This is a genomic window from Streptomyces sp. Act143 (genome assembly GCF_003143935.1).
Lineage (GTDB): Bacteria > Actinomycetota > Actinomycetes > Streptomycetales > Streptomycetaceae > Streptomyces.
The window spans coordinates 3302308-3359978 of the sequence record NZ_QFRX01000001.1; the positions used below are offsets into that span (position 1 = coordinate 3302308).

46 protein-coding genes and 1 pseudogene (2 of these 47 only partly in view) are annotated in these 57671 nt (G+C 70.0%); 25 read left to right on the top strand and 22 right to left on the bottom strand.

The genetic code is table 11. The features are described 5' to 3' along the window. Positions 1-280, bottom strand: partial view of a thioesterase family protein gene (locus tag DI272_RS14675; protein ID WP_109495802.1) — the 5' portion only. 170 nt of this gene lie to the left of the window's left edge; only the first 280 of its 450 coding nucleotides appear in the window; it begins with the start codon at positions 278-280; its stop codon lies beyond the left edge, outside the window. A 250-nt stretch (positions 281-530) separates the two neighbouring features. Here DI272_RS14675 and DI272_RS14680 point away from each other — a divergent pair, with 250 nt between their 5' ends. The 3 genes from DI272_RS14680 to DI272_RS14690 all read left to right on the top strand — a co-directional run bounded on the left by DI272_RS14680 (position 531) and on the right by DI272_RS14690 (position 3260). Beyond that, the gene (locus tag DI272_RS14680; protein WP_181387185.1) at positions 531-1214 is read left to right on the top strand and encodes a lytic transglycosylase domain-containing protein; all 684 of its coding nucleotides are present in this window, start codon (positions 531-533) and stop codon (positions 1212-1214) included. A gap of 60 nt (positions 1215-1274) precedes the next feature. Continuing rightward, positions 1275-2246 carry an RNA polymerase sigma factor gene (locus tag DI272_RS14685; protein WP_109495803.1) on the top strand — a complete coding sequence of 324 codons (972 nt, stop codon included), beginning with the start codon at positions 1275-1277 and terminating at the stop codon, positions 2244-2246. A gap of 111 nt (positions 2247-2357) precedes the next feature. Continuing rightward, on the top strand, positions 2358-3260 hold the full coding sequence (locus DI272_RS14690) for an alpha/beta fold hydrolase (RefSeq protein ID WP_109495804.1): 903 nt from the start codon (positions 2358-2360) through the stop codon (positions 3258-3260). 159 nt (positions 3261-3419) lie between these two features. On the opposite strand, the gene DI272_RS14695 is transcribed toward DI272_RS14690, so the two are convergent. From DI272_RS14695 to DI272_RS14705, 3 genes are all read right to left on the bottom strand, one after another. Then, on the bottom strand, positions 3420-3800 hold the full coding sequence (locus tag DI272_RS14695) for a DUF6009 family protein (protein ID WP_097275318.1): 381 nt from the start codon (positions 3798-3800) through the stop codon (positions 3420-3422). 202 nt (positions 3801-4002) lie between these two features. Continuing rightward, entirely contained in the window at positions 4003-5589 is a 1587-nt protein-coding gene (locus tag DI272_RS14700; protein ID WP_109495805.1) for a phage/plasmid primase, P4 family, read from the bottom strand. Next, positions 5586-6773 (bottom strand): bifunctional DNA primase/polymerase, encoded by a 1188-nt coding sequence (locus DI272_RS14705; RefSeq protein ID WP_309221658.1) that lies wholly within the window; start codon positions 6771-6773, stop codon positions 5586-5588. Before DI272_RS14705 ends, DI272_RS14700 begins: the two co-directional genes overlap by 4 nt. An 876-nt stretch (positions 6774-7649) precedes the next feature. On the opposite strand from DI272_RS14705, the gene DI272_RS45285 reads away from it, so the two are divergent. The 6 genes from DI272_RS45285 (at position 7650) to DI272_RS14735 (ending at position 13647) form a co-directional block, all read left to right on the top strand. Further along, positions 7650-8459 carry a hypothetical protein gene (locus tag DI272_RS45285; RefSeq protein WP_258314559.1) on the top strand — a complete coding sequence of 270 codons (810 nt, stop codon included), beginning with the start codon at positions 7650-7652 and terminating at the stop codon, positions 8457-8459. A gap of 268 nt (positions 8460-8727) precedes the next feature. Beyond that, positions 8728-9987: a ParA family protein gene (locus DI272_RS14715; RefSeq protein ID WP_109495807.1), complete on the top strand. Its 1260-nt coding sequence runs from the start codon at positions 8728-8730 to the stop codon at positions 9985-9987. Continuing rightward, positions 9984-11174, top strand: coding sequence for a ParB/RepB/Spo0J family partition protein (locus DI272_RS14720; protein WP_109495808.1), 1191 nt, complete (start codon positions 9984-9986; stop codon positions 11172-11174). Before DI272_RS14715 ends, DI272_RS14720 begins: the two co-directional genes overlap by 4 nt. 734 nt (positions 11175-11908) lie before the next feature. Beyond that, entirely contained in the window at positions 11909-12361 is a 453-nt protein-coding gene (locus tag DI272_RS14725; RefSeq protein ID WP_109500839.1) for a MarR family transcriptional regulator, read from the top strand. Continuing rightward, a complete protein-coding gene (locus DI272_RS14730; RefSeq protein ID WP_109495809.1) occupies positions 12358-12669 on the top strand; it encodes a replication initiation protein, RepL2 in 312 nt (103 codons plus the stop codon). The genes DI272_RS14725 and DI272_RS14730 overlap by 4 nt, the downstream gene beginning before the upstream one ends. 345 nt (positions 12670-13014) lie before the next feature. Further along, positions 13015-13647, top strand: coding sequence for a peptide deformylase (locus DI272_RS14735; protein WP_109495810.1), 633 nt, complete (start codon positions 13015-13017; stop codon positions 13645-13647). 32 nt (positions 13648-13679) lie between these two features. Here the strand turns inward: DI272_RS14735 and DI272_RS14740 are convergent, their stop codons facing one another. Continuing rightward, positions 13680-14684, bottom strand: coding sequence for a LuxR family transcriptional regulator (locus DI272_RS14740; protein WP_109495811.1), 1005 nt, complete (start codon positions 14682-14684; stop codon positions 13680-13682). 65 nt (positions 14685-14749) lie between these two features. After that, positions 14750-18511: a S8 family serine peptidase gene (locus DI272_RS14745; protein WP_109495812.1), complete on the bottom strand. Its 3762-nt coding sequence runs from the start codon at positions 18509-18511 to the stop codon at positions 14750-14752. A 284-nt stretch (positions 18512-18795) separates the two neighbouring features. On the opposite strand from DI272_RS14745, the gene DI272_RS14750 reads away from it, so the two are divergent. Continuing rightward, a complete protein-coding gene (locus DI272_RS14750; protein ID WP_109495813.1) occupies positions 18796-19224 on the top strand; it encodes an organic hydroperoxide resistance protein in 429 nt (142 codons plus the stop codon). Positions 19225-19526: 302 nt separating this feature from the next. Here the strand turns inward: DI272_RS14750 and DI272_RS14760 are convergent, their stop codons facing one another. After that, on the bottom strand, positions 19527-20429 hold the full coding sequence (locus tag DI272_RS14760; protein WP_258314560.1) for an SGNH/GDSL hydrolase family protein: 903 nt from the start codon (positions 20427-20429) through the stop codon (positions 19527-19529). A 252-nt stretch (positions 20430-20681) separates the two neighbouring features. On the opposite strand from DI272_RS14760, the gene DI272_RS14765 reads away from it, so the two are divergent. Genes DI272_RS14765 through DI272_RS14775 form a run of 3 tightly spaced genes read left to right on the top strand, consistent with a single transcriptional unit; the run spans position 20682 to position 23355 of the window. Further along, positions 20682-21128, top strand: a complete 447-nt coding sequence (locus tag DI272_RS14765) for a VOC family protein (RefSeq protein ID WP_109495815.1) — start codon at positions 20682-20684, stop codon at positions 21126-21128. Between the two features lie 50 nt (positions 21129-21178). Then, on the top strand, positions 21179-22636 hold the full coding sequence (locus DI272_RS14770) for an NAD(P)/FAD-dependent oxidoreductase (RefSeq protein ID WP_109495816.1): 1458 nt from the start codon (positions 21179-21181) through the stop codon (positions 22634-22636). After that, positions 22633-23355, top strand: a complete 723-nt coding sequence (locus tag DI272_RS14775; protein ID WP_109495817.1) for a GPP34 family phosphoprotein — start codon at positions 22633-22635, stop codon at positions 23353-23355. Before DI272_RS14770 ends, DI272_RS14775 begins: the two co-directional genes overlap by 4 nt. Before the next feature lie 29 nt (positions 23356-23384). Here the strand turns inward: DI272_RS14775 and DI272_RS14780 are convergent, their stop codons facing one another. The 4 genes from DI272_RS14780 to DI272_RS14795 all read right to left on the bottom strand — a co-directional run bounded on the left by DI272_RS14780 (position 23385) and on the right by DI272_RS14795 (position 26811). Continuing rightward, the gene (locus DI272_RS14780) at positions 23385-24419 is read right to left on the bottom strand and encodes a class I SAM-dependent methyltransferase (RefSeq protein WP_258314562.1); all 1035 of its coding nucleotides are present in this window, start codon (positions 24417-24419) and stop codon (positions 23385-23387) included. A 219-nt stretch (positions 24420-24638) separates the two neighbouring features. Further along, entirely contained in the window at positions 24639-25208 is a 570-nt protein-coding gene (locus tag DI272_RS14785; RefSeq protein ID WP_109495819.1) for a hypothetical protein, read from the bottom strand. A gap of 276 nt (positions 25209-25484) precedes the next feature. Beyond that, positions 25485-26249 (bottom strand): MBL fold metallo-hydrolase, encoded by a 765-nt coding sequence (locus tag DI272_RS14790; protein WP_109495820.1) that lies wholly within the window; start codon positions 26247-26249, stop codon positions 25485-25487. A gap of 121 nt (positions 26250-26370) precedes the next feature. Next, positions 26371-26811 (bottom strand): YbaB/EbfC family nucleoid-associated protein, encoded by a 441-nt coding sequence (locus tag DI272_RS14795; RefSeq protein ID WP_181387186.1) that lies wholly within the window; start codon positions 26809-26811, stop codon positions 26371-26373. Between the two features lie 147 nt (positions 26812-26958). Between DI272_RS14795 and DI272_RS14800 the strand changes: the two genes are divergently transcribed. Further along, a complete protein-coding gene (locus tag DI272_RS14800) occupies positions 26959-27357 on the top strand; it encodes a 6-carboxytetrahydropterin synthase (protein ID WP_109495822.1) in 399 nt (132 codons plus the stop codon). A 27-nt stretch (positions 27358-27384) separates the two neighbouring features. Here DI272_RS14800 and DI272_RS14805 read toward each other — a convergent pair whose 3' ends face one another. Beyond that, positions 27385-31467 carry a discoidin domain-containing protein gene (locus DI272_RS14805; protein WP_109495823.1) on the bottom strand — a complete coding sequence of 1361 codons (4083 nt, stop codon included), beginning with the start codon at positions 31465-31467 and terminating at the stop codon, positions 27385-27387. A 194-nt stretch (positions 31468-31661) separates the two neighbouring features. Here DI272_RS14805 and DI272_RS14810 point away from each other — a divergent pair, with 194 nt between their 5' ends. Beyond that, positions 31662-32123, top strand: a complete 462-nt coding sequence (locus DI272_RS14810) for an MEKHLA domain-containing protein (RefSeq protein WP_109495824.1) — start codon at positions 31662-31664, stop codon at positions 32121-32123. A 78-nt stretch (positions 32124-32201) separates the two neighbouring features. On the opposite strand, the gene DI272_RS14815 is transcribed toward DI272_RS14810, so the two are convergent. Beyond that, entirely contained in the window at positions 32202-32627 is a 426-nt protein-coding gene (locus DI272_RS14815; protein WP_181387531.1) for a cupin domain-containing protein, read from the bottom strand. Between the two features lie 399 nt (positions 32628-33026). Between DI272_RS14815 and DI272_RS14820 the strand changes: the two genes are divergently transcribed. Further along, the gene (locus DI272_RS14820) at positions 33027-33524 is read left to right on the top strand and encodes a sigma-70 family RNA polymerase sigma factor (protein WP_109495826.1); all 498 of its coding nucleotides are present in this window, start codon (positions 33027-33029) and stop codon (positions 33522-33524) included. 463 nt (positions 33525-33987) lie between these two features. Here DI272_RS14820 and DI272_RS14825 read toward each other — a convergent pair whose 3' ends face one another. Next, positions 33988-34746, bottom strand: coding sequence for an SDR family NAD(P)-dependent oxidoreductase (locus tag DI272_RS14825; RefSeq protein ID WP_258314563.1), 759 nt, complete (start codon positions 34744-34746; stop codon positions 33988-33990). 131 nt (positions 34747-34877) lie between these two features. On the opposite strand from DI272_RS14825, the pseudogene DI272_RS14830 reads away from it, so the two are divergent. Next, positions 34878-35540 (top strand): annotated as a pseudogene (locus DI272_RS14830) (TetR family transcriptional regulator); the annotation flags it as partial. Between the two features lie 174 nt (positions 35541-35714). On the opposite strand, the gene DI272_RS14835 reads toward DI272_RS14830, so the two are convergent. Further along, entirely contained in the window at positions 35715-37886 is a 2172-nt protein-coding gene (locus DI272_RS14835) for a BTAD domain-containing putative transcriptional regulator (RefSeq protein WP_258314564.1), read from the bottom strand. Between the two features lie 390 nt (positions 37887-38276). Between DI272_RS14835 and DI272_RS14840 the strand changes: the two genes are divergently transcribed. Both DI272_RS14840 and DI272_RS14845 read left to right on the top strand, forming a co-directional pair. Further along, the gene (locus DI272_RS14840; protein WP_109495828.1) at positions 38277-38897 is read left to right on the top strand and encodes a hypothetical protein; all 621 of its coding nucleotides are present in this window, start codon (positions 38277-38279) and stop codon (positions 38895-38897) included. Positions 38898-39153: 256 nt separating this feature from the next. Then, positions 39154-39840 (top strand): hemerythrin domain-containing protein, encoded by a 687-nt coding sequence (locus tag DI272_RS14845; protein ID WP_109495829.1) that lies wholly within the window; start codon positions 39154-39156, stop codon positions 39838-39840. 37 nt (positions 39841-39877) lie between these two features. On the opposite strand, the gene DI272_RS14850 is transcribed toward DI272_RS14845, so the two are convergent. The 3 genes from DI272_RS14850 to abc-f all read right to left on the bottom strand — a co-directional run bounded on the left by DI272_RS14850 (position 39878) and on the right by abc-f (position 43801). Continuing rightward, the gene (locus DI272_RS14850) at positions 39878-40441 is read right to left on the bottom strand and encodes an ABATE domain-containing protein (protein ID WP_109495830.1); all 564 of its coding nucleotides are present in this window, start codon (positions 40439-40441) and stop codon (positions 39878-39880) included. A 42-nt stretch (positions 40442-40483) separates the two neighbouring features. Then, complete coding sequence (locus tag DI272_RS14855; RefSeq protein WP_109495831.1) at positions 40484-42085, bottom strand: ABC-F family ATP-binding cassette domain-containing protein; 1602 nt, start codon at positions 42083-42085, stop codon at positions 40484-40486. Positions 42086-42166: 81 nt separating this feature from the next. Beyond that, positions 42167-43801 carry a ribosomal protection-like ABC-F family protein gene (gene abc-f / locus DI272_RS14860; RefSeq protein ID WP_109495832.1) on the bottom strand — a complete coding sequence of 545 codons (1635 nt, stop codon included), beginning with the start codon at positions 43799-43801 and terminating at the stop codon, positions 42167-42169. A 359-nt stretch (positions 43802-44160) separates the two neighbouring features. On the opposite strand from abc-f, the gene DI272_RS14865 reads away from it, so the two are divergent. The 4 genes from DI272_RS14865 (at position 44161) to DI272_RS14880 (ending at position 47944) form a co-directional block, all read left to right on the top strand. Next, on the top strand, positions 44161-44877 hold the full coding sequence (locus tag DI272_RS14865) for a molybdopterin-dependent oxidoreductase (RefSeq protein ID WP_181387187.1): 717 nt from the start codon (positions 44161-44163) through the stop codon (positions 44875-44877). Beyond that, the gene (locus DI272_RS14870) at positions 44831-45511 is read left to right on the top strand and encodes a cytochrome b/b6 domain-containing protein (protein WP_181387188.1); all 681 of its coding nucleotides are present in this window, start codon (positions 44831-44833) and stop codon (positions 45509-45511) included. The genes DI272_RS14865 and DI272_RS14870 overlap by 47 nt, the downstream gene beginning before the upstream one ends. 193 nt (positions 45512-45704) lie before the next feature. Beyond that, positions 45705-47294, top strand: coding sequence for a DUF6351 family protein (locus DI272_RS14875; protein ID WP_109495834.1), 1590 nt, complete (start codon positions 45705-45707; stop codon positions 47292-47294). Positions 47295-47338: 44 nt separating this feature from the next. Continuing rightward, positions 47339-47944 (top strand): DUF308 domain-containing protein, encoded by a 606-nt coding sequence (locus tag DI272_RS14880; RefSeq protein ID WP_109495835.1) that lies wholly within the window; start codon positions 47339-47341, stop codon positions 47942-47944. Positions 47945-48017: 73 nt separating this feature from the next. Here the strand turns inward: DI272_RS14880 and DI272_RS14885 are convergent, their stop codons facing one another. The 4 genes from DI272_RS14885 to DI272_RS14900 all read right to left on the bottom strand — a co-directional run bounded on the left by DI272_RS14885 (position 48018) and on the right by DI272_RS14900 (position 52759). Further along, positions 48018-49250: a cytochrome P450 gene (locus DI272_RS14885; protein WP_109495836.1), complete on the bottom strand. Its 1233-nt coding sequence runs from the start codon at positions 49248-49250 to the stop codon at positions 48018-48020. A gap of 139 nt (positions 49251-49389) precedes the next feature. Further along, positions 49390-50241 carry a Bax inhibitor-1/YccA family protein gene (locus tag DI272_RS14890; protein ID WP_109495837.1) on the bottom strand — a complete coding sequence of 284 codons (852 nt, stop codon included), beginning with the start codon at positions 50239-50241 and terminating at the stop codon, positions 49390-49392. A 133-nt stretch (positions 50242-50374) separates the two neighbouring features. Then, on the bottom strand, positions 50375-50842 hold the full coding sequence (locus DI272_RS14895) for an SsgA family sporulation/cell division regulator (protein ID WP_109495838.1): 468 nt from the start codon (positions 50840-50842) through the stop codon (positions 50375-50377). A gap of 219 nt (positions 50843-51061) precedes the next feature. Next, positions 51062-52759, bottom strand: coding sequence for an amidohydrolase (locus DI272_RS14900; protein ID WP_109495839.1), 1698 nt, complete (start codon positions 52757-52759; stop codon positions 51062-51064). Between the two features lie 409 nt (positions 52760-53168). Here DI272_RS14900 and DI272_RS14905 point away from each other — a divergent pair, with 409 nt between their 5' ends. Then, complete coding sequence (locus DI272_RS14905) at positions 53169-54641, top strand: hypothetical protein (protein WP_146238330.1); 1473 nt, start codon at positions 53169-53171, stop codon at positions 54639-54641. Continuing rightward, positions 54638-57671: the 5' portion of an FtsK/SpoIIIE domain-containing protein gene (locus DI272_RS14910; RefSeq protein ID WP_109495841.1), read on the top strand. The gene runs 1577 nt beyond the window's last position; 3034 of the gene's 4611 nt are visible here — the first part of the coding sequence; it begins with the start codon at positions 54638-54640; its stop codon lies off the right edge, out of view. Before DI272_RS14905 ends, DI272_RS14910 begins: the two co-directional genes overlap by 4 nt.

Sequence of the window (57671 nt, forward strand, 5' to 3'; positions counted from 1 at the left end):
CGAACCGCCAGCGTGACACGTCCTGGCTCAGCCCGATGACACGGGTGTCCACCGTGACCGCTTCGGCCGGGAACACCTCGCGCAGATAGCGGACCTCGTCGCTGAGCGTCACAGGGGCAACACCCGCCTGGTGTATGGCCCGTGGGGTCCAGCCCGCCTCCATCAGGAAGCCGAGCCTGGCCGTGGCGGCGTACTCCAGGTATCGCGTGTTGCGCAGATGGCCGTTGGCGTCCACATCGTCCCAGCGGACCTCGAAGGATTTCGTGAATGCCTTGGACATGTCCGATGACCAGCCTTTCCGCGTCAAGCCACCTGTCCTGGTAGGGGGCTTCTTGGTACACGTGTCGAACCCTGCGGAAAGTTCAGTCGTCGCAGCCGCGCGAGCGACAACAGGTGTGAGTATTCACACCTGCTCCAACATTTGCGCTATCTGTCGACGAACGGCAGAGTTTTCCAACTACCAGGGCCGTCAGACGAGTTGCCCGCCACGGTCCCGGCACTCCCCCGCGGACGCACCGGAAGGAAATCGCGTGAGCCCCATCTCGGTCCGGGGATTCGCAGTGGCCTCTGCCACCGCGGTCACCGCTGTCGGAAGCGTCGTAGGCGTTGCCTCGGGCAGCACCGCACAGACGAACGACGCCGAGGCGACAGCAGCCGAGACGACGCTCCTCGCGGGCATACCCGCAGGCCAGCAGGCCCAGGTGCAGACCGCGTCGCTGACGCAGCAGGCCAACGTCCAGGCCATCCAGGCGGACGCGAGCGCCAAGAAGGACGCCGAGGAATCGGCCCGCAAGGCTGCTGCCAAGTCGGCGATCGAGAAGAAGGAAGCCGCCGAGAAAGCGGCGAAGGAAGCCAAGGAACGCGCCGAGGCCAAGACGGCGGCCTCCCGGTCCGCGTCCAGCTTCCCCGTGCAGAGCTCCTACACGGTCGCGCAGATCCAGGCGATGGCGGCCCAGATGGTGCCGAGCGGCCAGTTCCAGTGCTTCAGCAACATCGTGGACCACGAGTCCAGCTGGAACTACCGCGCCGTGAACGCCTCCTCCGGCGCCTACGGCCTCTTCCAGGCGCTGCCGGGCTCCAAGATGTCCTCGGTCGGCGCCGACTGGCAGACCAACCCGGCCACCCAGATCAAGTGGGGCCTCAACTACATGAACGGCGTGTACGGCAGCCCCTGCGCGGCATGGACGTTCTGGCAGGCCAACCACTGGTACTGAGCCCCGACCCCGCGCCACGAGTTAAGGTCGAAGACACGTGTCGTGGCCGGGAGGACAGGTATGAACGCGATACCGGGAGACGCCGGCCCGCCGCAGGACGCGGCTCTGACCCTTGCGGCGCAGTCGGGCGACGTGTCCGCGCTGGCTCTCCTGCTGGAGCGGCACCGGCCCGGCATGCGGGCGGTGGCGCTCAGTCTGCTGGGGCCGGGCCCGGACGTGGACGACGTCATGCAGGAGGCGGCGCTGGTGGCGCTGCGCCGGATCGTGGACGTGCGTGACCCGGAGGCTGTGGGGCCCTGGCTGCGCATGGTCGTACGCAACTGCTGCCGCACGCTGCTGCGGGACGCTCGGCGGGTCGAGCCCATGGAGACGCTCCCCCTGCCCTCTTCCGGCGCCACGCCCGAACAGGTCCTGCAGAGCCATGCGCTGCGGGACTGGGTCTGGGAAGCGGTGGAGGCGTTGTCGCCGACCCTGCGGCTGCCGCTCATCCTGCGGTACTTCTCCACCGGAGTCACCTCCTACCAGCAGATCGCCGAGGCCTGCGCCGTTCCGGTGAGCACGGTGCGCAGCCGACTGAACCAGGCACGCACCGCCCTGGCCCAGGCCCTCACCGCCACCGCCGCCTCGGCTCACGACGACGCCTCACGTCGTACCGAAGCCAGCTGGCAGGAGGCACGCGAGACACTGGCGGCCGCCGAGCGCGGCGACTTCGACAAGGTGGTCAAGGACCGCTACTCCCCCGAGGTCGCACTGCTGGCCGGCGGGCAACGGCTCGGCGGCGCCGACCTGCTGCTGGCGGGCATGGACGGGGATCTCTCGGCGGGGGTGCGCCAGCGCCCGCTGCACGTGGTGGCCGGACGGTCGCTGGTCGTGTGGGAGATGGAGCTGGTCAGCCCGCCCGACGACCCTGAGCACTGCCCGCCCGGTGTCGCCTGGATCATGTCGCTCGACGGCGGCCGCTTCGACCGGGTCTCCCTGTACCACGCGGCACGCCCACAGCCGACGCCTGTGCAGGCGCCTACAGCGGCCTGATGACCGGCCCCCATCGAGCGTGATCCAGATCACACCATGGCGGTAAAACTTCTCCGGTTCCGGGGCGTCTTGTCGGTGTCACTGACCCTCGCGGACCTGACGGAGATCTTTATGACCACGCCCCCCACCCACACCGACCCCCTCTCCCCCGGTGTTCACTCCTATCAGACAGGCGGAATCACCCAGCGCTATCACGTGCACGGCCGCGGGCCGGTGTGCGTGGCGCATCCCGGTGGCCCCGGCATCTTCTGGGAGTACCTGCGCATGCCGGCCCTCGAAGAGCACCTGACGATGGTCTACGTCGAACCCGTGGGCACGTCCGAGGACAGCCGGCTGCCCTCGCACCCCCACGGCTACACCCGCGAGCGCTACAGCCGCTTCCTCCAGGTGCTGATCAACCGGCTGGGCGTGCGCAAGGTGCACCTGCTGGGGCACTCGCACGGCGCCTTCGTCGCCGCTTACCACGCCCTGCACCACCCCGAGCAGGTGGCGGGCGTCGTGCTGTACGAGGGGGCCCCCGTCACCGGACCCGAACACGGCGCCGAGGCGAACCGCATGGTGGAGGCGTTCATCGCCAAGCACGCGGGCCATCCCGGCCTCCCCGATGTCCTGGCCGCGTTCGGTGCCATGGGCAGCATCTCCAGCGATGAGCAGACCCTGGCGGTCGCACGGGGTGTACTGCCTTCGTACTTCGCCGACTACTGGGGCAACGAAGAACAGTTGGCCCCGTTCCGGGACGCGGTCCGGGCCACCTACATCTCAGGCCTGGACGAGCACCTCGCCCCCGACGTCATCGACGACCGCGCCGCGCTCAAGGAGCTGGAACCGCCCGCGCTCGTGATCGTGGGCCGTCACGATGTGATCTGCGGGCCGCGCTGGGGCTATGAACTGGACGAGCTGATCCCCGACTCACAACTGCTGGTGTTGGAGAACAGCGGACACATGGGGCACGTCGAGGAGCCCGAGACGTTCGCGGCGGCTGTCCGGGACTTCGTCCTGCGGGACACGGCGTAGGCAGCGCCAGGTTCACGTGCGTCGGCTGTGTCAGGGTCGACGCACGTGAACCCGGTACGGGCGGCGGTGCGTCGTAGTAGAGGGGACTTGTCTGCACGCTCCGGATGCCACCGCCTGTGAGCCTGTGCGTGCTTGCTCCGGAAGTCGACGGTGAAGCAGTCAGGGCGCCGACGCCACGGCGACCGAGCCGGACTGCGAGCGGGGAGTCTTGGCGCCCGGCTTCTTCGGCTCGATGGTGCGCGGGTCGACGGCCTCGCCCGGCGCACCCTCGCGGTAGAGACCGTCGGGCAGGCTGTCACGGTCGTGGGGCAGCAGGAAGAAGACCCGCCGCTTGTACAGGCCACTGTCGGGGTCCGGGGAGGCATCCTCGTCCAGCAGCGCGTAACCCACCATCCTGCCGTCGCGCGCGTACGGCGGCTTGGTGTTGCGCCTCCTGGTCTTGTCCAGCGCCTGACGGACGTAGTCGAGCCGTTCGAGGTTCTCCAGCCACACCACCTCGGCCTCGTGGATGAGGTCGCTCTCGGTCAACAGCGAACTCATGGCTGCAGCCCCTCCTTCGTCGGCATGCTCCCCCGCCATGGAGGCATGTCCGGGCATCGATCCGTCCCGCTCCGGCCCGCTCGCCGCAAAGTGACGGGCCGCTCTGTGAGGACCACCGCGTGCGGGGCCGGGCCACCATCGTAGAGCGCACCGGGACACCGGTGTAGGGCACGTCGGGTGGACGGCTGCCCGACGCCAGCCTTCATGCCTGCTCCAGCAGGCCGATACCGGGGTAATACTTACGGCCGTTCGACTTGATCATGTCGTTCGGTGAGGCCACTCCCACTTCCTGACGGACGCGGTTCGCGAACGCCCTCGGAGTCGCCGGCCGGATGCCCTCGCCTGCGTTGCACCACGAGCTGTACTCCGCGTAGAGCAGCCCCTGTTCGACCCGCAGGTCCTTGCCGGGATCGCAGTCCCGGGTGCAGCACTCGGCGAGGAAGCGGCCGATGTGATCCTCGGTGGTGGCGTAGGCCGTGGTGGCGATACGGACCCGGTCGGGGCCCTCCAGCGGGTCTCTGGTGCGCAGATACCGTTGCGCGCCCTGGATCAGCCAGTGCAGGATCCCTGGGCCCTCGTCCCGTACGAGTTCGAAGGCGAGGTTGTCGATCCTGCGGTGCGCCGGAACTGTGCGCGTGAAGGGCAGCAGGCGGATGCGGCGCCAGAACGCGAAGCCGCCGGTGGAGACCTCCGGGCGGTGGTTGCCCAGCAGCCACAGGTGATGCGTGGGGGTGAACGAGAAGTAGTCCTGCCGCATGCGGCGGGCCTTGATCTTGTCGCCACCCGTCAGCAGCCGGACCCGGGCCTCGTCGAATTTATCGTTGGGCTTCAGCTCGCTGCACACCACCAGGCGGCGCCCGTGCAGTTCGGTCAGCTCGGTGGAGTGCTCCGAGAAAGCACCGCGGTCCATCAAGAAGCCCGGCGGGGCCGCGTCAGCGTAGTCGCCGAGGATCTGGATCATGATGTCGAGCAGCACGGACTTGCCGTTCTTGCCCTCACCATGGAGAAAGGGCAGCACCTGGGCGCCCACGTCGCCCGTGATCGAGTACCCGAGCAGCAGGTGCAGGAAGTCGATCATCTCCTGGCCCTCGTCGTCGTCCCCGAAGGTGTCGGCGAGGAAGCGGTGCCAGCGAGGGGTGTCCATGTCCTGCGGGGCGACGCTGGTGGCACGGGAGTGGAAGTCGCGAGTGGGATCGGCCTTGCGCAGTTGTCCGTTGTTCAGGTCCACCACGCCCTCAGGCGTGCACAGGGCATAAGGGTCGCCGTCGAGCCGGTCAGGGTCGACGGAGATGTCCGGGGACGCCTTCGCCTGCGTCAGAAGGGCTTTGAGGCCGGTGGTCGACAGGGTGCGCCGCTTGTGCTGGGCGAGTTCGCGGTCGCTGAAGACACCGCGCGGATCGTTGAGCGGCATGTCCTCAGCCATCTCCCCCGCGGCCCACAGTGCGGCCTTCTCCCCTCCCCCGCGCTTCCACCGGTAGCCGTCCCAGGAGAACCAGCCCAGACCCTCGACGTGGCGGAACTGGTCACGGTGCAGCTGGACGAAGAGCCGTGCGTTACCCCGGTCGGAGAGCGAGGGAGGCAGCACGGTGGGAACGCTGAGGCCGGCGCCGGGAGCGACGACTTGGGGCACCGGAGCCGCCTGCGGGACCGTGGCGACCGAGGAACCGGTGAAGCCCTGCGCCGGGAGCCGGGCAGCGCCGGGAGCCATGTCCGCCGACTGAAGGTCGAGCATCTGCTGAGCGGCAGCCTGCGGATCAAAACGCGGGGAGCCTTCGGCACTGCTGCTCATGGACGTCCTTTGAGGTGAAGAGGGCGGACGGACCCTACGGCAAGGGCGTCGTCAACGATCTTTTCATTCCTGGACTGCTGCCAAGGGCGGGCATAGTGAGCGACACGGACAAGTCGGTCGCGAATGGCGGCGTGCTCCAGATGGCCCGCACCGACCAGCCCACCGGCTGTGTAAGCGGCCCTGTTGAGCTTTTCGGAGAAGCCCGTGCCCTCCGCAGCGGCAGCACACTCCGCGACCTGAGCGATCAGGGGGTCGATGACCTGATGAGCGGACCCTGTTCGCTTCGGGCCGTTCCTGACCGGGGGTGCTGCCGCGGGAGACAGGGCAGGTGCCGAGTGCTCGAAGCCTGCGGGCTTTGCAGCCCTAGGCTCGATGACATGTCCTGTGCGGCGCAGCTCGCTCTGTAGCCACCGCGGTATTACGGCCGGATACCGGGCGGCCCCTTCGGCACGGTAGACACCCTGGGGCGTACGGGTGCCCGGGGCCACGATGTAGCCCCCCTCGGCACGGACATCGACCTGCCAGGCGAGCGCCGTGTTGCGTCCGGAACCGGTCGAACAGCGGTAGCGGGTAGCGGCGTCGGGAGTTCGGTACCAGACATGCAGGCCGCCGGACGGGGTGCGGACCCTCAGCGTGTCCTCGTCCTGGGCAGGATTCTTCTCCCCGCGATAGGCCGCCAGAAGTGCCAACGTGTCGAAGCCCGAGGCGAGTCCTGTGAGCTCGACCTGCTCAGGAATCGAGATACCCGGCAACAGGTGCGCCCGGTCCACGACAGACACCTGGTGGGCATCGATGTCAATCACGAGAAGACCTGCCGGGCCACAGGCGACACCCACTCCTGCGGACGGCGCGTCGCCCCACCACCGGTCGATGAGTTCAGGATCGGTCGTTGCCGCATGAAAGCCATGGCAAGGGCGACCGGCGGGGAGACAAGGGCAGGTCGTCGGCTCATGTCGCTGCCCCGAGCAGGAAGCACAGTTGCCGACAGGGGTCTTGCGACCCGGGGAGAGGGGATGCACCGGCCAGCCCTGCGCCGCACACCATCGGGCGACGGCCTGCGGGGGCGCAGGGGACGCGGGCGCGACTCTGGCGGCACTGTCTCGGTCCTCACCTTCGCGCGGCACAGGAATCGTCCTTGTCACTTCTGTCTGCCCGATCACTTCACACACCTGACGCGCTGCCACCCCGTCAGGGACCGAAGGGACTCTGATGCGAAAAGAGTGTAAGGCCCACCTGCGCAAAAGGAAGGTTGTCCAATCGGCGTGCCGTTTCTATCAGGTTCCTCAGTCCCTTGGGTCCCTTCGGTCCCCGCGTCGGGGTCCCACCCTAGGGGCGGCAGGGACCGAAGACTCGGAGACCCGTTGGCAGCCTCTGGGAGGGGCTCAGAGGGACCAAAGGGTCCAGGGACCGAAGAGGCAGGGGCTGTACTTCATGGGGTCCCCCTTCGGTCCCTGGGTATCGCCGCAGGTCAGAGAGGTACAGCCTAGCGGAACAGGGACTGTAGGGACTGAACTCCGCCATTATGAGCTGTACTAGATATGTGGTTCGTATACGCCCGCGCGTACGAATACATGTCTTGTCTACGTCATAATGGCGACGTTCAGTCCCTTCAGTCCCTATCCTGACCGGCAAAAGCCCTCTGACCTGCGAAAACACCAGGGACCGAGACGCAGGGACCGAAACTCCCCCGGTCCCTCTCAGTCCCCGCCTTCAGACCCTGGTCCCTGAGGCCTGCTGCTTCCAGGTCCGAAATGGCGTGAACCTCTTCGGTCCCTGCACTCGTTGCTCTGATGTGGGGAGTGGAGGAGCAGGGACCAGAAACTCGCGAAGCCACTCCCCCGTCGTGGGTGGGGCGGATGACGTTTCAGTCCCTGAGACGGCCGTGCCTGCTCCAGGCAGCTGGACCGGAGGGGACTCCTCCGCTCCCCCGCGGGCTATTACGCCGTAATAGCCCCGCCAGGGGAGGCTGCCCACCCAGTAGCGCCCCTGTCAGGAAGACTGTCCTGGGCCGGTGGCGTTTCACAGAATGTGAAACAGGCTCTGTGGGACAGGATGTTGGCATGAAGAAGCGCGCCCGGAGTGCGGCCCGGCCGACGAATCCCCTGGTCAGGGCACCTATGCGAATTGGGACCCTGGATGCTGCTGCTGTGGTCGCAGAGCTGCGGCAGACGCATGAGGAGGCAGAAGACCCGGACGTGGAGCTGATGCCCGCCGACGAGGAGCTGTTCGGTGCGCTGCTGTATCTGGAAAAGCACGCCAGGGCGTTGAGCAAGCAACCTCCTGCCGTGCAGCGCGCCGCAGCGCTGAAGCGGGTGCAGTTGTGGGAGTACCTCCGCGAGCAGACCGAGCTCCATCAGGCGCGGGCAGTGGACGATGCCCGGGGCGCAGGAGCCCAGTGGATCCAGCTGGCCCCCGTGCTGGCAGTGGGCGCGGCAAGCGCCGCGTACAACAAAGCGAAGCGTTTGAAGGCGGCCGGGCTGATCGATGACCCTTCGTCAGGCCACCACGTCAGGCGGACACCTGAAGCGGTACTGGAGGCCGAGCGCCGGCTGGCCCGAGCGGAGGCCGCTGAGCGGAGGGCTCAGGAAGAAGCCCAGCGTCGGCACGCCCTCATGGTCCCCGTGGCCACTCGGCTGCTGGAGCAACGCGAGGCGCTGGTGCGGGACGAAGACACCGACTACTGGCTGGAGGAGATCGAGGCGGTACTCCCCCACTGCCGGACCCCACTGCAAATGGTGAGCCTCAAGCGCTATCTCGACGCCGCGCTGCGGTCCCTGACCAAACTGGAACAGCAGAGCGCCCGTTCTGTCGCCCTCACCGATGAGGCCCGTCTGGCACTGGCCGCGGCGGTGGAACTACAGCAGGAGTAGCGAGGAACCTATTACGGCGTAATAGGTCTGAGGACTCGACAGACGCTTGATCCCTCGTCGTGAGGATGAGTCCTGTGCGACGCAGGGGCTTGTAAGGAGAGGGGCACTCGTGGAGTCTGAGTGGTCCCGGCGTGCCGTACGACGTGTCTTGTGAACCCGGCCGAGCTATTACGCCGTAATAGGGGCACGAGGGTTCCTCGCATCGCCAACTCGCACTAACTAACGTGTCGATGCAGCAGATGATCTCTGACGTTAGTAAGGTAGCGCCATGAGTATGCCAGCCACCTCAAGCGACCGAGCCAAGGTCGTCTCCAAGCTGCCGGGATGGCTCCGGCAGAACCTCAAAGTCAGAACCGCCCAGCTCGGCATCGAGATTCAGACCGCCGTCGAGCAGGGCATCACCGCCTGGTGCGACCTTGCCTCAGCCACCGCGACGGTCGACACCGCTGGAGCGGAGTCCTTCTCCACCTTCCTGCCACCGGGACAGTGGGAAGCGTTCCGCAAGGTTGCGGAGGACCGACGCGTCTCCCTGATTCAGGGCCTCGCCCAGTCCGTTCAGCTCTGGCTCGACACCAACCCCGCACCCGATGTGCAGCGACCCGCCATCACCCGCCGGATCGTTGTGTGCAACCAGAAGGGCGGCGTCGGCAAGACCGCCATTACTGCCGGAGTAGGGGAAGCCCTCTCCGAAGACCCCAACCGGCTGTTCCCCGTTCGGGTTGCCAAGGCCCTGGCCTCGGCGCTCCGGGCCGACGACGCTGATGAGACCGTCGTGGAGAACGACCCGCTGGATGTGGAGAAGCTTCCCGGGCCTGGACTCCGCGTCCTGCTGGTCGACTTCGACCCCCAGTGCCACCTCACCAATCAACTGGGTGCCGCTCCCCTGGCGATGAACGGTGACAGCCTCACCAATCACATGGCCGGCGACCCCAAGGGTGAGCTGAAGGACCTGATCGTCTCGATCGATGAGGACCACTTCGGTGGACGACTGCATCTGCTGCCCGCGTGCCATGATGCCTTCCTCCTCGATGTACGCCTGTCCGCAGTGCGTGCTCGAGAAGCCGCCTTGGAGCGGGCCCTCCTGCCGCTCGAAGCCGATTACGACGTAGTCATCGTGGACTGCCCGCCCAGCCTCGGACTCAGCATGGATGCCGCGGCCTACTACGGGCGCCGCCGTGACAGTGAAGGCCCGGGGCAGTCCGGGGCCCTGATCGTGGTCCAGGCCGAGGACAGCTCTGCTGACGCCTACGACCTGCTGACGAACCAGATAGAGGATCTCCGCAACGACCTCGCCCTCGACATCGACTACTTGGGCATCGTCGTCAACCTCTACGACGGCCGACGTGGATACATCGCCACGTCCTCCCTCCAGGGCTGGATCGACATAAAGGATCCGCGCGTCGTAGGCCTCATCAGCGACCTCAAGGAACAGAAGGAAGCCGTCCGTATGAAGCAGCCGCTGCTGAGCTATGCGCCTGCCTCACAGCAGGCCATCGCCATGCGCGCGCTGGCCCGGGAGATCTCATGAGCAAGGCCGACCAGCTCGGAGCCGGACGATTCGGGGGAGGCGCCCGGCCCGTCAGCGCTCGTCGAGCCGCCATCGGCGCAGCCACCGGTGTGCCCACCGATGGGGTGGCACCTCCGACCCGACTGCCCGTCACGCGCATCAGCCCCAACCCCGAGAACCCCCGCACCTCCCTCGGCGATCTGACCGAACTCACGGGCAGTCTCAAGGAACACGGCCAGAAGCAGGCCATCACGGTCATGAACCGTGACGCCTACCTCAAGGCCAACCCCGCCCGGGCCGACGACCTTGAACCCGACACCACCCATGTTGTCGTGGACGGCAGCAGCCGACTGGCGGCCGCACGCGAGGCAGGACTCACGCATCTCAACGTGATGGTCGACGACGAGCAGGGGAGTGATGGCGACGCCATCCTTGAGTCCGCGCTCGTCGCCAATATTCACCGTAATGATCTGGACCCTCTGGACGAGGCTCGGGCACTTCAGCGCCTGCTCTCGATCCACGGGTCACAGGTGAAGCTGGCCAAGCGGCTGAGCAAGTCGCAAGGTTGGGTGTCCCAGCGGCTGGCGCTGCTGAACCTGACCCCAGAACTCCAAGCCGCGGTGGGGGAGGAGCCCGTCGAGCTCCTGCGCTCCGTCGCCAAGGAACCCCACGAGCGCCAGGAGGCTGCCCTCCAGGAACTCAAGGCGGAGCGTGCGCGCAAGGAGGAGGAACGTCGAGCTCCGACTCCGGCCCCCGTACCCGCACCGATGCCTGCCTCAGCCGCGGCCCCTGCCCCCGCCCCGGCGCCCGCTGTCGCTCGGGAGGAAGTGGCACCGGAGCCGTCCGTGCCCCCGCAGGCCGTCAACGACTGGGAAGCTCCCGTCGAGACGCCAACTCCGCACCCCTCCAGGACCGTTCCTCCGGCCGCCGACCCAACACCGGCAACGGTGACGGCGGTTGACCGGACGGCGAAGAAGGATGCGACGGCGGAACCCGGGGAGACTCTGCCCGATCCCCGGGCGGCCGAGAGTGTCGGCGGGGACGTGGACCAGGCCCCGGCCGAACCGGGTACCGCACGCCGACTCCCGTACGACGATGGGGCGTTCATCGCCATGCATCTCATCCAGAAGATGAGCGACACGGAGTTCGACAAGATGCTCGACATCCTCAACGAGCATCAGAGCCAGCGCATGGAGTCGCGGATCTGAGCATCCTGGCTGTCGAGGACTGTCGCGTCTGTGGCCGGTACGAGCACTGTCTCGTACCGGCCACAGCTGTCTCGACCTATTACGCCGTAATAGGTCAGCCAGGAGCAGGAGCCTGGAGGCAAGTCCGGCTCTACACCTTCGGCCGCGGGCCCGTCCGCTTCAACGGAGGGCTCCTCGCCGTTGAAGCCCTCCGGTTCACAGGCCATGACGTGGCTGAGCCGGGTGGGGGCTGACCGAGGCATACGCGCGCCTGGGTGACCGCGCGCCGGTCCGTCGTGGCTGGCTTTCCGTGGTGCGGGAGGAGAGGGGGCGGAGGTGGTCGCGAGCCCGTACGTCACTGGGGCGAGAGGAGGTGGGGGGAGGGGAGTGCCGGGCTGTGTCACAAGTAAAAGAGCGACATCTCGGCAAAGGGGCTCTGACCTGCAGAGATAGAGGTTCGGACCACGATTGTGCGAACTGCCAGGCAGTTCCTGTGGCCGTACAGGCAGTTCGCAGGAACTGAGCACCACTGTTCCAGGACAGCGGTAAATTGACGTCACGTACATGTCTCGCCGAGGGTTCGGCCCGTGTCCGCGTGAGGGAAGGCCGGGCGTGATCGTGTGCTGTCAGGCAAACGACACGGCCGACAGGCAGAGTTAATTGACTTGATGCTCATGTACGTTAAGTTCATGACGGCGGTCTGACGGGCCGTCCCGAACGGACAGTGCGGCAACGACCTAGGCACGGAGGACGTGTTGGGAGCAGTACGCAGACTGGTCGACGCCGACACCGGTGAACCGATTCCCTATGCCCCCTACGCCTTCTCCGGCAGGCACACTCAGGTGGACAAGGCCAGAGTCGAGGCCATTACTGAGTCCAGGGCCTTCACGCCCAGCGAGAAGTTCCTCGTCCTGTGGTGGATCGGTGTCTCGCCCGAGGGGATGGAGCCGTTGCGGGCCACGGGCGCCGACATCGCCAAGCGCGTGGGCATGTCGACGGACGCGGTCGGGAAGATCAACAGGAAGCTGCTGAAGCACCGGGTTCTGGTGATCCGTGGACGCATCGGGAACTACAACCTGTACCGCATCACCCCTTACATTGCTTTTCACGGAACAGGCTTGGAACAGCGTGAAGCGGTGAAAGCATGTAATCCGCCGGACATCCCGGGCTTCGACGAGAACACCCCCGCACGGTGGGAGGCAAAGTGACCAGTGACGACAAGCAGCAGAATCTCAGGCTGCTGGAGGCCACGGCCGGCATGACCGCCAACCAGCGTCTCGTCGTCATGCTTTACGCGCTGCACCCGACGGACCGCTCCGGTGCCGTTCTGGAGACGGCGGCTCAGCTGGCCAAGTTGGTCGGGATGGCGCCGCCGGTCTTCTCGCGGACCCGCAAGCAGGTCATCGGGCTCGGCTGGCTGGAAGAGACCGAGAAGATCGGGCACATCAGGTACTACCGGATCACCCCCGGGAGGCTGGGGGAGCGGGTCGTCGTTCCACTGCGGCGGGCTACCTGACGGAACTGCGTAGGCGTCCCGTGGATCGTCCCTCATTGACGTCACGTACATGAGGGACGATCCACGGGACGCCTTGTCTGCCATCTGGGCAATGTCGCTGGTGAGTAAGGCGGGTATTTCACTCAAGGCGCAAAAGGTGACAAACTTGCGCACATCAACCCTCGTTCGAACAGTTCGATTCTTCGCTCAGAACGATTCTCCCGTGCGAGGCCTCATTGCCGCGGAGCAGCGCTCACGCTCACGAGCTTCCGATGTGAGCTGTTTGTCTGTTCCTGAACTGTGCCCTTCCTCACTCCTGCAACCACTCGGTGAACCTCGCCTTGCTCGGGCTGCGGTTGTGCAGACATGGAGAGCAGTGAACTCACCGAAAAGGTGACTCAACTTCTTGAGAAGCCGGGCCCACTGACCATTGTCCAGGCGGGCGATCCCGTGCTCCGGCAGAAGACCCCTGCCTATGACGGGCAGCTCGACGACGACCTGTTGCAGCGTCTGATCGCCCGGATGCGCGAGACGATGGGTGAGATCTCTGGAGCCGTCGGACTGGCCGCGCCGCAGGTCGGTCTTCCGATACGGCTTGCGGTGCTGGAGACGCCCGAGGCGTTCTCCGCCCGGCTCATCGAACTCGGCCAGCAGCCTGTGCCGTTCACGGTGTTGGTCAATCCCTCTTACGAGGCGGTGGGCCGATTGCGTACGGCGGCCTTCGAAGGATGTCTGAGCGTGACCGACTGGCAGGCGGTTGTGGCTCGACCGGACCGGATCAGCGTGACCCGCGAGGACGAGCGGGGACGACAGCACGTCGAGACGTACGCCGAGCTCGGGGCGCGGATTGTGCAGCATGAGGCAGATCATCTCGACGGGATGCTCTATCTCGACCGGGCTGAGCTGCGGTCCCTGTCCACGACGGAGCAGGTCGTGGAGCGCTGGGGGGTCGCTGGTGTCACGGCGGCCTCCGAGCACCTGGGGTTTCGGCTGCCGTAAGGGCTCTGCTGCACAACGGAGTTGAGAACCCGTCAGAGCCAGCCGCGGCGGGCCGCCTGCCAGGCGAGTTGCATGCGGGTGCCCGCCCCGGCGCGGGTCATCAGACTCTGGATACGGCGTTGGACGGTCCGTCGGCTGAGGCCGAGCTGGGAGGCGATCGCCTTGTCCGCGACCCCTGCAACCAGCAGAGACAGCAGCTTGCTGTCGGCCGGTGACAAGGCAGGGTGGTGGGGCATGGAGTCGTCCGGGGACAGGTCGTCACCTTCCGCCGAGAGATGGAGAGGGACGGCGTTCTCCCAGTAGCTTTCGAAGAGGGCGACCAGGGCGTCGAGCAGACTGCTGTCCCTGACCAGTGCGGTGGTGGGCTCGCCGGGACTGCCGTGGGGGCCACCGGGCACCAGGGGGAAGATGCCCACGGACCGGTCGGCTATCGCCAGGCGCAGGGGCAACCACGGGACGGAGCGGGCGACTTCGCCGGCGCGCACGCCCGCCGCCACGTTGTCGATGGCCCCCTCGTCGTCGAAGAAGGCCTTCTCGTACAGCACCCGGTAGCGGACGCCTCGGGCGAGGGCCTCGAACTCCTCCGAGTTGCTGCCGGAGGGCATGGCCACGTACTGGGCGCGGCAGAACCAGAGCATCTCCTCACGGGCGTTGACCTGGATCTGCTTGAGCCGCTGGCGCAGTGCCTCCGCCCCCGTGATGACCTCCAGCAGCTGTCCGGCGTCGTGGCGGCGCGCGGTCTCGCGGTACGTCTCCAACAGGCGGCCCGCCTCCGCTCGTGCGGTGTCCAGGGCGTCGGCGGTGTGCTTGATCCGGGGGAGGAGCGCGATGTCCGGGGGGACCGCCCGGAACATCCGTGGTGTGCCGTCGGTGTGAGTGGCCAGCCCCTGGCGTACCAGGGCTTCGAGTACCTGGGTGCTGTCGGTCCCGTCCAGGTCCGTGCGGCGGGCGATGTCTTCGGCCGTTGCTCCGCCCGCCGTCACGAGGAGCCGGTAGACGGCCTCCAGTTCTGGTGCGATTCCCGCAGCTTCCAGCATCCCGAAGGCCTTCTCCGCTCATGGTGGCGTGGACAGTTCGAGGACTGTACTCCACGCCGTGATCGTCAGCCGCGCACCGCCCAGGCTCGGTGGACCGTCTGCCGGATGCTGTGGCCCGCGGCGTCCTGGGCCGTGACCCGCACGGTCGCGTAGGCGGTAGCGCCGCTGTGGTGCGGGCGGTTGAGCGTGGCGCGGAAGCTGTTCTGTCCACGGTCGCTGATGTCGGCCGTACGCCAGGTGCGGCCGTCGTCGTACGAGATCTCCACGCGCATCTTCGTATGGTGCGGGGCGGGGGCTTGGTCCTGGGCGCGGGCGGTGATTATTACGCCGTAATAGCCCTTGCCGGTAACCGTGTTGTGGGCGTCGACCGGTACGGCGTAGTCGAGTTGAAGCAGGGGGAGCGCGGTCGGCTTGTCGGTGGGGGAGGAGCGGAAGCTCCAGGTCGTCGTGGTCTTGCTGGCGTAGTGCCAGTCGGGCGAGGTGCGGGAAGTGCGCAGTTCCAGGCGGTAGTTGGCCGGGTCGGTCGGCACCTCGACGTCGGACCAGGCGGTGTTGAGGTCGGTGAGTTCGGTGCCGTCCCGGTAGAGGGTCGCGCTGACCGTGTCGTGGGACGCCTCCGTACTGCTGGTGCCGATGCCGCCTCCGTCGTCGGGCAGGTAGCGCGACCAGTGGCCTGGCTGTGAGTCGGTGAACTCCGGTATGCGCAGGCGCATGACGTTGCCTTGGCGCACGGTCGGGTCGGTGGTGTGCGCGGGGATCGACGGGCGGACGACGGCGCCCTGCCAGGTCTCCTTCGCCGTGGTGCCCGCCCGGTAGGTGCGCGGGGTGTCGCGCATGCCGAGTGCCAGGGGGAGGTCGGGGTCGTAGACCGTGGTGTGGTGCACGAGGTGCTGCCAGCTGGTGTCACCGGCGCTGACGTACTCGGTGCGGGTGAAGCCGGTGGGGACGTAGCGGTTGTACTGGAGCCAGGCCGTCTGCTGGTAGGGGCGGCGCGCGAAGCGCTGTTCGGAGGCCCAGCCGCTGCCGCCGTTGCCCGCGTAGGTGGTGTGCAGTACGGCGCTGTCGCGGGCGGTGACGGTGTGCACGACGTGCTGGGGGATCTGCTGTCTGGACACCTGCAGGACGTCGTATAGGTAGGGGCTGCGGGCCGTGCCGCGGAAGGTGAGTTCGGTGGTGTGGTGGGGGATTCGGGACAGGATCTTGGCGCCGGTGGTGGCGCCGACGCGGACGACCGGCAGCGGTGAGCGGTCGCCGTCCGGGGTCCAGCGGGTCCAGGGGTTGTCGTCGAAGTGGACCAGCAGGACGCCCTTGGCGCCCGCAGCCGCGATCTGCCGCAGTGCCTGGTCCGTGCCGGTGCCCTGGTTGTCGGTGAGCACGGCGAGCCGGCCGCGCAGGCCGCTGAGTTGGGGGGAGGCGGCGTCGCCGGCGTTCGCGGCGCGCAGGGTGGTGCCGTGGTCGCTGAAGAGGGGCGAGGCCGGCATGTAGTAGGCGTCGAGGGGGTCGGGCAGGCCGGTGGCGCGGGCCTGGAGGAGCGGGGCGACGAGCTGCCAGCGGGAGGCGAACTCGAACGTGCCGTTGTGCACGGGGGCGGTTGGGCTGACGTAGAGGCGCTTGGCGATGTCGAAGAACATGGTGCCCTGCACCAGGGCGTGCCCGTCGAGTTCGCGGTAGGTCTGGTAGCTGAGCGCTCCGCGCTGCTCGGCGGGGCGGGGTGTGCGGATCTGGACGGGGACGGTCTTGCGGGCGTCCACGGTGACCGTCGTGTCCTTGGTGACCTTCACCTCCGGCAGGACGACCTCGCGCAGTTCCTGGCCGTCCTCGGCGGTGCTGACGGAGCTGTGGCTGACCTGGTAGGTGCCTTCCTCGACCTCGGCGATGCCGTGCTCGGGGTCGGTGTAGGTGACGAAGCCACCCGGGCCCCAGATGAGGGGCTGTGCGGGGATACGGGTGCCGTGCTCGTCGTATGTCCGAACCGTCAGCCGGTGGACGGGGCCGTGCACGATCAGGCTGAGCGTGGTGTGCACGGGCGGGCCGGCGGAGTCGGCGGGGGTGGCGGCTATATAGCCGTAATAGGTGCCCTGTCCGGCCCTGGCCGGGTCTGCCGTGAGAGGGACGGTGGTGGTGCCGTGGGCGGGGACAGTGACGGAGGCGGCGAGGCGCAGGGCGTCCGCCGGGGCCGGGCGGCCCGCTGAGTCGGTGAGGTGGGGGGCCAGGCTGAGGGTCAGGGCTTGGTCGGAGGTGTTGGTGTAGGTCAGGTCGAAGGTGCGCGCCGGGTCGCCGAGTTGGAACGGGCCGGGGGTGAGGGTGCCGGTCGCCGTGATCGGGCCGAGAGCCGCGGCGGGGACGTCGATGCGGCCGCCGCCTTGCTCGGTGACCTGCTGGCCGGTGACCGTGTGGGCGGTGCTGACCAGGGCGTCCTTGAGCCGGCGTCCGGTCCAGTCGGGGTGGCGCTGGGCCACCAGGGCTGCGGCGCCCGCGACATGAGGGGTGGCCATGGAGGTGCCGGAGTAGGCCACGTAGTACTGGTCGACGACATCGCCTTCGGTGGTGCCCGCGGCGCGGGCCGCCACGATGCCGACGCCGGGGGCGGTCACGTCGGGCTTGACCGCGCCGTCGCCGACCCGGGGGCCGCGGCTGGAGAAGTCCGCGAGGGAGTCGTCGCGGTCGACCGCGCCCACGGTGAGCGCCGACTCGGCAGCGCCGGGGGAGCCGACGGTGGAGACGCCGTCCCGGCCGCTGTTGCCGGCGGCGATCACGAACAGCGTGGGCGTGGTCCGGGAGAGTTCGTCGACGGCCTGGCTCATGGCGTCGGAGCCGTCGCTGGGCTGGTTGGAGCTGAGGCTCATGCTGACGACCTTGGCGCCCTGGGCGGCGGCCCACTCCATGCCGTCGATGACCTGGGACTCGGAGCCGGAGCCGTTGTCGCCGAGGACCTTGCCGACGAGGAGGTCGGCCTGGGGAGCCACGCCCTTGCGGGTGCCGGCGGAGGCCGCTCCGCTGCCGCCGACGATGGAGGCGACGTGGGTGCCGTGGCCGTAGGGGTCGTCGGTGGTCGCGCTGTCCGAGAAGTTCGCTGTCTTCGTGACGCGTCCGGCCAGGTCGGGGTGGGTCTGGTCGACGCCTGTGTCGAGGATCGCCACCTTGACGCCCTCGCCGTGCGCGCCCGTCTGCCAGACGGTCGGAGCGCCGATCTGGGCGGTGCTGCGGTCCAGTACGGCGTGGACACGGCCGTCGAGCCAGATGTGGGGGACGGCGGCCTGCTTCGCCTTCGTACCGGTGGGGGCCAACTGGGTCCAGAAACGGGTGAGGTCGGCCTGCGCGACGCGCAGGGAGCGGGCGTCGATGCTGGGCAACTCCCGTGCCGGAGCGTCCGGTTCGGCGAACGTCGAGAGCCGGTCCGCGGTGCGCGCGGCCGTGCCGCCAGGGCTGGCGACGATCAGGGGCAGCGCATCGGTGTGGGCGTCGTCGTAGCCCTGGGCGAGGAGGGCGGTGACATCGAACAGGGCCTGGTCCAGGCGACCTTGGGAGACCAGGGCAGAGGCGTCGGACGGGAGCACGGTGAGGTGTCCGTCCTGTTCGAAGGTGTGGAAGACGATGTCGTCGCGGCCGGTGCCGGGTCGTATCGCGGCCGTCTGATGGCCGTCCGGGCCCTTGGCGACGGTGACGCGGTCGCCGGTGATCAGGTGGACGGCTGCCGCACCGGGAGGCATGGCGGCTACGGCGCTGCTGTGCGGCGGGGTGGGCTGGTCGGCGAACGACGGGGTGATTGCCGCCGCGGCGAGGGCGACGCCCGTGGTGAACGTCGCCAACAAGCGGATGTGTCTCATCGAATCCGTGCCTCTCCGGCGCGCTGTGTGCTGTTCATCTGCGCGACAGAATCCGTCGGCCGTCCGGTAGGTGTCACTCGATGCCGGTGGCACACCTGGGACATGTCACAAGGGCGCCAGACGACATGTGAACCAGGGCAGCTCGAATCACCGCCTTGACGGGTGACGTAGGAGGCTGCCATGATTGCGTCACCGCCTCAACCGGTGACATCAGAAGTCGCTGGTCAGGGCACGGGCAACGACTTATCGATGCAGAATCTTCGACCCGGATGGGGAGCACAGCCATGGCAGTCAGCTACACCGCCGTCGTCAACGTCGACGGAGAGGGCCGCAACGGCGGTCACGTCCGTTCCTCCGACGGTCTGCTGGAGACCACCCTCGCCCTCCCCAAGGAGCTCGGCGGCGCGGGCACCGCCACCAACCCCGAGCAGCTGCTGGCCGCCGGCTGGGCCGCCTGCTTCCTCGGCGCCCTGCGCCGCGCCGCCACCGGCCGCAAGATCCGCCTCACCAGCACGGCCATCACGGCCGAGGTCACGCTCACGCACGGCGACGACGGCGAATTCTCCCTCTCCGCGGTCCTCAGCCCCGTGCTCGGCGGCGTCGATGACGCCACCGCCCAGGAACTCGCGAACGCCGCCCACCAGATCTGCCCCTACTCCAAGGCCACGCGCGACAACGTCCCGGTCACCATCAACGCCAGCGCAGCCGCCTGAGAGCACGCCATGGCCTCGCTGACGCACATACGTGTACGGTCCGCCGAGAAACGTCGGGCCCATGCCCGGCGCACCTCCGGTGAGCATGTTTCTGACGGGAAGATGCCTCAAGGTGTGAACCGAGAGAGCGGTCGGGGCTGGCCGGCGGACACACAGGTGTGGGGCTGGGCGGAGAGTGTCGTGCTGGCGGGATACGGTCCCGGTCCCGGCAGCTTGCTGTGACGGGCGGCCCGATGCGCGAGAAGGGCGGCCTGACCCGGCACCGGCTCGTGCCGGACCGGCCGCCCCGCACCGCAAGAACGTCAGCGGCGCCAGTGGCCCGCGAGAACGCCCTCGACCGCGGTGGCCATCGCCCCTTCACCCGTGGCGTTGGGATGCACCGGCGCCGCCGGAGACTCGGGCGCGAAGGTCTCGATCCACCGCTCGCCGGCCGGCTTGCACAGGTCGTGTCCGACGGTCGGCGCGTAGGTGTTCACGTATGCCGCCCCGCCGCGACGGGCCTGGCGGGCCAGCATCGCGTTGAGCTCCTTCTCCTTGTCGCGCAGCCACGCGAAGTCGCCCGCGGCCAGCGGCACCTTGCTGCTGGTGCAGCCGACACCGTCCTCGGGGAACAGGTCGGGGTAGCCGACGACCACGACACGGGCGTGCGGCGCCCGACGGTGGATGCCCCGCAGGACCTGGGCGACCTTCGGCCCGGTCGCGGTGACCGCCTCCGAGATCTGGTCCGTGCCGCTGCCCGCGAAGTGGGCCTGGCACGGGGCGCCCGCCGGGTTGCCGGACGTGAGCTGAGCACAGGTGCCCAGCACGGTCGAGAACCCGATGTCGTTGCCGCCGATGGTGACCGTGACCAGGTCGGTGCCCCGGTTCAGGGCATCGAGCTGCGCCGGTACGCCGTCGGTCTGCGGGGCCGTCATGTCGTCGGTGGTGGCACCCGCACAGCTGACATCCGTCAGCACCGCGGACCGCGAACGCGCCACCAGCGAGGGGTAGTTCTGGCCGGACCGCTGACAGGTCGGGTCGACCTGGGTGGGCACGAGCGGCGCGGAGGCGTACGAGTCACCGAGGGCGACGTAGTCCACCCGGTGCCGGTTCTCGGTGCCGGCCGCGGCCGTCCCGGCCGGGGCGAGGGCGGCCGCGGCGGAGAGCAGCGTGGCACCCACCGTCAGTACCCGGCCGGCGCGGGAGGTGGGGAGGAGTTTTCTCAAGATCCGTCCTTCCAATGGGTCGACTTCGTTCGGTCGACGGCCCCAATCGGGGCCTCAACAGACACACGTATCAAGCAACTGCCGGGTGCGGTGGCTTCGATAACGAATCGGCCAACACACGTACTCCGAGACGAACCGTCACTTGACTGAGGCGACACATGTCGACCGAGGTCGACACTGAACACACGTCGCCTTCCGCACCCGGCAGCCGCCCGCGCAGGCGACCCCATCATCGAAAGTGAGATCACAACCATGGACATGAAGCTCGAAGTCGTCATCCTGCCCGTCTCCGACGTCGACCGTGCCAAGGGCTTCTACGTCGAGCAGCTCGGCTGGCGCCTGGACGCCGACTTCCCGATCAACGACGGATACCGGATCGTACAGGTGACCCCGCCCGGCTCCGAGTGCTCGATCATCTTCGGCGAAGGCCTCACCCAGCAGGAGCCGGGCACGCTCCACGGGCTCCAGCTGACGGTCACCGACATCCTCAAGGCCCAGGAGGAGCTCACCTCGTACGGCGTGGAGGTCTTCGGTCCGTTCCGCGACGAGACGGGCGCCTTCCACCACGCCGGCGACACCCACCGCGTGCTGGGCGTGCACCCCGAGCGGGCCAGCTACGGCACCTTCGCCGCCTTCAAGGACCTGGACGGCAACGAGTGGTTCCTCCAGGAGGTCACCGAGCGCGCCCCCGGCCGCTGACCCCCGCCTGACCCCCACCCACCGCCCGGCACACAGCCAACGGAGGACACATGCCGACCGAGAACATCCGCACGTACGACGTCATAGTGATCGGCGCTGGGCCGGTCGGTGAGAACGTCGCGGACCGGACCACCGCCGCCGGTCTGAGCACCGTCATCGTGGAGAGCGAACTGGCCGGCGGGGAGTGCTCGTACTGGGCCTGCGAACCCAGCAAGGCCCTGCTGCGCCCCGCGCTGTTCCGGGCCGACGCCGTGCACATGCCGGGGCTCGATCCCGCCGTCAAGGCACCGCTCGACGTCGCCGCCGTACTGGCACACCGCGACCGCATGTCCGCCCATTGGAAGGACGACGGGCAGGTCGAGTGGATCAAGTCGGCCGGTATCGATCTGGTGCGTGGGCACGGCCGGTTGGCGGGGGAGCGCGAGGTGTCGGTGCAGACGCCCGACGGCGACGTCGTCAGGCTGCGGGCCCGGCACGCGGTCGCCGTGTGCACCGGCAGCAGCGCGGCCCTGCCCCCGCTGCCCGGCATCGACGAACTGCGTCCCTGGACCAGCCGGGAGGCCACCAGCGCCCAGCAGCCGCCCGGGCGGCTGGTGATCGTGGGCGCCGGCGTGGTGGGCGTCGAGATGGCCACCGCCTGGCAGGCCCTGGGCAGCCAGGTGACCCTGCTGGCCAGGGAGGACGGACTGCTGCCCCGAATGGAGCCGTTCGCGGGGGAGTTGGTCACCGAGCGGCTGCGGGAAGCCGGTGCCGACGTCCGCTTCGGCGTCTCCGTAGCGGAGGCCAAGCGGGCGCACGGCGAGGACCGCGACGGCGCGGGCGAGGTCCGGATCTGGCTGTCGGACGGCTCCGAACTCACCGCCGACGAGATCCTCTTCGCCACCGGCCGCGCCCCGCGCTCGCAGGACATCGGCCTCGACACCGTGGGGCTGGAGCCGGGGGACTGGCTCACCGTCGACGACACCCTGACCGTCACCGCGGTCCCGGGGGAGTGGCTGTACGCCGTCGGCGACATCAACCGGCGGGCCCTGTTCACCCACCAGGGCAAGTACCAGGCCCGCGTCGCCGGTTCGGTGATCGCCGCCCGGGCGCGGGGCGAGCGGCTGGACACCGGCCGCTGGGCGCCGCACAGCAGCACGGCCGACCTCGAGGCCGTCCCCGGTGTCGTCGTCACCGACCCCCCCGTCGCGAGCGTTGGCCTGACCGCGCAGGAGGCCGAGCGCCTCGGCCGGGACGTCGAGGTCGTCGACTACGAGATCGGGCACCTCGCGGGCGCCGTCCAGTACCGGCCCGACTACAAGGGCAAGGCCCGCATCCTCGTCGACCGGGAGCGGCAGGTCGTCGTCGGCGCCACCTTCGTCGGCCCGGGCGTGGACGAACTGCTGTACTCGGCGACCGTCGCCATCACCGCGGAGGTGCCGGTCGAACGCCTCTGGCACGCCGTACCCGCCTTCCCCACCATCAGCGAGGTGTGGCTGCGCCTGCTGGAGACGAGGAGGGACGCATGACCACCGCGCGCGACCTCGTCCTCGTCACACTGGGCATGCCGGCCGATCAGCTCGTGGGCCAGGGGGATCTGTCGCTGGCGCTCGCCGGAGCCGAGGCGATCGACCTGCTGCACAGCGGGGCACTGCGCCTGGACGGCGACCGCATCGTGCCCGGCCCGCGGATGGCGTCCGGCGACCCGCTGCTGGACCAGGCGGATGCCGCACTGGTCCGGCGGGAGCCGTACGAGACGGTCGAGGAGTGGCTGTGGCGCCGGGCCGAGGACCTCGTACCGGCCTATGCCGAGGCCCTGGAGCTGGCCGGTCTGGTCGCCCACCCGCACGGCCACGGCCTGCGGCTGGTGTCCGGACGGGCCGAACTGGCCGATTCACCGGCCCGGCGTGAGGCGGAGCAGCGCAGGGCCTCCGGCGAGCCCGTCCTCGCCGGCCTGCTGGTGGCCTCGGGGCTCGTGGAACCGCAGCTCACCGATGCGCCCGGAGACGACGTCTCCGGAACCGAGGAGGCGCCGTCCCCTGTAGAGCCGCGGCTCATCGACGGCCGGGACGACGAAGGTTCCGGAGCCGAGGAGGCGCTGCCGTCCGACCCGGACGACGGCCGTCTCGACGACGCCGTCACGACCGTACTGATCGCCGTTGGTGACGCGGTGGTGCAACTGGAGGCCCTACGACTGCGGCGGGATGTCGAGAATGCCGCCTTCGACAACGTGTGGCGCGGCTGGTAGGCGCCGCACAGCCGCAGCGGCGCCGTCCGTCAGCGCGTGACGTCGTACACCCTGTTGGTGAAGGTCTCGACGGCCAGCCGCCAATGGCGCAGACCCACCTCGGCGCCGATCTCCTTGAGGGCGTCCTGGCCGGGGTGGTTGCCGAGCGCGTGCGGGCCGTTCTGCGCCATGGCCACCGGCAGGCACAGGACGGGTGAGGTGGAGGCGAAGGACCGGCCGATCGGGTTGATGTTCTCTGTGGGCTCGGCCGACACGTTCGGCTCGACGACCAGGCAGCTGCCGCCGTCCGCGAGGGCCTCCTCGGCGCGCCGGAGCGCCGCGCCGGGGTCACCGAGGTCGTGGAGGCAGTCGAAGAACGTGACGAGGTCGTAGTCGCCGCCGGGGAAGGCGTGCGCGGCGGCGACCTCGAAGGTCACGCGGTCGTCGACGCCGGACTCCTTGGCCAGTTCGCGGGCCGCTTCGATGGAGGGCTCGTGGAAGTCGAAGCCGTGGAAGCGGGACTGCGGGAACGCCTTGGCCATGAGCACCGTCGAGTAGCCGTGACCGCATCCGACGTCGGCGACCGAGGCGCCACGCCGCAGTTTGGCCTCGACGCCCTCCAGGGCGGGCAGCCACTCCTGGACGAGGACCGCGTCGTAGCCGGGCTTGAAGAAGGCGGCCACGCCCTCGGCCAGTTCCGGACCGAAGGCCTGCCAGCTCACGCCGCCACCGTTGCGGTAGGCGTTCGCCAGTGCCTCCTCGGCCCCGTAGAGCGCCCTCAGCATGGTGAAGCCGCCACCGACGTAGGTGGGCAGGGAGGAGTCGGCGAGTACGGCCGCGTGCTCGTCCGGGAGGAGATATGTGTTCGTTGCGGGGGAGTGGGTCACGTAGGCGCCGGCGACCTGCCCGTCCAGCCACTCGCGGACATAGCGCTCGACGAGGCCGGTCCTGTCGGCCAGCTCGGCCGAGGTGAGTGGCCCGGCACCGGCCATCGCCTGGTACAGCCCGAGGCGGACCCCCAGGGAGGTCGACAGCCCGGCGAAGGCGGCGGCGTTGTCCGCGGCCACCCGCTCGAGGAATTCCATGACGCGATGCTCGTCCGACATATGATGAACCGTTCCTGCAGCTGACGTGGCTGGGGAGGACGCTTCCGGGAGCAGAAGCCCTCACCTCCCCAACGGGGAGGGGGCCCCTACGGTTCACATGGTCGGTCGAGGTGTCAGCTCGCCCCGCGAGGCGGGATGTACACGCGGTGTGTGCCGCCGAACGGCTGCGGACCACCGCCCGCGGGACGAGCAGACGGGTCAGTCGGAGCTGCCGCTGTCCGCCCCGTCCGGCTTGACCAGGGTGTACATGACGGAGCGCTGCTGCTTGTGACGCCGGATGCGGCCCTTGGCGACCAGGGACTCGAGGGTGTTTCGCACCACCTGCGGGGTGGGGTTGCGGTCCGGGTGCTTCTCGAGGAGTTCGTCGCGCAGTTCCTTCGCCAGACGCGGCTCCTCGTACTGGCCGAGCAGCTCCGCCAGCAGGTCCCCGAGCAGAGGCTGACGCGACTTCCCCTTCGCGCCGGCCTTCGCCGTCCTGCCGCCGGAAGTGCTCTTGGCCGCCGCGGGGCGACGGGCGACGTCGGCGGACGTCTTCTTCGCCTTCGCAACGACGGGCTCGTCCTGAAGCTGTTCAGGCAGCCGGGAGGCATCGGCGAAACCCTCGTACTGCTCGGCGAGTTTGAGAATGTCCGCGAGCAGGGCTTCCTCCTGCTTCAACGCGGAAATCCGGTCCGCCAGCTGCTGCTGCAGCCGACGGTTTTCCTCCAGGTCCGACGCGGCCTGTGCTACGTACCGCGACCGGAGCGTGGCGGCTGATTGGCTGGTCACAACCGTTCACTCCCTCGATATGGATGACGTTGGGCATGGTACCCACGCCGAGGGGCCCGTGTGGATAAGTGTCAACGTCAGATGGTTTCTCCGACATGCTCACTCTTCACGATAAGCGCTGATGTGCCCCTGCACAGCGGAAGTGTGGGTGTTCTTCTGTTTCTCTCAAGCGCCGACGGTGTCACTCGCATGAGGGGCCCCATCGAACGTACTGCCCGGTAAGTGTGTGGTTGAACCGTCGATGACGTCGTTCCGCCGTCCGAGGGAGGCCTCCGGTCACCGGGCCGCGTGCTCGCGGGCGGTCGCGGCGGCCTGCTTCGCGGAGCCGTGGTGCACGGGCCCGTGCCCCGGCAGCAGAAGGCCGGCGTCCAGGTTCTCCAGCACGGTCAGGGACTCCAGAGCCCGCGCCCGGTCGGTGTGGAACATGTCGGGCAGCAGCTGCGGGCCGCTGATCCGTGACGTGGGGTGCGTGGTGACCAGGGCGTCGCCGGTGATGAGGATGCCGCTTTCGGGCAGGTGGTAGGCGCAGTGGCCCTTGGTGTGCCCGGGGGTGTGCACGGGCACCGGTGCCCCGGGCAGGTCCAGGGCACCCGGCGCCGGGAATGCCTGCGGTTCGCAGACCGGCACATGAGTGGTGCCGCCGGCGCGCAGCGCGTGCACGGCCCACGGCAGCACCCCGGGCCGCCAGGCCTGCGCGAGCACCTGCCCCACGGTCACCTGGTCGAGGAAGTCGCGGCGGGCGTGCGGGACCTCCTCGTGGTGCATGAGAACCGGTACGTCGTAGCCGGCGCGCAGGTGCTCGGCCGCGCCGATGTGGTCGTTGTGCGCGTGCGTGACCAGAACGGCGGTTACGTCGCGCGGCCCCAGTCCGAGGGCGGCGAGGGAGCCCAGCAGGGCCTCGCGGTCGCCGGGGTAGCCGGTGTCGACGAGGGTGCAGCTGTCCCCGTCCTTGACGATCACCCAGTTGGTGTTGCTGCCGGACACGGAGTACACGTTGCTCTCGACGCGGACGATGTCGTCCGGTCGCGGGGATTTCGGCATGACTGTTCCGATCCTTGCCCTTGTGTGCGATGTCTCTCGACAGGGCGGCGATATGTGTATAGTGAAAACAGTGTTGTGTGTATAGCGAAGCCATTGTGTGTCTCTGCTCGGCCGTCCGGCCTCAGACGCATCGGACGGCGTCACACACGGAGTCCGTCAGCGCCAGCACCGCCGCTCGCAGGTCCGGCGGCAGCGGGGTGGAGGACGAAGCGGGCCTGCGGCCCCACAGCGGCCCCTGCGGTCGTGACCGCGCCGTCTCACGGGAGGCCTGCACCGGCAGGCCCACGCTGTTCATCGCGGCGCTGAACCGGGCCTCGACCTCAGCTCGCGCCGTGCCCAGGGCTTCCATGACGCTGTTGCCGAGCTGGGCCGCGGGCATCTCCCTGAACCGCTCGTCGACGAAGCGAATGCTCGCCGGGCGGCCGTCAGCACCCACGGTGACCTCGACGACATCGTCCCGGGAGCAGGCCGTCACCGACAGCGCCCTGATCTGTTCCCGCGCTCTGGTCAGAGCGCCGTACCGCTCGGCGAAGTCGGCAAGCGCCAGCTCCAGGCGTCTCACCGGTGGTGTCTCCATAGTCCTCCTCTGCCGGCGCGGCCACCCGACACACCAAGGACACGAGAGGATCTCACATTTGGTTCACACATCAAGTCACATGTGCCTCGGCTATATGCTCGCTGCCGAGCGCACACCTCACCAGGAGGACCCTTGTTCAGCATCACGGTACGTGACCACATGATGATCGCCCACAGCTTCCGCGGTGAGGTCTTCGGGCCCGCCCAGCGGCTGCACGGGGCCACCTTCGTGGTGGACGCGACGTTCCGGCGCCCGGAACTGGACGACGACAACATCGTCGTGGACATCGGGCTGGCCACCGCTGAACTCGGCAAGGTGATCGCTGCGTTCAACTACCGCAACCTCGACGACGAGGAGCGGTTCGGGCAGATCAACACCTCGACGGAGTACTTGGCCAAGGTGATCGCCGACCACCTCGTCGAGGCGATCCACGCGGGGACACTGGGGGATGGGGCCCGGGGCATCCGCGAGGTGGCCGTGACCCTGCACGAGTCGCACATCGCGTGGGCCAGCTACGAACGCAGCGTCTGACGCCTGCCCCGGCCCCCTCCGTACGGTTCAGCCGCGCACCGTGACCGGCGGGGTGTTGTAGCCCTCCACCCGTAGCTTCGGTCGGCCCGACGGCAGCGCGGACGCGGGCCACGACAGGGTCACCGTGCGCGACTCCCCGGGCAGCAGCCACAGGTAGTTGTCGTCGTAGAGGGTCGGCAGGACGCGGGTGCCCTCCTCGTCCAGCAGGGAGAGCCGGACCATCGCGGCAACCATGGAGCCGCGATTGCGGACCGTGGCGGTCGTCGTGCGTCGGTCCCCGTCGTGGGACACCCGGGAGAAGGACGCCGACAGCTTGGCCTGCCGGACGTGGTCGAGGGCGCGCAGGGCCTCTGGTGTGCGGCAGCGCCAGTAGGTGTTGCGGGACAGCAGCCTGCCGTCGGCGTCCTCCAGGGTCAGGCGCAGCAGGTGCAGGTCCGGCAGGTCGGCCGTGGGGGCCGCCGTGAAGGCCGCCGCCTTGGCGGCCGGTTCCACGTCCACCCGGGCATGCCGGGACTCGGCGATACGACGGCCCGACAGGTCGTACGTCTCCGCCCTGACCGTCGCCCGCTTCAGCGCCTCGCGGGTGTGGTTGACGGCGATGACCTGCCACTTCACCGGGTCGGCCTGGACGTGCAGGGGCTCGCAGGCGGTGCGGCAGCCGAAGTAGGCGCCGTTGACGTCGAAGTCGTAGTCGTAGGTCTGCCAGACCGTGCTGTGCCAGGCGGGATGGGACATCCACAGCATCAACCCGCTGGCGTTGTCCCAGAGATGGGCGTTCCAGGCCTCGAACATGGCGCGGAAGTTCTCGTAGTTGACGAACTGCGCCTTGCGGGTGAAGTCGTCCAGGTCGCGGGCGGTGCCGAGGCGGGTCTCGATGGCGGACTTGTAGTTCTGCGGGGCCTGGTTGCCGCGCTCGCTCCAGTCGTGGTGGTACCAGGCGCCGCCGATCGGCCACTCCGGGCCGTCGTCGCCGAGCATGGCGCGGGTGCTGGCGGCCGTGGAGACGACGGGCATGCCGATCTCGGTGTGGAAGCCGAAGTCCTTGCTGCCGTAGGTCGCGGGGTCGAAGTACTTCTCCGGTTCGACCCAGCCGTAGGGGCCACCGCCGGTGACAACACCGCCGGCCGAGTTGCTCTGGTACAGCAGGCCCGGCGCCTGGCTCTGTACCGCCTTGCGCATGCCCTCGTCGACCGCGGCGGGCGGGTTGCCCTCGTTGGCGCCGCACCACACCGCGATGCTCGGGTGGCTGCGGTAGCGCAGGACGGTGTCGCGGGCCACGGACAGGAACGCCTCGTGGTCCGGCGGGTCCATGCTCCAGGCGTTGGGGAAGTCGTTCCAGACGAGGATGCCGTGCGCGTCGCAGGCGGCGTAGAACTCCTCGCGGTTGCTGCTGCCGACCCAGTTGCGGATCATTGTGAAGTTCATCGCCCGGTGCATGCGCACCGCCGCGTCCATCCGCTCGGCGGGCATCCGGCGCAGCAGCTCGTCCCAGCCCCAGTTCCCGCCGCGCACCAGCACCCGCACGCCGTTGACGCTGATCTTCAGCGGGTCGGGGTCGTTGGACACGGTCGTGACATCGGTCCAGGTGTCGCCGTCGTCGGAGACCTGGACGGTGTACGTCTTCGGGTACGCCTGCTCCCAGACGACCGCGACCCGGTCGAAGCGGCGGCTGGAGCCGAGGTCGACCTGGAGCCACTGGTGGTCCTCGTAGGCGGAGGACCAGCGGGTGTTCGGGTCGCCGTCGGTGGCGTGGGCGGCCGGGTGGCCGTCCTCCTCGCTGGAGGCGGTGGCCTGGCGGTGCAGGGCGAGGTCGGTGCCCGGCTCCGCGCTGTCGATGACGGCGAGGGACCACAGCGAGTTGCCCCAGCTGGTGTTGCGCAGGCCGCAGGACAAGCGGACGTAACGGGCCGTACGGGCCTCGAAGTCGGTGATGCGCAGGCTCGCGTCGCCGCTGTTGAACGGCAGCGGGACGGCCGTGTTGTCGACGGACGCGGCGTCGGTCCACTGCTCGCCGTCCGCCGAGACCTGGACGACGAAGGTGCGCGCGTAGGCCCGCTCCCACACCAGGTCCACCCGGTCGAAGGTCTGCGTCGCGCCGAGGTCGACGCGTATCCACTGGTCGTCGGCGAAGGCGGAGGACCAGCGGGTGTTCGCGTCGCCGTCGGTGACATTGGCGGCCGTGTGGCCGTCCTCGTCGGTGCTGGAGGCCTCGGCCGGGGCGTGCAGGGCAAGGTCGGTGCCGGGGCGGGCGCTGTCGTACACCGACAGGGCCCACAGGGAGCTGCCCCAGTCGGTCGCCCGGGTCAGGCAGCGGACGCGGATGTGGCGGGCCTTCTGGGTGCCGAGCGGGACGGTCTGGGTGTACGCGTCGGAGGACGGGGTGAACTTCAGCGGGGTGTCGTAGGCGTAGCCGAACTGCCGGATGCCGAAGCGGGTGGTGCGGCGGTCGCTCTCGGAGCCGCCGCTGCGGGCGGTGAGGGTGAGCTCGTGGAGGGTGGGCTCGCCCAGGCCGTTGGGCCACCACAGCTCGGGGTCGCGCACCCGCAAGGCCGCGAACGCATCCGGAGTGAAGGTGACATCGATGTCCTCGCCCGCCGGGACGGTGACCGTGCGCGAGACTCTGACGTCGCCGAACTCGGCGGTGACCGTGGCCTCGTGGGCGGCGGAGCCGGCGTTGCGGACCGGGACGGTCAGGGTGAGCTCGGCGACCGACAGGTCCGGCAGCTCGGGCAGCACCGTGTCCACGCGCGGGTCGCCCAGCACGATGTGGCCGGTCGATCTCAGGCGCACGTGGTTCCAGATGCCGGCCGCGCGGTCACGGACGGCGGGCATCCAGTCCCAGCCCGAAGAGGCCAGGTACGTGGGTGAGTTGAGGTTCATCGTGTTGGCTCCGGCGTCTACCCAGGCCTCGCCCGCCGGACCCTTGTCGCCGGGGCTGCCGGGCACGGGCATGGGGGAGATGCGTACGGCGAGCGCGTTGCCGCCCTCGGGGCTGAGGAGTTCGGTGACGTCGTGGGCGGAGCGGGCGAAGGGGAAGGTCACCTCGCCCGCTCCGTGTCCGTTGAGCCAGATCTCGGCCTTGTGGTTGACGCCGTCGAACTCCAGCCAGACGTGCCGCCCCCGGCCGGTGCGCAGGCCGCGCGGCAGGTCGAAGGCGCGCCGGTACCACCAGGAGTGGCGGGACAGAGCCTCGGGGATGCGCAGGTTGTTCAGGCCCGTGACCGGGTCGGGCAGCTTGCCCTGGTCGACGAGGGAGCCGAGGACGGTGCCGGGCACGGTTGCGGGCAGCCAGCGGCTGGTGTCGACGCCGGTCTTCGACAGGGCCGTACCGTCCCCGTCCACCCAGTCGTCCAGGGTGAGCGTCCAGCCCGACTCCAGCGGCACCGTGCCGTCGGTGGCGACAGTGAGCGCGGGCGCGTCGCCGTGGTGGGTGCCCCAGTCGGTCCAGCCGGTGGCCTTCGGGCGGTGGGCGGGGGCGGTGCCGTAGACCTCGAAGCCGTTGAGGCCGAGGGGGTTGGGGCTGGAGCGACGGCGGGCCGTCAGGCGTACCCAGCGGGCCGTGACGGGGATCGGCAGCGGGATGTCCACCACACCGCCGGTGCCGGCCGTGGTGCGGTAGACGCTCGTCCAGGTGGTGTGGTCGCGGGAGGTCTCTACGACGAACTCGCGTGCGTAACTGGAGAGGATCTCCTTGCCGGTGGTGCCCTGGCGCGGGTTGCCGCTGGTGGGCGGGGTGAAGACCGGGTCGCTCGCGTCGGCTTCGAAGGTCAGCCGGGCACGGTCGACGCGGCAGTCCGCCTGGAGGTCGACCTCGATCCACTGCGGGTCGCCCGCCTCGGCCCGCCATCCGGTGCCGCGCACGCCGGACTGGGGGAGGGCGTCCACCACCAATCCGGCGGGGGTCGGCGCGTAGGCCTGTGTAGAGGCGCGGACGGGGCGGTACGCGGCGATCTCACCCGGTGCGGACGGAGTGCTGCCGGCGGTGGCGTCGGCGGCCTCGGCCGTGGGCGCGAACACCGTGCCCAGGCCGAACCCGGCCAACAGGGTGGAGCCGGCGGCGACGACGGTGCGCCGGGAGGTGTGTCGTGAGGAGCACGACTGATCGGCCATGTGTGATCGTCCCATCACAGCGTGTGAGTGAGCGGTGGCGTGGGTGCTGCCGGGCACGCGGAAGCGGCCTCCGCGATCTGACAACGTTGCCATAGGCTGTTGGGGCGGACACTTTCCTGTCAAGGCTCTTGACGAGAAAGAAACCCCCGGAACCACCACAGCCGTCCCCGGACAAAAGAAACATGTGAACGGTGATGACCCCCTTTGACGACGACTTCGCCGAACTGCTGCTCTCCAGCCATCTGCGCCTGGTGGGCGAGCCCCTGTGCCCCACCGAGTGGCAGTCCGGACCGGACGCCGCGCGGTGGCTGTACGAGAAGGCCCCGTTCGGGCTGCTGGCGCACGACACCTCCGCAGACCCGCGTTTCCTCTACGCCAACAGCACCGCGCAGGGCTGCTTCGGCTATTCCTGGGACGAGTTCGTGGGCCTGCCGTCCCGGCTGTCCGCCCGCCCGGACGGCCAAGAGGACCGGGACGCCTTCGTCCGGGCCGTGACGGTGGATCACTTCGCCACCGGCTACCGGGGACTGCGGGTCGGCAGGAACGGCCGGCCGTTCTGGATCGAGGACGTGACCATGTGGGACCTGATGGACGCCGGCGGTGGCATCCACGGGCAGGCCGCGGTGTTCCGGTCCTGGCGTCCCGCGGACGACTGAGCCGGTTCCTGGGGTCGAGACGCGAAGAGCCCGCCACGGTGAGATGCCGTGGCGGGCTCGCTTTGTACGGAGCGCGGCCTACTGGAAGTCGCACCCCGGGTTCGGGGCGTCCTCCGACAGCGGGGCGCCGTGCGGCAGGACGTACAGGACGTCGAGGACGACGTCGGTCTTGCCGAGGTTGCGGCCGATGTGCACGTGGTCCGCGCCGGACGGCTCGGTCAGGGAGTGGCCGGCCTTGTAGACGCCGTCGGCCTGGCAGTCGGAGTCGAAGTGGCTGAGCGTGCCGTGCTGGACGAAGCCGTAGAGGGTTCCGTCGTGGTAGTGCCATCCCGTGCTCTGGCCCGGCGGGATGGTGATCTGGCGGAGGATGTAGTCCGTGTTCCCGATGGTGGTCTGGGAGATGATTTTGCCGCTCACGCCCGGACCGGCCGGGGTGGCGAACGAGGTGCCCGCGCCGAGGGACAGGCCGGCGGCGGCAGCCAGGGTCACGCCCAGCCGCAGCAGGTTCTTACGCAATGGGAGTCATGCCTTTCTGGTGGTTCCTCAGTGCGGCAGTCTCACACACGTGTTCAATGGCCGTCAGGCGCACACATTGCGTTTGGGTCAAGGCGGCTCGGCGGCGCGTGACATACAACTCATGTGTGGTAGTTGTTTGGAACCTGTTAGCACGGGGAATTGCTGATCGGGACGGCAAAATCGCTGGTGAGAGGGTGTGGCTGAGCCCCCTCTTAGCCACACGTGTTCACTGGGCACGGGCGCGGCAGTAGGACGACACAAACGCAGCATTTTTCTGGCACCCGCCGCTGCCTACAGTGCAAATGCGGGGGTTACATCCGGCCCCCGGTCGCCGCACCACAGAGAACCAGGATGGTTCAGAACACTATGGCTACGCCCCTCACGGCTATGTCCCGATCCGACCTGCTCGGCAGCATCATGAGGGAACACCGGGAAAGCCTCGTCTCGTACGCCGAGAAGATGCTCGGCGACCACGGACTCGCCGAGGACATCGTCCAGGAGACCATCATCCGGGCCTGGCGCAACATCGACCGTCTGCTGGGCATGGACGGGTCGGTCCGTGGCTGGCTCTTCACCGTGACCCGGCACCTGGTCATCGACTGGGTGCGCAAGCCGCATGCGCGGCGGGAGGTCGTCGGCGTCACCTACAACGACCCCGTGTCGCGGACCGACGGCACCGAGGCGGTGCACGACGCCCTGGTGACCAGGCCCCTGCTGCAGCGGCTGTCCGCCGAGCACCGGGCGGTGCTGGTGCACATATACCTGTGCGACCGCAGCATCCAGGAGACGGCCGGCATCCTCGGCGTCCCGGCCGGCACGGTCAAGAGCCGCCACCACAACGCCCTGCGCAAGCTGCGGGGAGTGGTGCGGCCGGAGGCTGCTTAGGAGTTGACGGCCGCTCAGAGGCCGCTTACCCATGATGTGCCACCCTGGAGTGCACGGCCGCCTGCACTGTGCCGACTCCGGTGGTACGACGCTCTGAACTGCGGATTCATCGACACGGCCGAGCTCAGCCGAGCTGGATACGCGCCGCGTGTACTTCTGCTTGATCAGATTGCCGCTCACCCCGCCCTGCGCGAGGTCGCCGACCCGCTTCAGCTGAGCGTTGCGTGTGCGAACGCGAATACCGGACCCTGGTGTCCGCCGAGCCGTGGAGGGGCTGGGGGGCGAAGTGTGGAGGAGCGCCGTCGCGGCGGAGCGTGCTCGCGGGGTCTGTGAACGATCCGCACGCAACCGCGCGGGAGTGGTGAGACAAGCCCAATGCCTGTGTCAGAACCTCCGGTCTTTCAGGCTGGAGGGTCTGACACAGGCATGTGTCGGGGTGTTTTCGGGTTTTTGTGCCAGGGGATTACTGGGCCTTGTAGCCGCCGTCGACGCTGAGGACGGTTCCGGTGACGAAGGAGGCGGCCGGTGAGGCGAGCCAGGTGATGGCTTCGGCGACCTCGGTGGGTTGGCCCATGCGGTTGACGGGCTGGAGGGCGGCGATGCCGGCCTCGTCCCAGGTGCCGGCCTCGATGGCGGCGTTGAGGATGTCCGTCTTGATCGCGGCGGGGGCGACGGCGTTGATGCGGATGTTGTCGGTGGCGTACTCCAGGGCGGCGGACTTGGTCAGGCCGACCACGGCGTGCTTGGTGGCGGAGTAGTTGGCCGCGTAGCGGATGCCGCTCAGGCCCGCGATGGAGGCCAGGTTGACGATGGAGCCGCCGGGGTTGTCCTGGGCGAGCATCTGCTGGATCTGGTACTTCATGCTCCAGAAGACGCCGAGCACGTTCGTGGTGAGCATCCGCTGGAAGCGGCTGGTGGGCTCGTCGGCCATGCGGCCGGCGTCGAGGGAGATGCCGGCGTTGTTGACGGCGACGTCGAGGCGGCCGTAGCGCTCGACGGTGGCCGCGACCAGGGCGGCAACGGATTCTTCGGAGTCGACGTCGACGGCGATGAAGTCGGCTTCCCCGCCGTTGGCGCGGATCTCGTCGACGACGGCTTCGCCCGCGTCCTTGCGGCGGCCGGAGACGACGACGGCATGGCCGGTGCGGGCCAGCAGGAGGCTGGTCTCCTTGCCGATGCCTTGGGTGGCTCCGGTGATCAGGGCGATGCGGGAGACGCTCATGACGGTGGTCCTCTTTCGCAAAGTGAGCACGGCCGACGATCCGGTTCTAATAGACCGCCGGTCTCTTGAGAACAACAATAAGAGACCATTGGTCTGATGTCAAAAGACCGGCAGTCTGTAACATGGTGGGTATGACAACCTTCCAGCGAGCGCGCAGCGAGGAACAGCGCGAGATCCGGCGGCAGGCGATTCTCGATACCGCGGCAGCGATGCTCGACGAGATGTCCGTGAGCGCACTCAGCCTGAACGAACTGAGTCGGCGTGTGGGCCTGGCGAAGTCCAATGTGCTGCGCTACTTCGAGTCACGGGAAGCGGTGTTGCTGGAACTGCTGGACCGTGACTGGCGGCAATGGACAGCGAGCCTTTCCGAACAGCTCGCCGCATCGATCACCGCCGATGCCCCGCCGATCCAGCGCGGCCAGGAGTTCGCGACGGCCATGACACGCTCCCTTGCGCAACACCGGGTGCTGTGCGACCTGCTCAGCGCTCAGGCGGGCGTGCTGGAGCACAACATCTCCGCGGAGGTGGCCGCTCGATACAAACGAGCGGCCCTCGACAACGTCGCCGCCTTGGCCGCGCTCACCCGCCGGTATCTCCCCGAACTCGGCAGCCGCGCCGATCAGCTCTGCGCCCAGGCCGTCATGGTCAGCGGCGCGGTATGGACCCACGCCCGGCCGTCCGCCGCGATGCTCACGGCCTACGCCGCCGATCCCTCGCTCGCCGCCCTACGCATGGACTTCACCATCACCCTGCAGGAGATGCTGACCACCCTCATCGCGGGCACCCTCGCCAGGGAGCAGCACCGGCCCCACCTGCGCCTTCCTCGCGGGCACCGGTGGGAACGGCGGGATGGCTTCACGCCTCCGTCGCAGGCGGCGTCCTCACCTTCTCTGGCACCTACGCGGTCCGAACCCACGTCGCCAGGCTCCTAGCCCGGCGTCGGCCTTTCGGCCTCTTCGGACGCCCTCTCAGGAATTGGCGGGCTGGAAGCACATCTCCAGGGCCGAGGTCAGGCGGCGGTGGAGGGTCTCGTCCTGGGGGTGGTCTTCGATGGAGCGGACGAGTTCCGGCAGCAGGTACTGCTCGGCGACGATCCACTCGGCGGCGTCCGCGCGCCCGCGGAACCGCTGGGGACGGACGCCGGGGCGCGGGGGCGGCAGGAGCACGGTGCCGCGATGGGGCGCCAGGTGTGCCGTGGCGGCGTCGGCGCTGTAGAGGTAGTGCTCGAACATCCTGGCCAGGGCCTCGGAGCGGACGGTGGGGGAGTCGAGGACCGCGCTGAGTTCTCTGGCGTAGGTGCGCAGCAGTTCGTGGCAGGTGTACCGGCCCGCGGTCAGTTCGACGAGCAGGTGATGGTCCATCAGCTCGGCCATGTCCTGCCGGGTCCTGCGCGGATCGGTGCCGGCGATACTGGCCGCGGCCGGCATCCCGATGTCGCGCGAGGGGTGCAGGCTCAGCAGCCGGAACAGCCGTGCGGCGCTGCTGCTCAGCGCTTCGTAGGAGCGGTGGAAGGAATTGCGGGCGTCGGTGCGGTCGTCGTGGCAGCACAGCGCGTCGAGACAGTCGTCGGCGTCCTGGAGCCTGGCCGCGAGCGAGGCCAGCGGAAACCGCGGCTGCACCAGGGCCCGGGCCGCGGTGACGGCCAGCGCCAGGGGCAGTCCGCCGCACAGTTCCACGATTTCTTCCGCGGCGGTGTGCTCGGCCCGGATGCGGTCGGTGCCCAGCCGTCGGTCGAGCAGTTCCAGGCCCTCCGCGCGGGTCATGGGCTCCAGCGTGATGATGCGGGCGTCGTCCGTCACCGCCAGGCCCTCCAGCCGCCGTCGGCTGGTGACGACGGCGACGCATCCGGGTGCGGCGGGGAGCAGCGGACGTACTTGCTCACAGTTCTCCGCGTCGTCCAGGACCAACAGCAGTCGGCGTCCGCTGAGGGCGCTGCGGTAGAGGCTGGTGAGCGCGGCGGTGCTGGTGCGGGCGGGGTCGTGCTCGACGGCCAGCGTGCGCAGCACCTCGCTGATGGCCTCGGCCGGATCGAGCGGGGGCCGTGAAGGGTGGTGGCCCTGGAGGTCGATGTGGATCTGCCCGTCGGGGAAGTGGTCGGCGACCAGGTGGGCCCAGTGCACGGCCAGCGTGGTCTTGCCGACTCCCGCCATGCCGCAGATGGCCGCGGTCATGGTGGGCGGGCGGCTCTCGCCTTCGATGGGCAGCAGTTCCAGGCACTGGCTCAGGGGCTGGCGGCGGCCGGCGAAGGAGGCGCAGTCTGCCGGGAGTTGGGACGGGCGGCCGGTCGCCGCAGGCGGGGGCGGCGGGGCGTCCGGTGTCCGGGAGGCCTGGCGCTGGAGCAAGTGCTGCTGGGCGGCGCGCAGTTCGGGGCCGGGTTCGACGCCGAGTTCCTCGGCGAGTGCCCCGCGGATGGTCTCGAACTGCCGGAGGGCTTCGGCCTGTCGGCCGGTGGCGGCCAGGGCGGCGATCGCGCGGGCGTGGAGGGCCTCGTCGAAGGGGTGGTTCTCCAGGGCGTTGCGCAGCACGGTCAGGACTTCTTCGGTGAGCGCGGGCGCCGCGGTCAGAACGGCGTCGGCGGCTTCCTTCACCGTGGCGACGAATTCGTGTCCCACGGAGGTGAAGACCGGGTGCCGGGCCACGGAAGTGCCGGCCGCGACAACGGGGCCGCGCCACAGCCGGAGGGCTTCGACGAAGTCCTGGGCGGCTTCGGCGGGTGCTCCGTCGCGGAGCGCGAGCTGGGCCTGGGCGCGCAGGTCGCGAAAGCGCAGCAGGTCCGAGCTGGAGGTGTCGACCAGGAGCCGGTAGCCGTCGGCGGCGCGGACGAGGTGTTCGGCGTTGCTGCGGCTGAGCAGTTCGGGTTCGAGCGTTCTGCGCAGGGCGCCGATGTGCCGGTGCACCACGTTGACGGCGCTGGGCGGTGGTTCCTCGTCCCACAGGATGTCGACCGCTTCGCCCAGGGTGAGCGGTCCCGGGGCGCGGAGCAGCAGCAGGGCGAGCAGCGCCAGGCGCTTCGGGGGGCCCACGTCGATCTCGGTGTCCCCGCGCGTCGCCCGTACGGTGCCGAGAAGTGAGTAGCGCACTGTCGCGTCCATCTCGCGGCTGGCCTCGCTGTTTCTCCAGTGGTGCTGCTGGTCGCCCATCCGGTCCGTCGTCACCGCGTCGGTGGGGGACCCACGCCGTCTCCGCGTGCGGGGCGTGTGGCCAAGACCGCGAAGTGTAGCCATGTTCCGTGACATGTGTGCGCGGTGCGAGGTGTCCCGGTGGGGTGCGGTGTCGAGTCTGACGGGGAGGTGACAGTCGGTGGATCGGTCACGTGACTTAGCACTCCTCAAGCGAGTAACCGCTTCAATGAGTGACGACGCTATTCCATGTTCTCGTGTCGTGCGTCACCAGTCAAGGTGGTGACGTATGTCTGCGAAGGTCGGCGCGGGCCCGGCGGGTGCTCCTGTGAACCTTGCGGTCACTCGCTCCGTTCAACCTCATGACCGGCCCTGCCGCCCGGGCGAGTCGTACCGGTGAGAGGAGGCGCCTTGTACGTTCTGGTCCCCGACGACCCCGTGTTCTACGCGAAGTTCCAGAGCCTTGAGGAGCCGCTCCTGCGCCACCTCTACCGGCTGCATCACACAGGCGCGGAGTCCGACGACGAGCGGATCATCTCGGACGCCTACGACAGCTGGGTGCAGGTCCTGCTGAAACTGCCGCTGTGGGCGCGCTGGCACACCGAGGACGTGCCCGCCGTCGCCGCCGCGGCGGAGCCGCCCCCGCCCCGATACACCCTGCACAGCATGCGCGGCGACCAGCTGACGAGCCTGTACCCGATCGAGGTGACCGCGGTCGATCTCGGGCATCTGACGGCCTGCCTCGACCTGTTCGCCGGCATCGATGCAAGTGCCGGGGCGGGTTCGGGGCCGACCGGCGGCGAGGAGCGTCTCGCCGATGTCTTCCGGCGCGTCATGGACGTGCTGCTGCTGCCGCCCCCGTCGGGGCTGCTGAACATCCTGCGGTTCGTCGTGGCCCAGGGGGTCGCCGTGCGCGTGACCCTGCCGACCGAACGCGAGCAGGAGTATCAGCGCTTCTGCGAGGACATCGTGACCATCCTCAGCTCGGGTGACGCCTTCGCCTACCGAAGCCACCGGGCCATGTATCTCTGAGTGTGTCCGAGGTGTGGCGCCGGAACCTTCAGTTCCACATGTTGTGGTGAACCTTTCAGATCCACCCTCACGTTCTCCAGTTGGAAGGCTCCGTCGTCGAACACGCGGACGGGGGAGCCGGGACGGGACGCTCGGAGTCCAGCCACGCGCGCGTGGTTCGTCCACGCGAGCGTGATCCGTCCCCGTCCCCGCACCGGCGGCCCGGGTCCCCCCTCGGGCCGCCGGTGCGCTCACGTTGGTGCAGAAGGGTTCACGGATGTCCGCCACACAGGCGCCGGTCACGGACGGCGCCCGTCTCTTCGAAGAACTGCTCGCCGCCCACACGGTCATGACCCGGGGTGCCGAGCTGGTCGCGGAGTCTTTCACCCGGCTGGCGGACGGCGCGGCCGTCGAAACCGGCGCCCTGGTGACGACCGCGCGGTGGTTCGTCGACTTCGTACGCCATCACCGGCGTGTCGAGGACGAGCTGCTGTACCCGGTGCTGCGGGCACGCTGCCCGGAAACGGTGCGCAGTCTCGACCTGCTGGACGAGGACGACGACGCGATGGCCGAGGCGCTCGACGAGCTGGAGAGCGTCATCGAACGGATCGCCGAGGAACGCCGGGTCGGCGGATCGGTCAGCTGGGGGCACGCGATGAAGGAGGGGACGCTCGCGTCCCACCGGGTCCGCGATGGGCTGACCGGGCACTCCTCCGTCATACGCCCCCTGCTCAAGGGGCTGCTCGCCAAGGCCGGGCAAGAGGATCTCGAAGTCCTCCGCAAGGCGGCGGCCGAAGGCGTCTGGCGCGGTGAGCCGCACCTGGCCATCGGGTTCCTGGAACACCCGGAGCCCGTTCCCGGCCGGGAACGGGTCAGCGCGAATTTCCCGCCGCCGGTGCGCTGGGCCCGGAGCGTGCTGATGAACCGGTTCCGCAGGACCCTAAGGGACCTCGCGGCCGATTGAGCCCCGCGCCCGGGAGGTGCGCTGCCGTGGGTCAGGGTCAGCGCGCGGCCGGGGCGGGCGCTGACTTCTTGCGTGCCCGGTAGGCGGCGGCCTTGATCTTGTTGCCGCAGGACTCCATGCCGCACCACTGCCGCCGCATGCCCCGGGAGCGGTCGATATAGACACGGGTGCACTCGGGGTTGCCGCACTCCTTCATCAGCGGCACGTCCGGACCGCTGAGCAGCTCCACCGCCTGCCGGGCGACCGTCGCCAGCGCCTGCTCGGGCGTCGCCTCGGTGAGCCGCCCGGTCAGGGTGAGCTGGGGCGTGACGGGCGTCCTGCGCGCGGCGGCGTTGACCAGGTCGAGCGCCTGCTGATCGAATTCCTCGCCGAGCCGGCGGTCGGTGACGAGCCGGTAGATGGCCTCGCGTACGGCCGTGGCCTCGCGTACGTCGCCGTCCTGACCTGGGGTGATCGTGTCCACCAGGCCGGACTCCAGATACCAGGCGTTCAGCCGCTCCGGCGTCACGAACATCTCGAACCGGGTCGAGCGCCGGGCCCGGAGCGTGGCCGCGAAGTCCAGGGCCGGGTTCCCGCATACGAAGACGTGGTCAAGATTCACATCACCATCTTGACAGGTGACTCCCGCTGAGCGCAAGGAACGTTACCGTTCCAAGCGGTGCTCCCGGCCCTGCCAGCGGCGGCGCAGCCAGCGGTCGTGGCTGGCCACGACGATCGCGCCGGGGCCCGGGCCCAGCGCCGCCTCCAGTTCGTCACACAGGGCGGGGGAGAGGTGGTTGGTGGGCTCGTCGAGCAGCAGCAGCTGCGGCGGACGGGCCACCAGCAGGGCCAGGGCCAGCCGTCTGCGCTGTCCCACCGACAGCTGCCCGACCGGCTTGTCAAGGTCCGCCTCGTGCAGCAGGCCGAGTGAGCCGAGGGGCACCTTTTCCGCCCGCTGCGCGCCCAGCGTCTGTTCGTAGGTGTCACGGACCGTGCGGTCGGACCGCTCGAAGGTCGTGTCCTGGGTGAGCAGCCCCACGCTGAGCCTGCGCCGCCGCGCCACCTCGCCCTCGGCGGGCAGCCGCCCGGCGAGCACCGCGAGCAGCGTGGACTTGCCCGCCCCGTTGCCGCCGGTGACCAGCAGCCGGTCGGTGGGCGACACCTCCAGGCCGGACAGCGCGAGCCGGCCCGGCACCCGCACCTCGCTCAGCGACACCAAGGGCCGCGGGCCCTCCTCACTGCGCGCCGCCAGTTCCCCGGCCGCGAACCGCAGCGGGCGGGGCGGCTCGGCGACCCGGGTGCGCTCCAGCTCCTCCAGGCGCCGGGTGGCGTTGCGGACCCGGCGGGAGATCTGGCTCTGCACCCGGCCCGCCCGGTGGCCGTAACCCATTTTCTCGTTGTCGGTACGGCCCCGGTCCGGCGCGACCCGGTGCGCGGTCACGCCCGCGGACTCGCGCAGTGCCGCCAGCTCCTCCTGTTCCTCAGCGAACTGCCTTTCCCAGCGATCCCGTTGGGCCCGCTTCTCCGCCAAGTAGGCGCTGTAGTTGCCGCCGTAGCGGACCGGGCCGTCCACCGCCGGGTCGAGGTCGACCAGGTCGGTGCAGACGGCGTCGAGGAACGCCCGGTCGTGGCTGGCGACGACGACCGTGCCGGGCAGAGCGCGGAGCTGCTCCTCCAGGAAGGCGGCGGCGCCGTCGTCGAGGTGGTTGGTCGGCTCGTCGAGGAGCAGGGCGGACGGGCGTCGTACGAGGAGGGCGGAGAGAGCCAGCCGGCCGCGTTGGCCGCCGGAGAGCGAGCCCAGCGTGCGGTCGCGGCCGAACGCGCCGAGGCCCAGGCCGTCCAGGACCAGGGCGGCGCGGCGGTCGGCGTCCCAGGACTCCCGGTGCTGGGCCAGCTCCAGGCGCCTGCCGTAGGCGTCGAGGAGGTCGGGGTCCTCCGGGGTGCGGGCCAGCTGTTCGCCCAGCCGGTCCAGTTCGGCGAGGTCCTCGCGGGCCTCGCGCAGCGCCTCGTCCAGGACCGCGGCGATGGTGGCGTCGGCGTCGTAGGGCATCTCCTGATGCAGGAAGCCCAGGTCGGCGGGGCGGGTGACGCTGCCCGCGTCGGGTTCGTCGACGCCCGCGAGGACGCGCAGCAGGGTGGACTTGCCGGCGCCGTTCTCCCCGATGAGGCCGATGCGGTGGCCGGGGGAGGCGGTCAGGGAGATGCCGTCGAGGACGCGACGGCCGCCGAGGTTGCGGACGAGGTCGTGAGCGATCAGTGCGGACACAGGGGTCCCCCAGGGGTGAGCGGTGGGCGGCCCGCCGGGCGCAGGGCGCCTCGGACGCGGGCCATGGCACACGTCACCGGCTCACACCGCGGGCGCCCCCGTCTCCTTGAGCGTGCCGTCGGCCAGCCGCAGCCAGCGGTTCACCCCGATCTCGGCGAGGAACCGCTCGTCGTGGCTGACCACCATGAAGGCGCCCTGGTAGGAGTTGAGCGCGCTCTCCAGCTGGCCCGCGCTGACCAGGTCGAGGTTGTTGGTCGGCTCGTCGAGCAGCAGCAGGTGCGGGGCCGGTTCGGCGCACAGCACGCAGGCCAGCGTGGCGCGCAGGCGTTCACCGCCGGACAGGACGCCGACCGGGAGGTGCGCGCGGGCGCCGCGGAAGAGGAAGCGGGCGAGGAGGTTCATGCGCTCCGCCTCGGGCCGCTCGGGGGCGAACTTGGCGAAGTTCTCGGCGACCGTGCGGTCCAGGTCGAGCAGGTCCAGGCGCTGGGAGAGGTAGGCGATCCGGCCGTCGTTGCGCTTGATCTCGCCGCTGTCCGGGGTGAGCTCTCCGGTGACCAGCCGCATCAGGGTGGTCTTCCCGGCGCCGTTGGGGCCGACGAGGGCGATGCGCTCGGGGCCGCGGACGGTCAGGTCGACGCCGCCCGGGGCGAACACGTCACGCTCGCCGAGACGCACCTGCATACCCTCACCGAGGAAGAGGTTGCGGCCCGCGGGCACTTGGGTGTCGGGCAGCTCCAGGGTGAGGCGCTGCTCGTCGCGCAGGGCGCGGCCGGCCTCGTCGAGGCGGGCCTTGGCCTCGCTGACCCGGGAGGCGTGCATGGTGCCGGACTTGCCCGCGGCCTCCTGGGCGCCGCGCTTCATGTTGCCCGCGAAGATCTTGGGCAGACCGGCGTTCTTGAGGTTCTTGGAGGCGTTGCTCATCCGGCGCTCGGCGCGTTCGCGGGCCTGCTGCATCTCGCGCTTCTCGCGCTTGAGCTCCTGCTCGGCGTTGCGGACGTTCTTCTCGGCGACCTCCTGCTCGGCGCGCACGGCCTCTTCGTACTCGGTGAAGTTGCCGCCGTACAGGCGCAGTTCGTCGCTGCCGAGTTCGGCGATGCGCTCCATGCGGTCGAGCAGGGCGCGGTCGTGGCTGACCAGGAGCAGGGTGCCGTTGAAGTCGCCCAGGACGTCGTAGAGCTTGTGGCGGGCCTGGAGGTCGAGGTTGTTGGTGGGCTCGTCGAGGAGGAGGACGTCGGGGCGCTTGAGGAGCTGGGCGGCGAGGCCGAGGGAGACCACCTGGCCGCCGCTGAGCGTGCTCAGGCTGCGGTCCAGGGTGAGGTCGGCCAGGCCCAGGCGGTCGAGCTGGGCGCGGGTGCGCTCCTCGATGTCCCAGTCGTCGCCGATGGTGGCGAAGTGCTCCTCGGCGACATCGCCGGACTCCACCGCGTCCAGGGCGCGGATGACCGCGGCGACGCCGAGGACCTCGGCGACCGTGAGGTTGCCGGTGAGCGGGAGGCTCTGCGGGAGGTAGCCGAGGGTGCCGCCGACGGACACCGAGCCGGTGGCGGGCTTGAGCTCGCCGGCGATCAGTTTGAGCAGGGTGGACTTGCCGGATCCGTTGGGGGCGACCAGGCCGGTTCGGCCGGGGGTCACGGAGAAGGACAGGTCCTGGAAGACGGGCGTGTCGTCGGGCCAGGCGAAGGAGAGGTTCGAGCAGACGATCGCGGCGTCGGACATGGAGGCGACCTCGATGGGACTGAGGGCAAAGGGTGGGCCTCTGCCCTGGGCAGACGTGGGGAAAGGGGTACGACGAGACGGACCACCTCGGCAGCGCTCCTGTGCGCCGGCCGGTGGCCGTCAGCTCCGGATCTCACCCGGAGATGTCGTCTTCACCCACCACGTCTGTGACTCCTCGATACACGGTCAACGTCGCTTCCAGCTTAGCAGCCGTCCTTTCATACCCAGCAGCCGTCTCTTCATACGTTTGCGGTTGACAGCTCCGACGCCCCCATGCCAGCATCGTCACCAGTTAAACCGGTGACGAACGAATGACGGACGGGCCGGGCAACTCACACGTGTCCGAAGGAGCGCACACCATGGCGGAAAAGCCGAAGCCGAGGACCGGGGGCGCCCCTGTCGGACGGCGGGCGATGCTGGGCATGCTCGGCGCGGGTGCGGCCGGCCTCGCCGCCGCGCCCTACCTCCAGCGCGGCTGGGAGGGGTTCCTCGCCAAGGCCTCCGAGGTCGACGCCACGGGCCTGACCGGTCTGCTGCCCAACCCGGGTGGCTTCCGGTACTACAGCGTCGTCGGCTCGGTGCCCCACAAGGACGAGACGAACTACGCCCTGACGGTCGGCGGACTGGTCGACAAGCCGAAGACCTACACCCTCGACGAACTGCGCGCGATGCCGCAGACCCGGGTGGTCGGCGATGCCGTGTGCACCGACGGCTGGCGGGTGGACGGCACGCCCTGGGAGGGAGTGAAGCTGGCGGACATCCTCGATGACGCCGGGGTGCGTTCGTCGGGCGCGGCGATCCGGTTTACCTGCTTCGACGGCGCCTACAGCGAAAGCCTCACCCTGGAGCAGGCCCGCCGCTCGGACGTCCTGGTGGCGCTGAACTTGCAGGACAAGCCCATTTCCCACGCGCACGGCGGCCCGGTCCGCCTCTATGTGGCGCCCATGTACTTCTACAAGTCGGCCAAGTGGCTGTCCGGTATCTCGGTCACCGACAAGGTCGTCCCCGGCTACTGGGAGGAGCGAGGTTATGCGGTCGACGGCTGGCTCGACGGCGCCGACCGGGATGCGGCCTGAACCCCCCGGCCGCATCCGCCGCTTCACCACCGCCGAACGCCTGGTCCACCGGGCCACCGGCTACCTGATGCTGCTGTGCCTGGTCTCCGCCGCCTGCCTCTACTTCGGCCCGCTGGCCCAACTGGTCGGCCGGCGGCACCTGATGGTCACGGTCCACGAGTGGTCCGGCATCTCGCTGCCGCTGCCCTTCCTGCTGGGGCTCCTCTCACCCGCCTTCCGCGCCGACCTGCGCCGCCTGAACCGCTTCGCGGTGTACGACCGCCAGTGGCTGCGGGCCGTCCGCAGACGCCGTAAGTCGCCCGAGGCGCGGCCGGCCGGCAAGTTCAACGCGGGCCAGAAGCTCTACGCGGGCTGGATCGCCGGAGCGGTGCTGGTGATGATGTTCACCGGCCTGCTGATGTGGTTCATGGGCCTGCTGCCCGCCATCTCCCGCACCAGCGCGATCTTTGTCCACGACCTGCTGGCCTGGGCCATCACCTTCGTCCTGATCGGACACATGCGCAGGGCCTTCGAGGACCCCGAGGCGCGGCTCGGCATGCGCACCGGATGGGTCAGCCGGTCGTGGGCCGATCGACAGCACTCGCGGTGGCTGCGCGAGGAACGCGAGGACGACGGCCGACCGACCGTCGAATGACCTAACGCGACGTTCACACCCCCCGGTCACGGGCCGGCAGAGCAGACAGTCAACTGACTGTCGTGCGCGGCAGCCCCGAACGGCCAGAGTGAGCCGTGCACACACGTTTGTGTCACACCTGAGCACCTCCCTCTCGCGGGCTGCTTCCCGCACCTCTACTTCCCGCATATCCACTTCCTTGGACGGACAAGCGATGAGACGACTTCTCACTGTTCTCGCGGCCGGCGTGCCGCTCGCCGCGGCGGTCTACCTGCCGACCGCCTCCGCGGAGACCCAGAACGCCTCCACCGCCACCGCGTTCTCCTGCACGACGCCCTCCGTGAAGGCCCCGGCCGGTACCGCGGTGGAGTCCGTGACGGCGGTCCAGCAGGCCGGCGGCACCATCCAGGGCACCGGCATCCTCCAGGGCACGGTCACCGACGTCCCCGCCTACTGCGAGGTCACTGTCACGCTCACCCACCCGGGCGCCGGCGACCACGCCAAGGTGCGGACCTGGCTGCCGGTCAGCGGCTGGAACGGCCGTTTCCAGGGGCTCGGCGGATCCGCCTACCTGGCCGGTGACAACAACGTGGGCCTGGCCACCGCCGTCAAGCAGGGCTACGCCGCCGTCACCACCGACGCCGGCGTCGGCGACGTCCTCGACACCAGCTGGGCCCTCAACAGCGCGGGCCAGGTCAACACCACCCCGCTGAAGAACTTCGCCTCCCGCTCCCAGCACGAGGCGGCGGTCGTGGGCAAGGAGGTCGTCGACGGCGTCTACGGCAAGCGCCCCGCCTACTCCTACTTCACCGGCTGCTCCACCGGCGGACGCCAGGGCTACATGGAGGCCCAGCGCTACCCCGGCGACTACGACGGCATCCTCGCCGACGCGCCCGCCGTCAACTGGGACGAGTTCGAGGTGGCCACGCTGTGGCCGCAGGTCGTCATGAACAACGAGAAGACCCATCCCTCGGCGTGTGAGTTCAAGACCTTCACCGACGCCGCCGTCAAGTCCTGCGACAAGCTCGACGGTGTCAAGGACGGCCTGGTCAACGACCCGTCCCGGTGCGACTTCGACCCGCGCCGGCTGATCGGCACCAAGGTCGTGTGCGAGGGCAGGGAGCTCACCATCACGGCGGCCGACGTGGCCGTGGTCCGCAAGATCTGGGACGGCCCGCGCACCCCGTCCGGCAAGAAGCTCTGGTACGGCGTCCCGGTCGGCGCCGACATCAGCGCCCTGGCCGGTGCCGACGCCTTCCCGGTGCCCGCGGCCTGGGTCAAGCTCTGGGTCGCCAAGGACCCTTCGCTCGACCTGTCGACGATCACCTACAGCCGCTTCACCGAGCTGTTCAGGCAGTCCCAGGCCGAGTACGACAAGGTCATCGGCACCGACGACCCGGACCTGACGGCCTTCCGCAAGTCCGGCGGCAAGCTGCTGACCTGGCACGGCCTGGCCGACCAGTACATCCCCGCCCAGGGCACGGTGCACTACCGCAAGCAGGTCGAGCGGGAGATGGGCGGCACCAAGCGGGTCGACGACTTCTACCGTCTCTTCCTCGCCCCCGGCACCAGCCACTGCGGCCTCAACGGCCAGGACGGTTCCGCCGACGGCCTCGCCGCACTGACCGCGTGGGTCGAGCACGGCAAGGCGCCCAGGACGCTGCCCGCCACCCTGATCAACGCCGACGGCCAGAGCGTCTCCCGCAACCTGTGCAGCTACCCGCAGGTGTCCCGCTACCAGGGCGGCGACCCCGCCGCCGCCTCCAGCTTCCGCTGCGTCTCCGCCGCCCCCTCCCGGCACTGACCGGGTCGGCGACACCTCCCTGACCTGAGAAAGGCCGAACCGACATGAGCACCTCGACCGCGACCTCGACCCCGACCGGCCACGCCGGCGCGGGAGAGCGTTCCTCCCTGCTGAAGCTGTACCTGACCCGCGGCATCCTCGCCGTCGCCTGGGCGCTGTCGTTCGCCGGCGTCCAAGGCGACCACGAGGACCTCAAGGCAGGGGCCATCGTCCTGCTGGTCGTCTACCCGCTGATCGACGCGGTGTCCTCCCTGATCGACTACCGCGCCACCCCGGACGGCTCCGAGCGACGGGTCACCGCGTTCAACGGGGTGCTCAGCACGCTGGCGGCCATCGCCCTCGCCTTCGCCGGGGCCCACAGCCTGGCGGCGGCACTCCATGTGTTCGGCGTATGGGCCGTCGTCTCCGGCGCCGCCCAGCTGATCGTCGGAGTGCGCCGGCGCGGCCCCGAGCTGGGCAAGCAGTGGCCCACCCTGATCTCGGGCGGACTGTCCTTCCTCGTCGGCATCACCTACAACATCCAGGCCGCGGGCGACAACCCCACACTCGACGTGCTGTCCGTGTACGCCACGGGCGGCGGCGTGTGGTTCATCCTCCAGGCGCTGCTGCTGGGCTGGAAGTCCCGCCAGTTGCGCACCCGGACCGCCTGACGGTCCTTCCCCCGCGACGTCCCGTCCCGCGCCTCCACGGCGCGGGGCGGGACGTCGTCGTACGGGCGGGGCGTCAGCCCACGCGGTAGCGCACCGGAAGGGACAGCACCCCGCGGACGATGCCGGAGCCGATCCACTCCAACGCGTCGGCGGACACGGCGAGTTCGAGCTCCGGGACGCGAGCGAGCAGGGTGCGCAGGGCGATCGTCGCCTCCAGGCGGGCCAGCGGGGCGCCCAGGCAGTAGTGGATGCCGTGGCCGAAGGCCAGGTGCCGGGCGGCGGGGCGGGTCACGTCGAGGGCTGCGGGGTCGGTGTCCTCGGCCTGCGGGGCGTCGCGCCCGGCGGCGCCGAGGGCCACGACGACCATGCCGCCCCGGGGGATGGGCACCCCGGCGAGTTCGAGGTCCTCGGCCGCGTAGCGGCTGGTGGAGCGCTCGACGGAAGGGTCGTGGCGCAGGAACTCCTCCACCGCTCCGGGCATCAGCTCCGGATGCTTGCGCAACTGCCGTAGCTGATCGGGGTGTTGGAGGAGGGACAGGACGGCGTTGCCGAGCAGGTTCACGGTGCTCTCGTGGCCGGCGACGACCAGCATCAGCGCCGTGCCGACGAGTTCCTCCTCGGAGAGCCGGCCGTCCTCCTCGTCGCGTACGGCGACCAGGGCGGACAGCAGATCGTCCGCGGGGCTGCGGCGCTTGGCCGCCACGAGGTCGGCCAGCAGGCCGTGCAGGCCGGCCAGCGCCGCCCGGTGTTCGGGGGAGGCCACGCGCAGGGCCTGGGTCGACCAGCGGCGGAAGTCGAGGTGGTGCTCCTCGGGGATGCCGAGGAGTTCGGCGATGACGATGCCCGGCAGTGGGGCGTTGAACGCCTCCACCAAGTCCGCCTCGCCCGCCGGTGGCAGCGCGTCGATCAGGTCGTGGGCGATCTGCTCGATGCGCGGCGCCAGTTGGGCCGTACGGCGTGGGGTGAACGCGGCTGAAGCAAGGCGCCGCAGGCGGGTGTGCTCGGGCGGGTCGGCCTCCATCATCTGGGCGCCGAGCCCGACGGAGGGCTTGTTCAGGACGTAGCCCGCGGCGGCCAGGGCCTCGGCGGCGGGGGTGGCGTCCTTGAGCAGCGCGGGGTGGGTGAGCACCTCGCGGGCCAGGTCGTAGCCGACGACCACCCAGCCCTTGAGGCCGAGGTGGAACTCGGCCGGATGGATGGGGCCGAGCTCGCGCAGGCGGGCGTAGCGGGCGGGGGCATCCGCCTTGAAGGCAGGGTCGATGACGACCCTCGCGGCCTGGTGGGGGCACTGCTCCTGGGCACTCATGCGGTGTCTCTCCCGGTCCGGCGGTCGGGGCGTCACCAGGAGAACGAGCCGGGTTCCCGTCGGGTTCAGCGAGTGCGCCCGCGCGCGGACATGCCGAAGGGGCACGCGCCGCCGCGCGTGCCCCTTCCCCGGAGAAGACTCAGTTGTCGCTGTTGAAGAGGGACAGCACGCGCAGCACCTCCAGGTAGATCCACACCAGGGTCGTGGTGAGACCGAAGGCGGCCAGCCATGCCTCCTCGCGCGGGGCGCCGTAGGCGACGGCGTCCTCGACCTGCTTGAAGTCCAGGGCCAGGAAGGCGGCGCCGAGCACGATGCCGACGAGGCCGAAGACGATGCCGAGGCCGCCGCTGTGGAAGCCGAGGCCGTCCCCGGCGCCGAAGGCCGAGAAGAGGACGTCGGCGAGGAGCAGCAGGACGAAGCCGGTCGCGGCGGCGCCGACGAAGCCGGCGAACCGCTGGGTGACGCGTATCCAGCGCATCCGGTAGGCGATGAGCACCCCCGCGGACACCGCGAAGGTGCCGAGCACCGCCTGCACGACGACACCGGGTGCGATGTAGGTGGAGATGGTGCTGGACAGCACGCCGAGGAACACGCCCTCGAACGCCGCGTAGCCGAGGATCAGGGCCGGTGCCGGTGTGCGCTTGAAGGACTGGATCATCGCCAGGACGAACGCGACGAGGGCGGCGCCGACGGCGAGGCCGTAGGAGTGGCCGACGTTCGCCTCGTCGACGGGGAGCAGGAGCCAGGACAGGACGGCCGTGAGGACCACGGTGCCGAGCGTCGTCGCGGTGCGGACGACGACGTCGTCCATGGTGACGGCGTTGCCGCCGGTCCGCAGGGATGTGTCCGCGCCCGGGGCGTAGGGGTTGGTGGTGTAGTCGCCGGCCGGTCCGCCGCCGACTGTCGCGCCCACCGGTCGGCCTGCGCGTGCGGTGCGGCCGGGGTCACCGGCGCTGTCCCAGCGGGACAGGAATGGGTTGCTGGTCCTCACTTCGGTCCTCCTCGTCCGCCGCACACGTGCGGCCTGCGGCACAGGTGTGTCGTCAGACGGAAACTCTGTGCGTCACCACTCTGACAGGTGACGCAAGGCGGGGCAAGTCATCCCCGTGTGGGCCGGGCCACGGTCACTCGGAGTCCGTTCCCGGCTCGTCGAGCAGCTCCCTGAGGAAGCCGTCCCAGTCCAGACCGGCCATCTCCGCCTCGGCGGAGGTGACGCGGTACGTCGCGTCGAGCCAGTCCGCCAGCGGCGGGATCGGGACCTCGAACAGGGTGTCCACCTCCGCCGATTCCAGCAGCAGCCAGGACGAGGCCCGCTCTCCGGGCGCCATCGGCCACATCCGTACGTCGCCGTTGCCGCTCATCGCCGTCAGGCCGCGGTGCAGCAGCTCGCGGCCGATGCGCCAGACGAGCGCCGGCCCTCGTTCCGCCATGAACTCGACTGCGATCACCGCCGGCATGTCCGGGTCGAACCGGAATTTCGCGGTGATCGGCTGCCGGGTGAACTCGTCGACCATCTGGTCGACATCCAGGTACAGCGAGGGCACGAGCTCGGGCGCCGAACGCGCCCGCAGGGGTGACTGATCACGGTGCATGACAGGAGTTCCCCCTCCGTGGAACGAAGTCTGTGTGCACCACTCTTTGCCGGGCGCGCTCCTCGCACATCGGTCAGTTGACGGTCAACGGCCGACCGGACACCGGCTCAGGTGTCCCGCCCGCCCCGGGGTGGTCTGACGTAAGTCACCCAAGACCTCCGCCCGCGGTCGCGGGGGCGCGACGACCACGGGCGGAGGGGTGTGCGGGACGCGGTGCCGTCAGGTCACCGGCGCGAGGGCGGGGCCGGTGCCGCCCAGCTGCTCGGTGGACACGATCGGCGGCACCGGCCAGGTCACACCCTTCGGCGGCCAGGACTGCCCTGTCGCCTTCAGGAACTCGCCGGGTGGCTCGTACAGCGGCGGCTGGTTGCCGTCCGGGATCATCGAGGCCCACTCGACGCCCTCGGTGCGGTCCTGGAACTCCTGCTTCATCGCGGCCAGCAGGTCGGGCTGCTCGATCAGGTCGATCGCGCCCGCCGCCAGATAGCGCGCGGCGGACAGCAGCGCCTGGTGGCCGATGTTGGTGGCCGCCGTCGCCGTGGCGCCCCAGTTGTGGTTCGGGATGCCGGGCGGGTAGGCCGCGGACAGCAGCACGGCGGTGGGCGCCTGCCAGCTGATGTCGGCGGTGTCGGTGGCCAGACCGCCGGTGTAGGCCGCCGCCGGGGGAGCGAGCGGGGTCAGGTCGGTCGGCATGCCCACCTCGGGCTTGCCCAGCGACTTCTGGACCGCCTTGGCCAGGGCGTGATCGGCGTCCGTGAAGCGCGGGGCACCGATCTGGCGCATGTTGTCGTTGAGCAGCTCCGCGCCGGCCTTGTTGGCCAGCAGGTTCCACGTCGCGGAGTGGAACTTGTGCACCAGGCGCGTCTGGCTGGCCTGGGCGGCGGCCTTGCCGCACTCCACGATCTTGTCGTAGAGCACCTTGGCGCGTGCCGGGCTGCCCTCGCGGACGAAGAACCAGATGGAGCACATGTCCGGGGTCACGTTCGGGGCGCCGCCCCCGTTGATGATCGCGTAGTGGAAGCGGCCGGACGGGGCGACGTTCTTCTCCCGCAGGTACTCCGACATCGTCGCCATCAGCAGGGCGCCGTCCAGGCCGGACTTGTTGCCCAGCGGGGTGCCGCCGTGGCCGGAGGCGCCGAGGAAGGTGAAGGTGGCCGATATCAGCGCGCTGGTGGTGTTCCAGAACGGCACCGTGATGTTGAAGGGGTGCCAGTCCAGGAAGGCGTCGAGGCCGTCGTAGACGCCCGCCTTGACCGCGTACGCCTTGCCGACCAGCTGCTCCTCGCCCGCGCTGCCGAACAGCTTGACGGTGGCCTTCAGGCCGTGGGCGCGGATCGCCCGCGCGACCGCGATGGCGGCGGCGGTGCCGCCCGCGCCGAGGGCGTTGTGGGCGTCGCCGTGACCGGCACCGTACGTGGGGCCGTAGGCGTCGTAGTTGTAGACCAGCGGGTCGTGGGTGCCCACGCCCTTCTTCTGCGACAGGCCGGGCAGCGCGTCGTACTCGGCGTTGAAGCCGATGACGGGGCCCTCGGTGCCGTACGTGGCGACGAACGCGGTCGGGAAGCCGCCCGCGCCCCAGGTGACCGTGAAGCCGTTGTCCTGGAGTAACTTCGCGTGCGCGAGGGAGGACTTCCACTCGCGCAGCGACAGCTCCGCGTGCTGCCACACCTCGTCGCTGAGCCGGGTGATCGCGTCCTGCTCGGCCGTGATCCAGTCGAGTGCGGTCTGCTTGGCCGCGGTGTTCTGCGCCAGCCCCTTGGGGGCCCGGTAGGTGGCGGGGGAGACCCCGGTCTTCTCGTCGTACCCCAGGGTCGCCGCGAGCACCGGATCGGCCTGGAGGATCGCCGCCGTGGTCGCGGTGGCGCCCAGGCCGAACATCTTCAGCAGGCGCCTGCGGCCGGGATGGAAGTCGTTCACGTCGGTCTCGTCCTCGGTGAGTGTGAGCGGGTGATCATGACATGTCGCCGAAGAGCATATGTGTCTGCCACCGGCACGTCCTGCACAGCGGGTGGGTGTGAACCTTTCGCGACCCGGTTCCGTTGTTCCGTACAGATGCCCTTCTCGCGGCTGAGGCGTGGGGGGCACAGCGGCCGTCCCGGACCCCCCGCCGGGCCGGCCGCACCTGCAAAGGACATGTTTCCGCTTAGACTCGACGGTGACAGCGGCGGCAGACGGTCGCGGTCACACCTGTGCGGCCGGGGCGGCCATAGGGCCGGGGTGAGTGAGCACCCCCCTGGTATATGTGTCGTAGCCCTTCAGACACCTGGTCGTTCTTCGGTCGGCGACTTATCGAGGGGTTCTCGTGCACATCCATCAGGCAGGTCCGATGGAAGCCTGGACAACGGTGGCGCAAGCCGACCGGACACTCGCCCTCTCCTGGGACTCGGGTGCCAGTGCCCTGATCCTCGCACTGGCCGAACTCTTGCTGCTGGTCTGGCTGTTGGTGCGCTGGCTGGTGCGCAGGCAGGGCGGCCGACGCCGGGCTTGGCGCCGGCTGACCCGGCAGGTCCGCCTGACCCGCCAGGCCTTCTCCGAGCCGGTACGCGAGTTCCTGCGCTTCCGAGCCGCCGTACGACGACTCACCCGGCTGCTGTCGTCCGACGGACCCGTGAGCGTCGCCCGGCACGCACTCGACGGCGTCGACGCCGCCGTCCGTCCCACCGCGCCCCAGGCCTTCGCCTTCGCGGTCGCGGTCCGGCCCGCCACCCGGCGCAGCGACGGCGAGGTCGCCGTGTCCGTCGCGGGCCGAAGCCTGCCGCAGCCCCGGCATCCGTGGGAGACCGACGACGATCCGCTTCTCTGGTACGCCTCCGCCGTCGATGCCGAGCGCTCGCCGCTACCGGAGGCGGAGGACACGGATGCGGCAGGGGCAACGCCGGACGCAGAGGCCGGCGATGGGCTGTCGCCCGGTACCGGCCGGGTGCTCGTGCCGCTCGGACTGAGCGACGACGGCGTGGTCTTCCTCGACCTCCTGCGCGGGCCCCGCATCCTCAATGCCTACGGCGAACGCCGGGCGATCCGCGCCTTCGTCCAGGCCGTCGCGGCCTACCTCGACCTGCCCGGCAGCCCGGCCGACGTGCTCGTGGCGCGCGGAGTGCACCCCCGTTTCGACGGTCCCGATCTGGACGAGTTGCTGAACTCCCTCGTGTACCTGATGTCCGACCGCACCCGGCCGGTGGTCGTGGTGTGCGCGGCGCCGGACGACGAACAGGCGGCACGGCTGGCCGAGTTGGCCGCTGCCGGACCGCTGTGCGCCGTGGTGGTCGGGCCGGTCTCGGTCCACCGCTGGGAGATCCGGGTCAACTCGCGCGGTCGCACCGAGACCCCCGGCCTCGGCATCGAGACCGACGCCGCGCCGCTCGGTCCGGCCGTCGCCCGCGCTGCCCGCAGGGGCAGTACGCGGAGGCCGCGCCACGAGGGGCCGGCGGGCGGCGCGGTTCCGTCGACGGGCGGGGCCACGTGGTCGACGGGGCCGCGGCGGCCTGCCGGTCCACGGCCACCTGCTGGTCCGCAGTTCCCCGCCGCGGGGCCGGAGCGGCATCGCCCGGTGCCGCATCCTGTGGGGTCCGGTACCCGACCAGGGGCGTCCCCCGCCGCTGAGACCATTGCCACCACAGGGGCCACCGCCACCCCCGTCGTCGTCGGTCGCACCGCGCCCGTGGTCACGGAACCCCTGGCCCCGGCCATCCGTGACCTGTTCGCCGAGCCGGAGATCAGCGGGGCCTCGGCGGCCGGAGCCGGAACCGGTGACCCAGAGCCCTTCGAGAACCCCCGAGCCGAAAGGCGGAACGAGTCGTGAAGTTCCTCGTCACCACCGTGGACGACCAGGCGCGGGAGCAACGCGACGTCCTCGTCAACGCGGCCGCCGCCACCCCCGTCCGCAGGCTCGCCGCCCAGTTGTCGGCCGCGCACCGGGGGGCCGCCCCCGAGGAAGAGCCGGACGCGGTCGCCGCCGAGCAGGACATCCCGCTCTACCTCGGCGACCGGTTGCTCGATCCCGACCTCGCTCTGGCCTCCTCCGGGATCCGGGACGGCAGCACCCTCGGCCTGGGTCGGCCCGTCGCCGACGCCGCCTCGGTCTACGGCCCCTCCCGCGACGCCATGCCCACGCCCAAGGCACCCGGCTCCGCCCCCGTGGTCGAGATCCAGGTGATCGGTGGCCCGGAGGCCGGGCAGGTGTACCAACTCGGCATCGGCACCCATCTGATCGGGCCCCGGACCGGGAGCTCCGTGCCGCTCACCGGCAGAGGCGTGCCCGAGGAAGGGCTGCGGCTGGCAGTGCGTCCGGACGGCACGGTCCTCGCCGTGCTGCCCGAGGACGACGCTCAGGTCCGGCTGTCGCTTCCCGAGGCGCCGCCGCCGCGACCGCGCGCGGACGTGGTGGCACTGCCCCCCGAACCCGACCCCGGCCCCGAGGAGCAGGAGGACGACGGGCTGCCGCGCGGCTGGACGCCCTGGGAACTGGACGGTGAACTCGTCGTCGGCGAGCACCTGTTGCGCGCGGTCCGGCCCACCTTGGCCGACGCCGCCGTGGTGGCCTCGCCGAAGGCCAGCCTGGACTTCAACCGGCCGCCGCGCCTGCTGCCCCCGCTCCAGCCGGAGACCTTCCGGCTGCCCGGCCCGCCCGAACCTCCCAAGCGCCGACCCCTGTCCTTCCTGGTGATCATCGCGCCGATGTTCATGGGCGTCGCCATGGTGTGGCTCTTCCACTCCTTCCTCTACCTGATGTTCATGGTGCTCAGCCCGGTCCTGGCCATCGGCAGCTGGATCAGCGGCCGGCGTGGCGGGCGCAAGGAATATCTGGAAGGCGTCGCCAACTACCGGCTGCGCCGCGCCTCGCTGGAGGCGGACGTACGGGCCAAGGTGGAGCACGAGCGGCGGGTGCGCGTCGCCTCCGCGCCGGACCCGGCGGTCGTCGGGCTGATGGCCGTAGGACCCGGTGCCCGGCTGTGGGAGCGCCGGCCGTCCGACCCCGACAACCTCGTCCTGCGGATCGGCACCACCCAGCAGCAGTCGCTGCTGCAGATCGACGACGGCTCCCGCGAGGACAACCACCGCACCGCCCACTGGCAGATCCCCGACATGCCCATCGGCGTGGACCTCGCCGGCAGCCAGGTCGTCGGTGTCGCCGGTCCCGAGGAACCCGCCCGGGCACTGGCCCGCTGGGCGGTGGCGCAGGCGGCCGTCCTGCACAGCCCGCGCGACCTGAAGATCTGTGTGCTCACCGACAGCAAGGCCGCCGACGCGTGGGAGTGGGCCCGCTGGCTGCCGCACGCCCGTTCCGGCCTGTCCGCCTCCCAGGACAACGCCCCCGTCATCCTGCTCGGCAACGACCCCGAGACCGTCGCCAACCGGGTCACCGAGCTGATCAACGTCATCCGCAACCGCAACCAGGCGCAGCAGGCCACGATGCGCGGCGCGTTGCTCAGCGAGCCCGACGTGTTCGTCGTTCTGGACGGGGCGCGTGAACTTCGGGACGTCCCCGGCATGGTTCAGGTCCTCAAGGAGGGGCCGCTGCGCGGCATCCACCTGCTGTGCCTGGACCGAGAGGAGCGCATGCTGCCGGAGGAGGCCAGCGCGGTGGTGTCCATCGCCGCGGACACCCTCACGCTGCGCCGCACCGGCCTGCCCGACACCACCGGCATCCGCCCGGACTACGTCACCGCCGAGTGGGCCGAGCGCCTGGCTCGCGGCATCGCCCCGGTCCACGACGTCACCCCCGACGCCGGCGGCGGACTGCCCGACAGCGTCTCGCTGCTCGACCTGCTGAACCTGGAACCGCCCACCGCAGAGGAGGTGGGCCGGCGCTGGAGCCGCCGCCCGGCCTCCACGTCCGCGCTCGTCGGGCAGGGCTTCGACCGGCCGATTGCCTTCGATCTGGTCAAGGACGGCCCGCACGCCCTGATCGCGGGCACCACCGGCTCCGGCAAGTCCGAGCTGCTGCAGACCTTCGTCGCCTCGCTGGCCGCGGTCAACCGCCCCGACGAACTGACCTTCGTGCTGGTCGACTACAAGGGCGGCAGCGCCTTCAAGGATTGCGTGCGGCTGCCGCACACCCTGGGCATGGTCACCGACCTCGACAGCCACCTCGTGCAGCGCGCGCTCGCCTCGCTCACCGCGGAACTGGTCCGCCGAGAGCACCTGCTCGCCGCGGCGGGCGCCAAGGACCACCCCGAGTACCGGGCCCTGCGCCGCCGTGACCCGAACCTGCCGCCGATGCCCCGACTGCTGCTGGTCATCGACGAGTTCGCCACCCTCGCCCGGGAGATCCCCGACTTCATCCCCGGCCTCGTCGGCATTGCCCAGCGCGGCCGCTCCCTCGGCCTGCACATGGTGCTGGCCACCCAGCGGCCCGCCGGTGTGGTCACCAGCGACATCCGCGCCAACACCAACCTGCGGATCTCGCTGCGCGTCACCGACGCCACCGAGAGCACCGACGTGCTGGACGTACCGGACGCCGCGAGCATCTCCGCGGCCACACCGGGACGCGCCCTGGTCCGCACCGGGCACCGTTCGGCGATGAGTTTCCAAACCGCCTACGTCGGTGCCGCGCGCCCGCAGGACCTGGCCGAGGGGGTGGAACCCGCGGAGCGGCAGGTCGAACTCCCCGACGACGACACCGGGGTGTGGACGACTCCACTGTCCTGGCAGGGCCTCGGCCGCCCGGTGGAGGCACCCCAGGAGACCGAGGACGAGTTCGCCTTCCCCGACGACGAGGAGGGGCCGACCGATCTGATGGCCCTGGTCGACGCGCTCGTACAGGCGGCCGAACAGTACGGCCACCAGCCGCAGCCCAGCCCTTGGCTGCCGCCACTGGTCGACACCCTGA

What these genes read in the sequence shown, in the direction of transcription:
- DI272_RS14685 (WP_109495803.1), top strand. Translation starts at nt 1,275, where the DNA reads ATGAACGCGATACCGGGAGACGCCGGCCCGCCGCAGGACGCGGCTCTG.
- DI272_RS14690 (WP_109495804.1), top strand. Translation starts at nt 2,358, where the DNA reads ATGACCACGCCCCCCACCCACACCGACCCCCTCTCCCCCGGTGTTCAC.
- DI272_RS14695 (WP_097275318.1), bottom strand. Translation starts at nt 3,800, where the DNA reads ATGAGTTCGCTGTTGACCGAGAGCGACCTCATCCACGAGGCCGAGGTG.
- DI272_RS14700 (WP_109495805.1), bottom strand. Translation starts at nt 5,589, where the DNA reads ATGAGCAGCAGTGCCGAAGGCTCCCCGCGTTTTGATCCGCAGGCTGCC.
- DI272_RS45285 (WP_258314559.1), top strand. Translation starts at nt 7,650, where the DNA reads ATGAAGAAGCGCGCCCGGAGTGCGGCCCGGCCGACGAATCCCCTGGTC.
- DI272_RS14715 (WP_109495807.1), top strand. Translation starts at nt 8,728, where the DNA reads ATGAGTATGCCAGCCACCTCAAGCGACCGAGCCAAGGTCGTCTCCAAG.
- DI272_RS14720 (WP_109495808.1), top strand. Translation starts at nt 9,984, where the DNA reads ATGAGCAAGGCCGACCAGCTCGGAGCCGGACGATTCGGGGGAGGCGCC.
- DI272_RS14735 (WP_109495810.1), top strand. Translation starts at nt 13,015, where the DNA reads ATGGAGAGCAGTGAACTCACCGAAAAGGTGACTCAACTTCTTGAGAAG.
- DI272_RS14740 (WP_109495811.1), bottom strand. Translation starts at nt 14,684, where the DNA reads ATGCTGGAAGCTGCGGGAATCGCACCAGAACTGGAGGCCGTCTACCGG.
- DI272_RS14745 (WP_109495812.1), bottom strand. Translation starts at nt 18,511, where the DNA reads ATGAGACACATCCGCTTGTTGGCGACGTTCACCACGGGCGTCGCCCTC.
- DI272_RS14750 (WP_109495813.1), top strand. Translation starts at nt 18,796, where the DNA reads ATGGCAGTCAGCTACACCGCCGTCGTCAACGTCGACGGAGAGGGCCGC.
- DI272_RS14765 (WP_109495815.1), top strand. Translation starts at nt 20,682, where the DNA reads ATGGACATGAAGCTCGAAGTCGTCATCCTGCCCGTCTCCGACGTCGAC.
- DI272_RS14770 (WP_109495816.1), top strand. Translation starts at nt 21,179, where the DNA reads ATGCCGACCGAGAACATCCGCACGTACGACGTCATAGTGATCGGCGCT.
- DI272_RS14775 (WP_109495817.1), top strand. Translation starts at nt 22,633, where the DNA reads ATGACCACCGCGCGCGACCTCGTCCTCGTCACACTGGGCATGCCGGCC.
- DI272_RS14780 (WP_258314562.1), bottom strand. Translation starts at nt 24,419, where the DNA reads ATGGAATTCCTCGAGCGGGTGGCCGCGGACAACGCCGCCGCCTTCGCC.
- DI272_RS14790 (WP_109495820.1), bottom strand. Translation starts at nt 26,249, where the DNA reads ATGCCGAAATCCCCGCGACCGGACGACATCGTCCGCGTCGAGAGCAAC.
- DI272_RS14805 (WP_109495823.1), bottom strand. Translation starts at nt 31,467, where the DNA reads ATGGCCGATCAGTCGTGCTCCTCACGACACACCTCCCGGCGCACCGTC.
- DI272_RS14810 (WP_109495824.1), top strand. Translation starts at nt 31,662, where the DNA reads ATGACCCCCTTTGACGACGACTTCGCCGAACTGCTGCTCTCCAGCCAT.
- DI272_RS14820 (WP_109495826.1), top strand. Translation starts at nt 33,027, where the DNA reads ATGTCCCGATCCGACCTGCTCGGCAGCATCATGAGGGAACACCGGGAA.
- DI272_RS14825 (WP_258314563.1), bottom strand. Translation starts at nt 34,746, where the DNA reads ATGAGCGTCTCCCGCATCGCCCTGATCACCGGAGCCACCCAAGGCATC.
- DI272_RS14835 (WP_258314564.1), bottom strand. Translation starts at nt 37,886, where the DNA reads ATGGGCGACCAGCAGCACCACTGGAGAAACAGCGAGGCCAGCCGCGAG.
- DI272_RS14845 (WP_109495829.1), top strand. Translation starts at nt 39,154, where the DNA reads ATGTCCGCCACACAGGCGCCGGTCACGGACGGCGCCCGTCTCTTCGAA.
- abc-f (WP_109495832.1), bottom strand. Translation starts at nt 43,801, where the DNA reads ATGTCCGACGCCGCGATCGTCTGCTCGAACCTCTCCTTCGCCTGGCCC.
- DI272_RS14865 (WP_181387187.1), top strand. Translation starts at nt 44,161, where the DNA reads ATGGCGGAAAAGCCGAAGCCGAGGACCGGGGGCGCCCCTGTCGGACGG.
- DI272_RS14870 (WP_181387188.1), top strand. Translation starts at nt 44,831, where the DNA reads ATGCGGTCGACGGCTGGCTCGACGGCGCCGACCGGGATGCGGCCTGAA.
- DI272_RS14875 (WP_109495834.1), top strand. Translation starts at nt 45,705, where the DNA reads ATGAGACGACTTCTCACTGTTCTCGCGGCCGGCGTGCCGCTCGCCGCG.
- DI272_RS14880 (WP_109495835.1), top strand. Translation starts at nt 47,339, where the DNA reads ATGAGCACCTCGACCGCGACCTCGACCCCGACCGGCCACGCCGGCGCG.
- DI272_RS14885 (WP_109495836.1), bottom strand. Translation starts at nt 49,250, where the DNA reads ATGAGTGCCCAGGAGCAGTGCCCCCACCAGGCCGCGAGGGTCGTCATC.
- DI272_RS14895 (WP_109495838.1), bottom strand. Translation starts at nt 50,842, where the DNA reads ATGCACCGTGATCAGTCACCCCTGCGGGCGCGTTCGGCGCCCGAGCTC.
- DI272_RS14905 (WP_146238330.1), top strand. Translation starts at nt 53,169, where the DNA reads ATGGAAGCCTGGACAACGGTGGCGCAAGCCGACCGGACACTCGCCCTC.